Below are 56,565 nucleotides of genomic sequence, written 5' to 3'. Positions count from 1 at the left end.
CGTGGTGCCCTCGGTCTCCCGCGCCGTGCTGGCCGACCCCAAGCGGCTGCGCTCGCGCGTCCGCTATTTCCGGGACGAGTGCGCGGCCCACCTGGACGCGAGGATCGCCACTCAGAAGTGAGTCGCGATCCCGAACGCCTCCCGTAGCCGCGCCATGTCGTGCAGGTCGCGCGCCCTGGGCTCGTAGCCCTGGTGGAAGTGCACCTGCTGCGCCGCCGACAGGCAGGGCACCCGCACGCGCTCGATCACGCCGGCGGCGAAGGCGGAGGCCGTAGGAGAGGGCGCCGCCTCGAACATCCGGCCTACTCAAATCCGATGATCAGCCTGGCACATCTGCCAGGACGCGGTTGACGGCGGCGAGCACCGCGTGGACCGACGCGGTCAGGACCGAGGTGTCCTGGGCCGCGCCCCAGCGGGTGGCGCCGTCCACCCGGGCCTCCACGTAGGCGATGGCGCGGCTGCCCCGGCCGGGGTCCAGGGCGTGCTCGGCGTAGTGCAGGATGTCGACGTCGATCCCGTCGGCGGCGAGGGCGGCGGTCAGCGCGGACAGCGGGCCGTTGCCGGTGCCGTGCAGCGTGCGCCCCGACCGCAGCGTGCCGGAGAACTCGTGCGAGCCCGGCCCCGTCTCCCTCGTGCTCCATGCGGCCAGCGCGCCGGTCTCGCCCGGGGCCAGGTAGGTGGCGTGGAAGAGCTCCCACAGCTGCTCGGCCGTGATCTCCTCGCCGCTGCCGTCGGTGGCCCGCTGGACGACCGACGAGAAGTCGATCTGCATCCGGCGCGGCAGCTCCAGGCCGTAGCGGGTGCGCAGGAGGTAGGCGATGCCGCCCTTGCCCGACTGGCTGTTGACGCGGATGACCGCCTGGTAGCCGCGGCCCACGTCGGCGGGGTCGATGGGCAGGTACGGCACGTCCCACGGCGCCTGCTCCGGCGGCACGCCCAGCTCGGCGGCCCGCTTGGCGTGGTGGGCCAGGCCCTTGCCGATGGCGTCCTGGTGGGTGCCGGAGAAGGCGGTGTAGACGAGGTCGCCCGCGTACGGGTGGCGGTCGGGCACCGGCAGGCGGTTGCAGTGTTCGACGACCCGGCGCACCTCATCGATGTCGGAGAGGTCCACCATGGGGTCGACGCCCTGGGAGTGCAGGTTGAGCGCGAGGGTCACCAAGTCCACGTTGCCGGTGCGCTCGCCGTTGCCGAACAGGCAGCCCTCCACCCGCTGGGCGCCCGCCAGCAGGGCCAGCTCGGCGCAGGCCACGCCGGTGCCGCGGTCGTTGTGCGGGTGCACGGAGAGGATCACCGCGTCCCTGCGGTCCAGGTGGCGGTGCATGTACTCGATCTGGTCGGCGTACACGTTGGGGGTGGCCACCTCGACGGTCGCCGGCAGGTTGTGGATCACCGGCCGGTCCGGGGAGGCGTCCCACAGGGCGGTCAGCTCGTTGCAGACCTCCAGCACGTAGTCGGGCTCGGTGAGGTTGAACACCTCCGGCGAGAACTGGAAGCGCACGTCGCGGCCCTCCGCGAGCCTGGCGACGTGCCCGGCGGCGTCCATGATCAGGGCGCGCAGCTCGCGCCTGTCGTGGCCGAGCACCACGTCGCGCCAGGTGGGGGCGGTGGCGGTGTAGAGGTGCACGACCGCGCGGGGCAGGCCCTCGATCGAGGCGAACGTGCGCTCGATCAGGTCCCGCCTGGCCGGCGTGAACACGACCACGGTCACGTCCTCCGGCACCGCCCCGGGCGCGGCCAGCTCGCGGACGAAGTCGAAGTCCAGCTGGCTGGATGACGGGTAGCCGACCTCGATCTCCTTGAATCCCATGCCGGTGAGCAGGCCGAACATCCGGCGCTTGCGTGCCGGGTCCATCGGCTCGGCCAGCGCCTGGTTGCCGTCGCGCAGGTCCACGGGCACCCAGAGCGGGGCCCGCGTGATGCGCGCGGACGGCCAGGCGCGGTCGGTGTGCGGCACTTCGACGCGCTCGTGGGCGGGCTTGTAGCGGTGGTACGGCATGGCGCTGGGGCGCTGCCGGTTCCAGTCGTACACGGCTGAGCTTCCTTCTCCGTCGTCGGCGGGAAGGACCGGCGGGCACCCTGACCACCGCGGCGGGGTGCCGGTCCGGTCATACCCCGTCGCGGCGGCCGAGAAGGAGCCCGAAACGGACACCGTGCGACGTCATGGCGGCTACACTAACCACAACACAGGTCCTCAGACAACCTGGTAGGTGCTAACGATGCCGCTCGGCTCCCTCCGCCCCAGCCCGCTCGTCGAGCAGGCCACCGAGCACCTGCGCGAGCAGATCACGCAGGGGGAATGGCCGGTGGGGACGCGACTGCCCGGGGAGAACGCCCTGGCCAAGGCGCTCGGGGTGGGCCGCTCGACCGTCCGCGAGGCGCTGCGTGCCCTCGCGGGGGCAGGGCTGGTGCAGGCCCGCCAGGGGGCGGGGGTGTTCGTGATCGCCGCGGAACCCGCCGAGGACTGGCCGGCCAGGCTGCGGCGGGCCGCCATCTCGGACGTCTACGAGGTGCGCATGATGGTCGAGACGCAGGCCGCCCAGCTGGCCGCGCGGCGGCGTACGGACGAGGACGTCGCGGCGCTGGAGTCGGCGCTGGAGGCGCGGGCGCGGGCGGCCTCAGGGGACGACGCCGCGTTCGTGGACGCGGACATCGCCCTGCACATGGCGGTCGTGGCGGCGGCCGGCAATCCGGTGCTGACCGATCTGTTCGCGGAGTTCGCACCCGCGTTGCGCGAGGGGCTGATCGATCTGGTGGAGGTGCTCGGGCTGCGCGCGCACGGTCGTAATCCCGGGCACGACACGCACGCGGCGCTGGTGGCGGCCATCCGGCGGGGAGACGGGGACGCGGCCGGCGGCATCGTGCAGGCGGAGCTGGAGCAGACGCTCGCCTACCTGCACGGCGACCGCCGCTGACAGCGTTCCCCTGTCGATACGGCTAGCCCGTGGGGCCCGCGTCCGGGCGGATGACGTCCTCGTCCTCGTCCAGCTCTTCCTCCGGCTCGGGCTCCTCCCACTCCTCCGGTGGATTGGCGGGAACGGGACGACGGGACTTCGGAGTAGTGGCGCAGGACCGTTCAGCGACGAGGTCGCTCTCCCCGTCGATCCCCCGCACCGCCTCGGGCAGCTCGTCGGAATTCTCGGTCATAGTCACCACCTGCCCCAGAAACTGCCTTGTTACCGTTCAGGGATGATCAACCGCACCCCGCGCCCCACGGCCCGCGTCATCCTGGCCGCCCCCGACGACCGCGTCCTGCTGTTCCGCTTCGTCCCGCCGGACCCGTGGCCCAAGGAGCCCGCCTGGCACCTGCCCGGCGGCGGGCTCGAGGCGGGAGAGACCGTGGTGGAGGCGGCGGTTCGCGAGGCCCTGGAGGAGACCGGCCACGTGCTGGACCCCGCCGACCTCGGCGACCCCGTGGCGGTGAACGAGGGCGAGTGGTCCAACCTGGGCCGGCACTTCTACACCGTGCACACCTACTTCTTCGCCCGCGTGGCCTCCGCGACCGTCGCGCCCACCGCCCTGGAGGACTACGAGACGGAGGACTTCCGGGACGGCAGCCGCTGGTGGAGCGCCGCCGAGCTGGCCGCCGCCGAGGAGCTGGTGTTCCCGCCGGGGCTGGCCGGGCTGCTGCCGGGCCTCCTGGCCGGGGTGCGGCCCGCCGCCCCGGTCAGACTCGGATGGACGCACGAGAAAAAATCTTCAGCAGGGATGTAGAGAACACGCGACCGGCTCCGACTCCGTCACGAGAACGACGAAGAAGGAGCACCAAATGAGCAAGCTCATCTACTGGGTCCACACCTCGGTCGACGGCCACATCGAGGGGCCGAACGGCGAGTTCGACTGGCCGGTGATGGGGCCGGAGCTGTCGGCGTACGGGGACGAGATCAACGCCCGAGTGGGCACCTTCCTGTACGGGCGTGTCGTGTGGGAGATGATGTCCGGTTACTGGCCGCAGGCGGAGTCGATCTCGGACGACCCGCACGACCTCAAGTTCGCGCCCATCTGGCGGAGCACCCCGAAGGTCGTTTTCTCCACGACGCTGGAGGAGGCCGGCTGGAACACCAGGATCGTCTCCGGGGACCTCACCGAGGAGGTCGCCGAGCTGAAGCGGCAGTCCGGCGGCAAGGACCTCCTGCTGAACGGCGGCTCGCGGCTGGCCGGCGCGCTCACCGAGCTGGGGTTGATCGACGAGTACCACGTCATGGTGCACCCGGTCGTCCTCGGCGGCGGCCGGCCGCTGTTCCTGCCGCAGAAGGACCGGGTCGATCTGCGGCTGGTGGAGACCCGGACGTTCGACTCCCGGGTGGCGCTGCTGCGGTACGAGCGGGCCTGACGCCAGCCGCTGCGGCAGGAGCGGGCCTGACGCCAGCCGCTGCGGCAGGAGCGGGCCTGGCGTTACGGCAGGGCGTTCTCGATCTCGTGCCGGGTCGGCATCGAGGTGCTGGCGCCCTCGCGCTGCACCGACAGCGCCGCCGCCGTGGACGCGAAGGCCAGGGCGTCGGCCATGCCCTGCCCCTCCGACCTGGCCACGGCCAGCGCGCCCACGAACGTGTCGCCCGCCGCCGTCGTGTCCACCGCCTCGACCTTCACGGCCGGCACCCGCAGCCGCTCCCCCGACCTCGACCCGTACAGCGCGCCCTCGGAGCCGAGCGTGATCACCGCCTCATCGACCCGCTCCAGCAGCGCGTCGAGTGCGGCCTCCGGGTCGGTGGCGCCGGTGATGGCGGCGGCCTCGTGCTCGTTCGGGACGATCGTCGTGACGGCGTCGAGCAGCTCGTCCGGCAGCGGCCGCGCGGGGGCGGGGGTGAGGAAGACCGGCACGCCGGAGACCTGCGCGGCCTGGGCGGCCGCGACGACGGCCGCCATGGGCAGCTCGAGCTGGAGCAGCAGCGCCTCCGAGCGCGCGATGGCGGCCAGGTCGTCGCCCGAGGGGCCGGTGACGGTGCCGTTCGCGCCGGGAACGACGATGATCGAGTTGCCGCCCCCGTCGTCCACCACGATGTGGGCGATGCCGCTGGGACCGGGCACCTGGCGCAGGCCGCGTACGTCGACACCGGCCTCCACCAGGGTGGCGCGCATCTCCGCCCCGAACCCGTCGTCGCCCACCGCCCCGAGGAACACCACCTGAGCGCCCGCGCGGGCGGCGGCGATGGCCTGGTTGGCGCCCTTGCCGCCGGGCACGGTCCTGAACCGGTGCCCGGTCACCGTTTCGCCCCGCTTGGGGGCTTCGGAGACGTACGCGACGAGGTCCATGTTGGCGCTGCCGAAAACCGAGATCATGCTCTCATCATCCCCCGTGTGCGTGCGGCCAGCGCGTCCAGCCCCACCCCGTCGAACCCGGTCAGGCTGCTGGCCAGGCTGTTCCGCATGCGCCACCGGTCCGGCACGCCCGCGTTGAGCGCGCCCGCGACGGACCCGGCCGTGGCCCCGGCGGAGTCGGTGTCCCAGCCTCCGGCGACCGCTCCGGCGATGGTGGCGGTGAAGTCGCCCCGGCCGTGGATGAGCGTGGCGGCGATGAGGGCGGCGTTGTTGACGGTGTGCACCCAGTGCAGGGTGCCGTGGCGTTCGTGCAGGAGGTCGATGACCCGCTCGAAGTCGTCCTCGCGTGCGGCGTCGGCGGCGGCCAGGCGTACCGCCTCGTGCAGGCGCGAACGCTCCGGCACCACGGCCAGGCCCGCCCGTACGATCTCCGCCACGTCCGTGGCGACCATGGAGGCGGCGCACATCGCGGCCACGAACATCGCCCCGTAGATCCCGTTCGCGGTGTGCGTGAGCCTGGCGTCGCGCCAGGCCTGCTCCGCGGCCGTGGCGGGGTCGCCGGGGTTGACCCAGCCGTACACGTCCGCCCTGATCAGGGCGCCGATCCACTCCCTGAACGGGTTGCGGTGGGTGGCCGTGTGCGGGGGCTCGACGCCGTCCAGGAGGTTGCGGTACGCGACGCGCTCGGCGGTGAACGTGCGGCCCGCAGGGAGCTCGTCCAGCCAGAGCCTGGCCACGTCCGCGGTGGTGAAGTCGCGGCCGTGGCGCTCGAGGACGGACAGGGCCAGCAGCGGGTAGTTGAGGTCGTCGTCCTCGGGGACGCCGTCGATGTTCTCGGCGAGCGAGTTGACGGCGCTGCGGCGGTTCCACGGCCAGCGGCGGGCCACGTCGTCCGGCAGGCCCTTGGCGGTGAACCAGCCGCGGATGGGCCAGTTGCCGGTGGCCTCGGCGATCTCCCTGATGCCTGCGCGCGGGATCTTCTCCACGGGCTTGCCGAGCACGCACCCGGCCGCGCGCCCGAGCCACGCCCCGAGCACGCGCGCCGGATCAACGCCCCCTGCCCGGCTCCTCGTGTCCCTCGTGATCGGCGCGCCGTCACCGGACGCGCCACCGCTCGCGACCGCCCCATCGGCGCCACCGGCCGAAGCGCCTCGGCCGGGAGCGGTGCGCGTGCCGGGAGCACCTGTGTGCGGGCCCGGCCAGGCGGGGCAGGCGGCGATGATGGCGGCCAGGTCAGCGGGCTCGTCCAGCGGCGACGGGATCGCGGCCAGCTCGTCCAGCAGCTCCTCCGCCAGTCCCCGCAGCCGCGCGGCCCCCGGTTCTGAGGCGCCGGCGCGCGGGGGCGCGTCGTGGCCGCCGGCCGCGTGCCACCGTGCCGCGATCGCCTGTACCCGGTCGCCGTCGGGGCCGGAGGTCCGGCCGTCCTCGGCGGCCTGGCGGAGCTCGTGCCCGATCAGGTCCTCCGGCTGGACCCAGGTGAGGCGGATCATGGGCGGTCCAGGGCGGCGAAGGCCGCCTCGTGGCCGCGGCGCCGCGCCAGGTCGTCGGCGTGCACGCGGCGCGCCACCTCGGCGATGACGAGCCCCGGGGCCACCAGGTCCGTACGGCTGGCCGCCCCCACCTGCGCGACCCACTCCGGCGGGACGGCCGTCAGGCCCCCGAGCGCGCCCGCGATGGCCCCGCCCATGGAGGCGATCGAGTCGGCGTCGCGCCCGTAGTTGACGCCGCCCAGCACGGTGTCGCGGTAGTCGCCCTTCGCGATCACCAGGAAACCGAGCGCCAGCGGCAGCTCCTCGATGCTGTGCACCCGGCTCGGCCGCCGCGCCCCCAGCCCCTGGTCGCGGTAGGTGTCGGCGACCGTGTCGTAGGGCCGCATGGCGGCACGCAACGTCTCGAAGGACCCGTCCCAGTGCCCCAGCCCGGCGGCGGCCTCGCAGACCGACTCGATGGCGGCCTTGGTGCCGTCCTTGGCCAGGCGCAGGCAGGTCGCGACCACGGAGTCGGCGGTGGCTCCGGGGCGCATGGCCTCGGCCACCGCGGCGGCCATGACCCCGGCGGCCTCCCGGCCGTAGCTGGACTGGTGCGCCCCGGTGAGGTCGACGGCCTCGGCGTAGGCGGCGTCGGGGTCGGCGGCGTTCACGATGCCGACGGGGGCGACGTACATGGCCGCGCCGCAGTTCACGATATTTCCGACACCGGCCTCGCGCGGGTCCACGTGGCCGTAGTGCAGCCTGGCCACGATCCACTTCTCGGCCAGGAAGATCCGCTGCAGCGGCAGCGCCTCCGCCTCCAGCTCGGGGATCCACCGCCGCTCGCCCATGAGCTCCGGCACCAGGTGGTCGGCCATCGCGTACGCGTCCAGGTGCCCGCCGGTCTTCTCGTACACGCGGATCAGAGCGTGCGTCATCAACGTGTCGTCGGTGATGTGCCCGTCGCCCTTGTGGTAGGGCGCGATGGGGCGGGCGTTGCGCCAGTCCTCGTTGAACGGCGGCACGATGCCCTCGACGCGGCCCCCGTACCTGTCGACGATCTGTTCGGGGGTCCAGCCCTCGGTGGCGCCGCCCAGCGCGTCACCGACCGCCGCCCCCGCCACGCAGCCAGTGGCCCTGTCTTCAAGCGGCGTCATGCGATTCCCTCCGATAGTTCGATCAGATCCCGGCCCGCCAGGTCAGGCAGGCAACAACCGGCCAGCGTGCGGGCCGACGCGATCCACCCCTCCGGGATCGCCTCGTACCCGCCGCAGGCTCCCGCCAGCGCCCCGGTCAGCGCGGGCGCCGAGTCGGCCAGCGCAGCCAGGCAGGCCGCCGCGGGCACGGCGCGGGCGAGTTCGCCGCCCGCCGCCTCGGCCAGCGCCAGCGCCGCCGGCACGGTCTGCGCGGCGCCCACGCCGTAGCTGTAGACGTGGTCGAGGAGCGCGGCGTCGAGCGCGGGCACGGCCGCGAACGGGTCGCCCGCCGCGCGCGTGACGGCCAGCGCCAGGCGGGCGTTGCGGCCGATGGCGGTGTCTTCCGGCAGTACGGCCAGCGCCGCCTCGACCGCGGCCGCCGCCGATCCCGACGCCACGGCCTCGGCCACGGCGGCGGCCATGGCCTGTGCGCCGAGGACGCCGTCGTAGGCGTTCGTCACCTGGGCGTCCTGTGTCGGGTCCCTTCTCAGCACCCCGAACGCCACGGCCCTGACGGCGGCGGCGTCGTCGAAGTGGTGCGGATTGTCGTGCCCCGACGCCGGCGGCTCGATCCCCTTGGCGAGGTTGTCGAGCGCGGTGGCCACCGAGATGCGCGCCCTGACTCCCTCGCGGGGCCGAGGCGTCCCGTCTTCGAGGAGCTCCCTGAACGCCTCGGCCCTCGGGCGGTCGATCGTGAGCACCGTCCAGGCGAGCCACTCGGCGTCGTCGGACGGTCCGATGGCCAGCGGGGCCGTGGGCTGGTTGAGCGCGAACGGGACCGGCAGCGTGGTGACCCGGTGCTCCTCGGCGAACGCGTCCAGCTCCCTGTGCAGGCGCCTGCTCCAGGGGGCGTGCAGGGCCGCCCGGTGCCTGGCCGCGGGCCAGCCCACGGCGTCACCGACGGCGAGCCCGGCGAAGGCCCCCCTGATTCTGTCCCCCGACATTGGATCTACAGTCCTCCTGCCAGTTCGTCGGCGACGTCCAGCACGTGCTTTCCGGCCACGACGGGCAGGCACTTGCCTGTCACGGGTCCGATCCTGGCCGCCCACCGCTCGGGCACGCCGCGCTCTCCCCGCATGGCTCCTGTGATGGCCCCGGCGATGGCGCCGATCGTGTCGGCGTCCCTGCCGAGGCTCACCCCGAACGTCACGGAGTCCTCGACGTCGCCACCGCCTGCCAGCACCGCCGCCAACGCCAGTGCCACGGCCTCCGGAGCCAGGTCGGTCCAGGGGTAATGCGTGACGACCACGGCCTCGTGCAGCGCCTCGACCAGCCCGTCGTCTCCGGCCGCGCCCGGCTTGCGCACGGTCTTGCTCGCGGTGCGGGCTCGCACGATGTTGCGGGCCGTCCACGAGTCGGCGGGGATCACCGACAGCGCCGCCCGCACCACGTCCTCCGTAGAGGCCCCGCCCATCGCGGCGGCCACCGCCCCGGCGACTGCGCGGCCGCCCAGGATGCCCTCGCCGGACCCGCTGACCAGCCCGTCCTGCTCCACCAGCCGGGCCGCCTCCGCCGGGTCTCCCGGGCAGAAGATCCCGTACGGCGCCGCGCGCATGGCGAGGCCGTCCGACCACCCGTGCGAGTGCACCAGCCCGGTCAACGGCGGCTCCATGCCGCGGCGAAGCGCTTCGACGGTGCCCAGCTCGGAGAACCCGGCCCCCCGCATGGGCCCGGAGACCCGCGGGATGACCTCCCGCCGGTACGCGGCCGCCACGTCGGCGTACGTCAGCGCATGCCCATGCCGGGCCAGGAGGGACGCGGCGAAGATGGCGTACTCGGTGTCATCGGTGCCGCCGCCCTCGATCTCGGTGAGCCGGCCCCACCGCCGCCGGATCTCCGACGGCGGCAGGTTCTCGGCCGGGGCTCCGAGGGCGTCACCGGCGGCGAGGCCGAGCAGACACCCACGGGCCTTGTCGCGGAAACTCACCGCTGGTACCGCTCCAGCACCTTGTTGCCGTCCTCGACCAGCCTCGAGGCCGCCTGGTCAATGGTGATCTTGTTGCCGAAGTACTCCTGCAGGACCGGCGTGGCCACCTTGGTCTTCCACTCGTCGAACCCGCTCACCTTGAGGAACGGCGCCACGACGAGGTTCTTGGCGGAGGCGGTGGCCATGTCCCAGCCGTTCTCCTTGGTGGTCATGGCCGGGTCGGCGGCGGCCGTCTGGGAGGTCGGCAGGAGCCAGTCGCCCTTGGCGAGCTTGGCCTGGTTCGCGCCGTTCAGGAAGAACGCGATGAACTTCATGGCCTCGTCCGGGTGCTTGCTGTCCTGGGCGATCGACAGCGTCTGCGAGACCGCGCCCTGCTGGGCGCTCGTGCCCTTCGGCGCGGGGAGCGTGACCCACTCGAAGCCTTCCGGGGCCTGCTCGGCGACTTGCTGGCGCAGGTACACACCTGCGGGCAGCAGCGCGAACTTGCCCTTGTAGAAGGCCGGCAGCGGGTCCGCGGTGCCCTGGCCGAGCGCGGCCGGGTCGGCGGACTTGTCCTTGTAGAGCTGGTCGTGGATGCGCTGGAGCACCTCGCGCTCCTCGGGCCCCACCTTGACCGTGGTCTTGCCGTCGGCCGTCTGGAAGAACGTGCCGCCGAAGTTGAGCGCCAGGTTGAGCGTCTTGTTGACCGGCGACTTCATCGGCCAGGCCACGCCGAAATTGCCGCCCTTGGTCATCTTCTTCGCCGCGGCGGAGAACTCATCCCAGGTCCAGGGGTTGTCGGACGTCGGGACGCGAACGCCGGACGCGTCGAGCAGCTTCTTGTTGGCGATGATGACCTGCGACTCCTGCAGGAACGGCACGCCGTACACGCCCTGCTGGCCCTTGCCGTCGTCGAAGGTGACGGTGTCCCAGGCGGGCTGCGGGATGTCGTTCTTGAGCTCGGCGGGCAGCTTGTCCTTGAGGTCGAGCAGGTAGCCGTCGGTGGCGAAGCCGGACAGCGCGGGCGAGTCGTTGTGGATCACGTCGGGCGCCGTGCCGCCGGCGAACTGCGTGACGAGCTGGTCGTTGACGTTGTCCCAGCTGCCCTGGACGTAGGTGACCTGGATGTTGGGGTTGGCCTTGTTCCACTCGTCCACGAGCTGCTTGTTCGCGGCGACGGACTCCTTCTGCCATGCCAGGCTGAGGAAATTGATCTTGACTGGCTCGTTGGGGGCGGACGACGACTCGCCGCCGCCTCCCCCGCCGCACGCGGCGGCGAGCGTGAGGATCGCCGCAGCCGCCAGAGCGGACCTGATTCGCATGTGAGCCTCCTAGCCCTTCACGGCGCCGGCCATCAGGCCGGACTTCAGTCGCCGCTGAATGATTGCGAAGAAGATCAGGCTCGGGATCGTCGCCATGAGCGACGCCGCGGCCAGCGGGCCGAGCCTGGCCACCCCCTCGGGGCCGGTGAACCTCACCAGCGTGAGCGGGAGCGTCATGACATCGGGGTTCTGCAGGATCACGAGCGCGAACATGAACTCGTTCCACGACGAGATGAACGAGAACAGCAACGTGGCCACCACCCCCGGCGCCAGCAGCGGCGCGACCACGCTCGCGATCGAGCGCAGCCGGGTCGCGCCGTCCACGGCTGCGGCCTCCTCCAGCTCGCGCGGCACCGCGCGCACGTACCCCTGGAGCATCCACAGCGCGAACGGCAGCGTGAACGTCACGTGCACCAGCACGAGCCCGGGCAGCGTGTTCACCAGCGCCATGTCCCGCAGGATCATGAAGAGCGGGATGATGATCAGGATGAACGGGAACACCTGGCTGACCAGCACCCACCCGATGGCGATCTTGTTGAGCAGGCCGCGGTAGCGGGCCATGGCGTAGGCGGCCGGCAGGGAGATCAGCACCGTGATCGCGCTGCTGAACAGCGCCACGACCAGGCTGCGCGCCGCGGCCCCGACCAGGTCCTGCTCGCCGAACGCGTCGGCGAAGTTGGCCAGCGTCGGGTCACGCGGGATCCACGTGGGGTCGGCCAGGGCCATCTCCCTCGGCGTCTTCAGCGCCGTCGACAGCAGCCAGACCAGCGGGAACGCCAGGAAGACGATGTACGCGAGCAGCGCCACGTACTGCGAGCCGCGCCTCATCACTTGGCCTCCCTCATCTGGCGCCACAGGTACAGTCCGAGCACGGCCAGCACGACGATCGCCATGGCGAGGCCGAGCATCGAGGCGTAACCGGCCATCCGGTACCTGAACGCCTCCTCGTACGCGAACAGCATCGGCAGCCGCGTCTGCCCGCCAGGCCCGCCCTGCGTGAGCACGTAGACCAGGCCGAACTGGTTGATGTTCCACACGAAGTCGAGCGAGGTGATCGCCACGATCACCGGCCGCAGCTGCGGCAGCGTGATGCTCCAGAACCGCCGCCAGCGGCTCGCGCCGTCCACCTCGCCCGCCTCGTAGAGCTCCTTCGGGATGCCCTGCAGGCCCGCCAGCAGCACCACGGTGGTCTGCGGCATGCCGGTCCAGACGCCGACCACGATGATCGCGGGCAGCGCGAGCGAGAAGTCCGCCAGCCAGTTGATGTCCGTGCCCAGCAGGTCGTTCAGGATGCCCGCGTCGGGGTGGTAGACCAGCTTCCACATCAGTCCGATGACCACGGGCGGCATCGCCCACGGCACCACCGCCAGCACCCTGGCCACGCCCCTGAACCGCAGATTCTGGTTCAGCAGCAGCGCCAGGCCGAGCGCGGCCAGGAACTGCAGCACGGTCACGGAGACCGACCAGATCGCGCCGATCTTGAACGAGGACCAGAACTCGTCGTCGGTCAGCAGCCGGCTGAAGTTCTCCAGGCCGACGAATTCCGTCTCGTGGTTGCGTGTGTTGCGGGCGTCGGTGAACGCCAGGCCGATGCCGTACAGCAGCGGGCCCACGCTGAACAGCAGCACCGGCACCAGGGCGGGCAGCATGAGCAGCCACATCTCGCGCGTCTGGCGTGAGAGCCGGCGGCGCTTGGCGCGCCGCGTCCCGCGCGGCGGCGCCGCTCTCGTCACGGTCGCCGTCACGCCTCCTCCTTCGTGCTGTCTGTACGGGCACGGCTCGCGCCCTCGTACCCGGCGGCCGCCGCTCCGGCGGTCGAGGCGCGGACCACGAGGCGAGGCGGCACGGTGATCAGCCGCGGCTCGCGGTCGCCGCCCTGCAGCCGCTCGAGCAGCAGCTCGGCGGCGGCCTTGCCGCGCTCGGCCGACCCCAGCGAGACGCTGGTCAGCGAGGGCCAGGAGGCGGCGGCCAGGTCGGTGTCGTCCATGCCGACCACCGCCACGTCGTCCGGCACCCGGCGCCCGGCCGCCCGCAGCACGTCGAGCGCGCCCAGGGCGATCAGGTCGTTCGCGCACAGCAGCGCGTCCACGTCGGGGACCCTGGCGAGCAGCTCCGCCACCGCGCGGCCCCCCTCCGCGCGGTAGAAGTCGCCGATCTGCACGAGGTCCTCGTCGTAAGGCAGGCCCAGGTCCCGCAGCGCCTCCCGGTAGGCGTCCCCGCGAGAGGCGCCGGGAACGGTGTCCAGCGGGCCGTTGACCATGGCGATCCGGCGGCGGCCGAGCGAGTACAGGTGATCGACCGCCAGCCGGACGCCGGTCCGGGAGTCGGCCCGTACGTTGTCCACGCGGGTGCCGTCGGGCACGGAGCCGATGATCACGACGGGCGCCCTGGCGGCGGCCAGCATCTCGAGGTGGGCCTCGGTGACCCGGAGCGGGCTCATGATCAGCCCGTCCACGTACCGCTCGCCCAGGCTGTGCAGCACGTCGATCTCGTCGGCCACGACGGCGTCGGTGGAGTGCAGCACCAGCCGGTATCCGGCGGCCTTCAGCACGGGCTGGATCTGGCGGAGCATCGCCAGGTAGGCGGGGTTGCCGACGTCGGCCATGGCGAAGGCGACCTGGTGGGTGCGGCGCGACTTGAGCGACCTGGCCACGGCGTTGCGCACGTAGCCGAGCTCGTCGGCGGCGGCCATCACCTTGCGCACGGTCTCCTGCCGGGTCGGCAGGCCGTTCAGCACCCGCGAAACGGAGGCGATCGAGACACCGGCACGCTCGGCGATCGTGTTGATCGTGGGTCCGTCGGCCAAGGTTGTCCTTCCATGGTGTTGTAAACGTTTACGACCAAGGCTCTGTAAACGTTTACGGTGTTTGGCACATGAAACATGGGCGTAACTTCCCAGGTCAAGTCACGATCGCGTAACGCCAGGTCAAGCGGGGGCGTGACCGGCTCCTACCCCACCGGCGAGGCGGCACGGCGGGGTAGGCCGGGCGTGGCCGAGGCCGACGGTCAGCCAGTGTTCTGGAGAAGGAGCGTGCCGTCGCTGTTGAAGGCCGATTGCCGTTACCCGAGTCAGTCGCGGGCGGGAGCGGGCGCGGGGTGGTCGCCTGTTCCGACGAGGGGCGAGTCGTCGGCGGGAGCCGATGAGAGGCGGGTCAGGGAGCGGATGGCGGGGGCGCCGGCGAGGGTCACGACGGCGGCCAGGACCGCGGGGATGATCAAGGCGATCGGGAGGGAGGACGCCTCCGCCACGTAGCCCAGCACCGCGGGCCCCAGGAGGAGGCCGCTGTAGCCGAAGGCCGTCACCATGGCCAGCGCGCGCCCCACCCGGCCGCCGGCGGCGCCGACCGCGCTGAACAGGACCGGCACCACCGTGGCCAGGCCCACACCGGCCAGCGCCCAGCCGGTCCAGGCACAGACGACCCGCAGGGTGCCGGCCGCCAGCGGCGAGGCCAGGACCAGGACGTAGCCGGCCGTCGCGAAGAGGCCGGCCAACTGGATGGTGCGCATCGAGCCGAGGCGGGCCCTGATCGGGTCGCCGAGCAAGCGGATGGCGGTCATGGCCACCGAGAAGATCGTGTACGCGAGCGGCGCCATCGCCGGATCCGTCTCCAGCACCGTGCGGGCGTGCAGCGCGGCCCAGTCGATGGCCGCGCCCTCGCTCAGGTGGCCGGCGAACGCGGCCAGGCCGAGGAGCGCGATCAGCCCCCAGCCCAGCGACGAGCCCCGCGAGGCGCCCTGCTCCGGCGAGGAGGCGTGCGCGGGCGGGTCGGGCAGCAGCAGGCGCGCCGCAGCGACGTACAGGAAGGGCACCACCAGCGCCGCCACGATGAGCAGCAGCTGCGGGTCCACCCCGGCCTTGAGGGCGAGCGAGGTGAGCCCGCCGCCGGCGGCCCCGCCCAGGCTCCACGTGCCGTGGAAGGCCGAGATGATCGGGCGGCCGTAGCGGCGCTCGACCTCGACGGAGTGGGTGTTCATGCCGACCTCGGTCACCCCCAGCCCGATCCCGAACAGCACCGCCAGCACCACCAGAGACCAGTACGAGGGCGCGAGAGCGGGCCCCAGCAGGACCAGTCCCGAGAAGGGACCGCCCACCCAGCACACCCGGCGGCTCGACCACCTGTCCACCAGCGACCCGGCCACCAGCATCGACACCAGCGCGCCACCCGAGATCAGCAGCAGGATGCTGCCCAGCCGGGCGAAGCCGAGGTCGAGCCGGTCGTTCAGGGACGGGAGTCCGGCGGCCCACAAACCCATCACGAAACCGGCGAGGAAGAAGAACCCGAACACTCCGGCACGAGCGCGTCTGGCGTCAATGAGGTTTTTGTTCACGGCTAGAGCATAAACTGTTGACCGTGATTGGGGCTACGACGAGTGGTGAACTTCGCACGCACAACCGGGTACGGCTGCTGCGCGCCGTGCACGACTGCGGGGCCGCCCGCACCAGGTCACAGCTGACCCGCGACCTTCGGCTGGCGAGGGGGACGGCGTCGGTGCTGGTCGCGGGGCTGGCCGAGGACGAGCTGTTGCACGAGGAGCCGGCGCGGGAGCACGCGCGAGGGCGTCCGACGCAGGTGCCGGGGCCGCACCCGCGCGGCCCGCTCGCGCTGGCCGTGGACGTGCGTGAGGACGCCTGGGAGCTGGCGGCCTGCGAGCTGGGCGGCCGGACGACGGTGCTGGACCTCCAGCCCCACGACGGCACGCCTGAGGGCGTTCTGGGCCCTTTGGGCGAGGCCATCGCGGGGCACAGGCGCCGCCTCGGGCATCGGGTGGTCGGCGTCGGGGTGGCTCTGGCGGGCCCGGTCCGGCACGGCGGCCTGGTTGACATCGCCCACCTGGGCTGGCGCTCGGTCGACGTGCCACGGCTGCTCGGGGTGGAGGCTGAGCCGATCGTCGGGAACGACACCGCGTTCGCGGCGCTGGCCGAGGCCCGGCGGGGGCGGCTGCGGGGGGTGCGGGTGGGGCTGCACCTGCACGTGGACTTCGACCTCGGCGGCGTCCTCGTGGTGGAGGGCCGGCCGCTGGGCGGGGCGAGCGGCACGGGCGCCGAGTTCGGCCACATGCCGCTCACCGGCGGCGACCGTCTCTGCCCGTGCGGCGCGATCGGCTGCTGGGGCATGGACGTCGGCGCGAACGCCCTCCTGCGCCACGTCGGCCTCGCCTACGGCGGCGGCAGGGGCCGGGCCCAGGCTGAGCAGGTGCTGGCCACCAGCGAGGAGGCGGTCGCGGCCAACGCGAGAGCGCTCGGACGCGGCATCGCGGCCCTCGTGAACGCCCACGACCCCGAGGTGGTGACCCTCTCGGGCCACGGCGTGGAGCTGTCCGAACGGGCCGGGAAGGTCCTGATGGACAGCTGCGGGCCCGGCCTCATGGCGATCCGCCGGGATCAGCCGCCCAGGATCGAGGGCTCGGCTCTGGTCTGGCGGGGCGCGCTGCTGGGCGCGATGGAGTCGGTGTTCGACGCCTTCCTCACGCCGGAAGGTCTCGAAACATGGCGGGAAAACCACCCTGACCAGGCTCGCGACACGCCCGAGCGGCGGAATGTGACGCATTCCACCCTGAAGGGGGCGAGGCCGCTATAGCCCGCACCCGTAAGACCCATGTTAGCGATCTTGCCGCGCCCGGCCAAGGGCGGTACGCATGGAAGGAAAACCCATCACGACCTCAGGGACCCGAGGGAAGCACGCGTGAATCTGGAACTCGCGCTCCGCATGACCGAGGCGGCCGTCAGGCAGGCGATCCGCGAAGGCGTGGCGATCTCCGTGGCGGTCGTGGACGAGGGCGGTCATCTGGTGTCTTTCCAGCGTATGGAGGGTGCGGGGATCGCCGGGCCGGTGCTCGCGCAGGGCAAGGCGTACACCTCGGTGGCCCTGCGCGGGTCCACCGCGGAGCTGGCCGCGCGGACGGCTCCAGGAGGGGACCTGCAGGGCCTGCCACGGGAGGGTTTCGTGTGCGTCGCAGGCGGCGTCCCCCTCTGGGCTGACTACGGTGAGGGATGGCGCGTGGTCGGCGGCATAGGGGTCAGCGGGGGCACGGTCACGCAGGACGTGGTGTGCGCGGAAGCGGCCGGCGAGGTGTGGCGGACACGGTGAGAGGGCGCTTTCCGCAACACGAACCGCTGGTATCCGCCATGATTAGCCACTGCACCACGGGTAACAGAACCCGAACGTAAAACTCCCCGAGGAGAGAACTGAGATGGCACTTCCCACTCTCACCCCCGAGCAGCGTCAGGCGGCTCTGGCCAAGGCGGCCGAGGCCCGCGCCGCCCGCACCGCTCTGCTCGCCAAGGTCAAGGCCGGCGAGCTGACGTTCGCTCAGCTGCTGGAGCGCGACGACGACATCGCGAAGAAGATCAAGGTCTCCCAGGCGCTCCGCGCCGTCAAGGGCGTCGGTCCGGCCAAGGCCACCGCGCTGATGGAGGAGGCCGGCGTCGACGAGAAGCGCCGCCTCGGCGGCCTGGGCGCCCAGCAGCGCAAGAAGCTGGTCGACGCGCTCGGCTAAATCAGCCGAGCGGCCAGGTCCGCGCGCGGCGCCGCGCGGACCGGCCAGCCCCCCGACCGGGCCGGGAGGGGTCAGGAACGCAGATAGGTCAGTACGGCGAGCACCCGCCGATGCTGGTCGCTGTCCTCCGCGTAGAGGCCGAGCTTGTTGAAGATGCTCCGGATGTGCTTCTCCACGGCCCCGTCACTGATCACGAGCTGCCGCCCGATGGCCGGATTGGACTTCCCCTCGGCCATCAGCCCGAGCACCTCGCGCTCCCGCGGCGTCAGCTGCGCCAACGGGTCGTCCTTGCGTCTGCGCACCATCAACTGGGACACCACCTGCGGATCGAACACCGTGCCGCCCGCGGCCACCCGCCGCAGGCCCTCCAGGAACTCGTCCACGTCGACGACCCGGTCCTTCAGGAGGTAGCCCACCGCGCCCCGGGCGTCGGCGAGCAGGTCGTCGGCGTAGGAGACCTCGACGTACTGCGACAGGATCAGCACGGGCGCCCCCGGCACCCTGCGCCGCGCCTCCACGGCCGCCCTGAGCCCCTCGTCGGTGAACGACGGCGGCATGCGCACGTCGACCACCGACACGTCCGGCTTGTGCTCGGCGATCGCCGCCACGAGGCCGTCGCCGTCACCGACGGTCGCGACCACCTCGCAGCCGAACTCCTCCAGCAGCCTGACCAGGCCCTCCCTGATCAGGACCGCGTCATCGGCCACGACTACCCGCACGGCACCTCCGCCACGATCAACGTCGGCCCGCCGTCCGGCGACTGCACCTCGAGCTCCCCGTCAACGGCACGGAGCCGGTCGGCCAGCCCGGCGAGACCGTGTCCCTTGGCGACGTGTGCGCCGCCGACCCCATCATCCCCGATCGTGAGCACGAGAGCGTCACCTATGCGGGCAAGCTGGACGGTGCACGTGGTGGCGCGGCTGTGCTTGGCCACGTTGGTGAGGGTCTCGGCGCAGACGAAGTAGATCGCGTTCTCCACCGCGGCCTGGTAGCGCTCGACGGTCTGCACGTCCAGATCGACGGGGACCGTGCACCGCCCGGCCAGGGCGGCCAGCGCGGGCGCGAGGCCGCGGTCGGACAGGATGGGCGGCGCGATGCCGCGCGAGAGCGCGCGCAGCTCGTCGAGCGTCTCCCTGGTGGCGGTGATGGCCGACTTGATCGTGGCCTGCGCCGCCTCGGGATCCTTGGACAACTGCCGCTGCGCCCTGGACAGCTCCATGGCCAGCGAGACCAGCCGCTGCTGCGGCCCGTCGTGGATGTCGCGCTCCAGCTTGCGCAGCGCGTTGGCCTCGGCGGAGACGGCGGCGGCCCGGCCCTCGGCCAGGTCGTCGATGCGCTCCTGCAGCTCGGCCACGCCGGTCAGCAGCGCCCGGCCCAGCCCGGCCCGCAGCAGCGCGGCGCCGCGCACGACGAACGGCAGGAGCAGCGCGAAGATCAAGCCGATGGAGACGTTGAAAATCGAGTCGACGAGGTAGCTGTCCTCGAAGCCGAGCAGCACGGGTAGCCCGCTGTAACCGGGATCGCGCCGGATGACAATGCCGTAGATCGGCCACGTCAGCCCTGCCACAGTGGCCGCCCAGAACGCGATGGTGAGCACGAACGCCAGGATCGCGAGCGGCAGGTTCAGGATGCCGTGCAGCAGGTCGAGCCAGGACTGCCCGCTGGTCAGCGGGTTGACCATCCGGCGGAAGCGGCCCGCGCTGGGCGGAGCGGGCTTGTAGCGGGGCCGTACGGGCGGCCGCTTGAGCACGTCGGACAACCAGCCGCGCTCCGCGTCGGCGAAGCCCCGCGCGGCCAGCAGCGTGCCGGCCAGCAGCGGCACGCCCACCCAGACGACCGTGGTGCCCACGCCGGCCGCGAAGCCGGCGATCATGATCACGAAACCGATGACGGCCGTGGGGAAGCCGACCAGCGTGTAACGGGTGTCGAGAAGGACACGCCTCATCCGGGAGCGCATGGAATTCACGGTAGGACCTTTGATCGGGCGAGACGAGCGGGTGCACAGGTGTGTGGGGGTAGGGCCAGCCCTACCGGCCGGGGTGACGTGATCTCGACCTGAAGAGGGCGGCGAGCGGCAATGTGCCCGAGCGCCCGCGACGAGAGCCTTGAGCCATCCACTCCCTCCCAAAAATCGAGGCTCCCCCATGACCGTCCTGCTGGACCGCCCCATCGCCCCGGTCGAACAGCGACCGCGTCGCACGGCGGGCGCGCGCACAGCGGTGCGGGATCCGTTCATCGACCTGCTGCGTGTCTTCGGCATGGCGCTGATCGTGTTCCAGCACTGGACGATCCCCGTGCTGACCTACGACGGCGGCCGGCTGGCGACGGGCAACGCGCTGTCGACGCCGGGGGTGTGGGTGGTGACGTGGCTCAGCCAGGTCATGCCTCTGGTGTTCTTCGCGGGCGGCGCGGCGAACGCGATCAGCTTCGGCCGCTCGGGCGGGCGCCCGCAGCGGTGGCTGGCGGCCCGGCTGCGCCGGCTGGCCTGGCCGCTGCTGCCGCTGGCCGCGGTGTGGATCCCGCTCCCCCACGTGCTGCTCACGCTGGGCGTGCCCGAGCAGCCGCTGGAGGTGGGCGCGCGGCTGACCGGCCAGCTCCTGTGGTTCCTCGCCGTCTACCTGATCGCCGTCACGGCCACGCCGCTGGCGCTGCGCCTGCACGAGAGGTACGGCGTGCTGGTCCCCTTGTCGCTGGCGGCCGGGGCGGTGCTGACGGACGTGGTGCGCTTCTCCAGCGGGTTCGACGCGCTGGGCTACCTGAACGTCGTGTTCGTCTGGATGGCGGTGCACCAGCTCGGCTTCTTCTACGCCGAGGGCCGGCTGCGCCGACCGTGGGCACTGGCGGTGGGCGGGTTCGGCGTGGCGGCGCTGCTGGTGGCGTACGGCCCGTACCCCGGCAGCATGATCGGCCTGCCGGGCGCCGAGGTGTCGAACATGGCCCCGCCCACCCTCGCCATGCTGGCCGTCGGGGTCGGGCAGATCGGGCTGGCCGCGCTGCTGCGGCCGTGGCTGGTGCGGCTGAACACGGAGCGAGTGCTGGCCTGGGCGGGCCCGCGGATCATGACCGTGTACCTGTGGCACATGCCGGCCCTGTTCGCGGTGACCGGCGTGGTGGTGGTCCTGCTGGGCATCGACACGCCGCGCCCCGGCAGCGCGTTCTGGCTGGCGGGGTGGCCGCTCTGGTTCGGGCTGCTGTGCCTGGTCATGTGGCCGCTGCTGAAGGGGTTCGCCAGGTTCGAGGCGCCGCCCGCGCTGCCGTACGGGCAGGCCGGGTGGGGCGGCACGCTCGCGGCGGTCGTGCTGGTCGGCGGCGGGGTGCTGACGCTCACGATCGGCGGGTTCGCGCCCGGCGGCGGGCCGTTCCTCGCGGTGCTCGCCCTGCTCGGCGGGCTGCTGATGACGGCCCCTCGGACACGGGCGTGAGAATCCGGAAACACCCCCGTCACATGCCGTTGAGCAGAATGGTCGCCATGACGAACGTTCGGGGTCTTGTCGAGGCCGATCTCCCAGCCGTCGCCGACATCTACGCCCACTACGTGACCGGCAGCGTGGCCACGTTCGACGAGACGCCGCCCGGGCTGGACGAGTGGCGGGCGAAGGCGGACGGCATCACGGGCGCGGGACTGCCGTTCCTGGTGGCCGAGGTGGACGGAGCGGTCGCCGGGTACGCCTACGTCGCCCAGTACCGCCCCAAGCCCGCCTACCGGCACACGGTCGAGGACACGATCTACCTGGCGCCCGGCTTCCCGGGACGGGGGCTCGGGAGGCTGCTGCTCGGCGAGCTGATCAAGAAGGCCGGTGAGTCCTCCGCCCGCCAGATGATCGCGGTGATCGCGGACTCGGGAGACCCGGCGTCGGCGCGGCTGCACAAGGCGTTCGGATTCGAGGAGGTCGGGCGGCTGCGGGCGGTGGGATTCAAGCACGGACGCTGGATCGACACGGCACTGTTCCAGCTGTCTCTGGCATAGAGCGGTTCGACCACCCGGCAAACTTCGGCAGGATAGAGAGCGTGAGCCTACTCCTTGACCGCCTGCCCGAAGACATCGACGCCGAGCCGGACGCGATCTTCGACGCGTTCGTGCAGTGGAACTCCGAGCGGGGGCTCACGCTCTATCCCGCCCAGGAGGAGGCGCTCATCGAGGTCGTCTCCGGCAGCAACCTGATCCTGGCCACGCCGACGGGCTCGGGCAAGTCGCTGGTGGCGGCGGGCGCCCACTTCACCGCGCTGACGCGCGACCAGCGCACCTTCTACACCGCGCCGATCAAGGCGCTGGTGTCGGAGAAGTTCTTCGACCTGTGCGCCGTCTTCGGCACCGAGAACGTCGGCATGATGACCGGCGACGCCAGCGTCAACCCGGGCGCGCCGATCATCTGCTGCACCGCCGAGATCCTGGCCAACGTGGCCCTGCGCGACGGCGCGGCGGCCGACATCGGCCAGGTCGTCATGGACGAGTTCCACTTCTACGCCGAGCCCGACCGCGGGTGGGCCTGGCAGGTGCCGCTGCTTGAGCTGCCCAACGTGCAGTTCATCCTGATGTCGGCCACGCTCGGCGACGTGTCGATGTTCGAGCGCGACCTGACCAGGCGCACCGGCCGGCCGACGGCCGTGGTCAAGCACGCCGAGCGGCCGGTGCCGCTGGTCTACTCGTACCGGATGACTCCTCTGCACGAGACGCTGGAGGAGATGCTCAAGACCGGGCAGGCGCCGGTCTACGTCGTGCACTTCACGCAGGCGGCGGCGATGGAGCGGGCCCAGGCCCTGATGTCCATCAATATGGCGACGAAGGCAGAGAAAGAGGCCATCGCCGCGATGATCGGGGGGTTCCGCTTCACGACCCGGTTCGGACGGGCGCTCTCGCGGCTCGTGCGCCACGGCATCGGCGTGCACCACGCCGGGATGTTGCCGAAATACCGCCGCCTGGTGGAGCGGCTGGCCCAGGCGGGCCTGCTGAAGGTCATCTGCGGCACCGACACCCTCGGCGTCGGCGTCAACGTGCCGATCAGGACGGTGCTGTTCACGGCGCTGTCCAAGTACGACGGCAACAAGGTGCGGCGGCTGCGCGCCCGCGAGTTCCACCAGATCGCGGGCCGGGCCGGCCGGGCCGGGTTCGACACCATCGGCTACGTCGCCTGCCAGGCCCCCGAGCACGACATCGAGAACGCCAAGGCCCTCGCCAAGATCGGCGACGACCCCAAGCGGCGGCGCGGCTACGCGCGCAAGAAGCCGCCGGAGGGGTTCGTGGGCTGGAGCGAGGACACGTTCCAGAAGCTCCAGGAGGCCGAGCCGGAGCCGCTCAACTCGCGCTTCAAGGTCAGCAACGCCATGCTGCTGGCGGTGATCAACCGGCCGGGCGACTGCTTCCAGGCGATGAAGCACCTGCTGACCGACAACCACGAGGACCGCAAGTGGCAGCGGCGGCACATCAGCCAGGCCATCGCGATCTACCGGTCGCTGCTGGCGGGCGGCATCGTCGAGCAGTTCGCCGAGCCCGACGAGCAGGGCAGGCGGGCCAGGCTGACGATCGACCTGCAGGAGGACTTCGCGCTCAACCAGGCGCTGTCCACGTTCGCGCTGGCCGCGTTCGACCTGCTCGACCGCGAGTCGCCGTCGTACGCGCTGGACATCGTCTCGATCGTGGAGTCGATCCTCGACGACCCGCGCCAGATCCTGTCGGCGCAGCTGAAGAAGGCGCGCGGCGAGGCGGTCGCGCAGATGAAGGCCGACGGCATCGAGTACGAAGAGCGCATGGAGCAGCTGGCCGAGGTCATGTACCCCATGCCGCTGGAGGCCCTGCTGCTCGGGGCCTACGAGACCTACCGGCGCGGGCACCCCTGGGTGGGCGACTACACGGTCAGCCCGAAGTCCGTGATCCGTGACATGTACGAGCGGGCCATGACCTTCAGCGAGTACATCCAGTTCTACGAGCTGGCCAGGTCCGAGGGCACGGTGCTGCGTTACCTGGCCGACGCCTACCGCACGCTGTCGCGTACGGTGCCCGAGCACCTCAAGACCGACGACCTGGTCGATCTGATCGAGTGGCTCGGCGAGCTGGTCCGCCAGGTCGACTCCTCGCTCATCGACGAGTGGGAGAAGCTCACCAACCCGGCCGAGGCGCTGGAGCGGCAGGAGCAGCTGGAGACCAAGGTGCGCCCGGTCACGGCCAACCCGCGGGCCTTCCGCGTGCTGGTGCGCAACGCGATGTTCCGGCTGGTCGAGCTCTGTGCCCTGGAGAAGGAGGAGGAGTTGGAGGAGCTCGCCCCCGACGTCGACTGGGGCGCGGCGCTGGACGCGTACTACGCCGACCACGAGGAGATCTTCACCGACGCCGACGCGCGCGGGCCCGCGCTGCTGCGGATCGAGGAGGAGAGCGGGCTCTGGAAGCTCCGGCAGACGATCAAGGATCCGGCCGGCGACGGCGACTGGGGCATCGACGCCCAGGTCGACCTGGCCGCCTCCGACGAGGAGGGCCGCGCCGTGCTCCACGTGATCGGGCTCAACCGGCTCTGAGGCGCCGTCCTGGGGACGCTGGGGCTGCCCCCGAAGCCCAATGCAGCCCCAGAAAACGACAAGCCGTGTGCCGGAACGGACTGGCAAGGGCGTCCCGGCACAGGCCTGTCGATTCAGTGTCGTCCGGAATACGTCGGGGTCGTGTCATGATCGTGTCCCGAGATCGAGACATTTCCCGCAATCAGCATTCGGCGATGGTGCAGATCTTGGCGAGCATGCGGTTGGTGTCCTTCGTCTGCTGCTTGAAGTCGCTCGCGGCGGGCTTGCCCCACTCGCCGGCCACCGTTTGACGTGCTCTCCGCCGTGAACGGCAGAGATTCCCGTGCTGCTCACGCAGCAGATCATGCCGCCTACACGGCACGATCTATGGAACGGGACGCTTGACGCTTCACCGACCCGCCCAACGGCGAGTCTCCACGTCCTATCACCGCCCGTCCGGCGGCATCGTTATACCAATGAATCAAGGAAGTGATCTCTCAGCCAGCTTGGTTATCGCTTGCCTGTTCGACCGCAAGAACCATACCGTACGTGGCCGCGAAGTCACAAGGAGTTTCGGTCACTGCACGCTCGCGCCCCAGAGGGCACTCAAGCACGGGCCTTCACCATCCCGCCTGAAGGCGGGAGCACTGGCCCGCATTTCCGGTAGACGATCAGGGCGTGGCGGCCTTCTCGTACAACAGGAAGTTGTTGGGGATGGCGACGGCGACGGCGAGTAACAGCGCTGAGATCATGGGACAAAATGGTATGGTTCGCCGCGTTCAGCGACGTGCCACAGGTTGCGGAAGGTGCACCCAGGCGTGAACGACGAAGACATCAGACGCGTCCTCGGGCTGCTCTACCAGGAAGACACGTTACGGACCTTCGCCTCCCTGGTGCTCGGCGACACCGACGGCCTGCCGCCCAAGGCGCTGGAGAAGCTGGCCGCCGGCGGTCTGGCGGCGTGCGACGAGAGCGGCAAGTGGCGGGCCACGCCCGAGCGCTTCCGTGAGCTGCTGCGGGCCCGGGCCGAGCCGGCCGAGCAGCTGAGCGAAGAGGAGCGGGTGCTGCGCACGTTCCTGGTGAACGGGCGGCTGACGACCATGGGGATGCGGCGCGACAAGCGGCTGGTGGTGCTGCGCTACATCGCCATGGTGTTCGAGCCCGGCGTGCGCTACCCGGAGAAGGACGTGAACGTGGCCCTGCGGGCCTTCCACGACGACTACGCGGCGCTGCGCCGCTATCTGGTGGACGAGGGGCTGCTCTCCAGGGAGGCCAACGTCTACTGGCGCAGCGGCGGTCACGTGGAGGTCTAGCGGGACCTCAGGTTGCTGGTCCAGGCGTCGAGCTTGGCCTGCCAGCCTTCCGGGTCCTCCGGCCGCCCCGGCACGCCCGGCCGGGTCTGCCAGGGCAGCGGCCCCTCCGCCCGCCGGTACTCCACGCCGATCGCGTCCAGCCGGGGCAGGTGCGCCGCCAGCCGCGCCCGGAAATCGTCCAGGTCCCGTTCTGGAGAGCTCCACACCGTCTCGGCGAAGGCCGCCAGCCGGGGGAAGGCCATGAAGTCCGCGTGCCGGCTGGAGTCGATCAGCTCCGTCCACAGGCCGCACTGCGCGCCCAGCACGTGGGCGGCGGCCGGTTCGCCGCGCAGCTCGGCGGGCACGGGCTCGAAGGCGTAGACGTCCTCCAGCGTGAGCACCGGCCCGAACGGCACCGGCTCCGCCTCCCCCGGCCCCTGCCGATAGTCCAGGTAGAGGCTCGTGTTGGAGCAGTTGATCACGTCGTGGCCGCTCCTGGCGGCGGCCACCGCGCCCAGCTCGCCGCGCCACGACGCGACCACCGCGCCGGGCGCCAGGCCGCCCTCCAGGATCTCGTCCCAGCCGACGAGCCGGCGCCCGCGCGCCGTCAGGTAGGCGTCGAACTGGTGGATGAACCAGCTCTGCAGCTCCTCCTCGTCCCGCAGCCCCAGCTCGGCGATGCGCCGCTGCGCCGCGGAGCTGGCCTGCCACTGATCCTTGCGGCACTCGTCCCCGCCGAGCACGATGTACGGGCTGGGGAACAGCTCGAGCACCTCGTCCAGCACGTTCTGGAAGAACTTGACCGTGCCGTCCTCGACGTTGAGCACGTTCTGGCCGACGCCCCAGCCGGTGCGCACCTCCAGGGGCGTGCCCAGGTTGCCGAGCTCCGGATACGCGGCGATGGCGGCCTGCGTGTGCCCCGGCAGGTCGATCTCGGGGAGGACCGTGACGTGCCGGGCGGCGGCGTACGCGACGATCTCCCTGATGTCGTCCTGCGTGTAGTAGCCGCCGTGCGGGCGGCCGTCCATGGCGCCGTTCCAGCCGGTCTGGCTCTCCTTGCGCCACGCGCCGACCTCGGTCAGCCTCGGGTAGCGGCGGATCTCGATCCGCCAGCCCTGGTCGTCGGTGAGGTGCAGGTGCAGGACGTTCAGCTTGTGCAGGGCGAGCAGGTCGATGAAGCGGAGCACGTCCCGCTTGGGCATGAAGTGCCGGGCGACGTCGAGGAGGCAGCCGCGCCACCCGAATCTCGGTGCGTCCTCGATGTACGCGCCGGGCACCTCGAAAGGCCCGCCCCGGGCCTTCCTGAAGGCGGCGGGCGGCATGAGCTGCCTGAAGGTCTGCGCCCCGTAGAACGCCCCGGCGGGACCGCCCGCGACGATCTCCACCGTGGCACCGACGGTCAGCCGGTACGCCTCCGGCGGCAGATCGCCGAGCGACAAGGTGATCGTTCCCGAGCCCCCTGGCAGGAGCTGGCCTCCGGTGACGGGGGCGAGCTCACCGCGCAGCCAGGCGGCCGCCTCGCCGAGCGCCGGGTCGGCGGCCAGCGAGGTCTCGCGGCCGAGGACGAACGCCCCTGGCCTGGACTCGTGCTTGACGGGCTTGGGAACGATCAACAACGGCGAACTCCTTACTTGCAGGTGATGGCGGCGTCGGCGAAGTCGGCGTGGTCGGAGGTCGCGTTGTCGCCTCCGTTGGTCGCGACCAGCCGGACATATCTGGCGCCCTCGACGGACGCGGTGACCTTGCGGGCGGGCATGGCGCCGGTGAGCACGCCCGAGTGGGCGACCCGGCCCCCGTCGGCCCAGACCTCGAAGCCGGCCGAGCCCGCCGGGCCGACCTCGTCGTCGATCCCGGCCTGGAACTCCACGGCCGTGCAGCGCCCGGCGGTGTAGAACTCGATCTCGGCGGGCGCGTGGGCGCCGAGGCCCTTGGCGTACGTGGCGCCCTCGATGGTGATCGGCTTGCCGTCGCCGGCCGCCTTGTCGCCGTTGCTGGTGTCCTTCTCGACCGGCCCGAAGTAGTTCTTGGCGCTGGTCCAGGCCACGTCGCTGAGGTACGTCCGGCCCGAACCCGGCGCCGCGGCGACGGTCACGACGGCCATGGCGGTCTGCGTGCCCTGCGTGAAGGTGAGCTCGTAGTTCCCCGGCGTGGCGCCGGCGGGCGGGGTGACGGCCCATTTCACGGTGAGCGTCTCGCCGCCGTCCAGCTTGCCGGCCCTGACAGGCGTGCGCGCGGCGGCCTGCCACCCGTCCGGTACGCGCGCCGCGACCTCGACGTCGCGCAGGCGCGCGGTGGCCCCCGTGTTGGTGACCCTGGTCAGGATCTCGCCGGTCTTGCCCGGCTCCAGCACCGAGGGCCGGTCGTCGCCGAGGAACTTCGGCGGGTCGGCCTCGAACGTCACCAGCGGCGGCGCCTGCTCCCGGCTCTCGGCGACCCGGTAGAGCAGGGCCGCGTGCGCGGGAACCTGGGCAGAGAGCCCGCCCCTGGAAGAGCTGACCGTGCCGCTCCACAGCTCCTCGACCCGGTGGCGGGACCCACCGAGCGTCGTCGAGATGGTGGCCGCGCGGTCGCTCTCGTTGAACAGCGCGATGGCCCGGTCGCCGTTGGCCAGCGGCTTGGACAGCACGTGGTACCAGCCGTCGGTCTTCACGAACGTGCCGTGCGCGCCCAGCGGGTCCTGGTCGACCGCGACGACCTTGGGGTTGGCGACGATCGCGGGCGGCGCCGCGGCCGGGTCGGCCTGCAGGAACAGCGGGGACGCGCCGATCGCCCAGAGCGTGAACTGGGTGCGGTACTCGGTCTCGGTCATCCCGCCGCGCCCGGCCTGGATCAGGTCGGGGTCGGCCCAGCTGCCCGGGCCCGCGTGCTCGGCCCTGAGCTGGTTGGTCTCCCAGATGTCCACCATGTTGGGGTAGGCGTCGGGGATGGGGCGGTTGTAGACGTTCGTGCGCCAGGTGGTGGCGCCCGCGCTCTTGCCCCAGAGCCACGGCACGGTGCCGCCGTCCTCGTTGTTCATGGCGAACGCGACGTCCGCCCCGAGGGCCTGACGCATGCGCGGGTAGAGGGTCTGGGCGATCTGCTGCACGTTCTGGCCGGGGAAGTCGGCCGTGGGGATGTTGCACCAGTCGTACTTGACGTAGTCGACGCCCCAGCCCTTGACCTGCTCGGCGTCGGCGGCCTCGCTCTTGTACGAGCCGGGGCCGCCGCCCGAGCAGGCCTTGGCGCCGGCCGACAGGCTGAGGCCCAGCTTCATGCCCTTGCCGTGCACGTAGTCGGCGAGGGCTTTCATGCCGCCGGGGAAACGGGCGGCGTCGGGGGCCAGCGCGCCGTTCGTGCGCTGCGCGGCCAGCCAGCAGTCGTCGATGACGACGTACCGGTAGCCGAGCGGGACGAGGGGCACGAGGGCGTCGGCGGCCTTGCGTACGGACGACTCCGAGACCGAGCAGCCGAGCGAGCGGCTGTTCCAGCCCATCGGCGGGCCGGCGGCGGCGTCCGCGGTGCCGGCTAACGGCACGAACGGCATGGCGAGCAGGGCCGCCGCGGCGGCGGCCGTGAGGATGCGCATGGGAGGTCCTGTCAGGCGGGGTTGAGTCTGGCGGCGCCCGGCTCGATGACGAAGGAGCCGGAGGTGTAGGCAGGGGCGTAGGGCTCGGTGACGCGCGACAGCGACCGGAAGTCGACCTTCATCTCCTGCTGTGTGATCTTGGTGCGCACGTAGCCGCGGCGGCCGTTGAAGAACTTCACGTGCGGGTTCTCGTTGAGCAGGACCTGCGTGTTGGGGTACTCGTCCAGGCCGTTGCCCGCGCTCGTCACCGAGGTGGTGACCAGCTCCACGGCGACGGACTTCGACTCGGGGTCCTGGTAGTCGCGCTTGACCTCGCCGGCCCAGTGGGAGTGCACGTCTCCGGTGAGCACGACGGCGTTGCGCTGGTAGGTGTCGATGGCGGCCGTCAGGCGGTTGCGGGAGGCGACGTAGCCGTCCCAGCCCTCGTTCGAGTAGCCCTTGCCCTCACCGTTGGCCCAGTCCATCTCCATGAGGAAGACCTGCTGTCCGAGCAGGTCCCAGGTGGCGCGCGAGCCCTTCAGCGCGCCGTCGAGCCACGCCTCCTGGTCGCGGCCCAGGATCGTCCTGTTGGGCTCGAGCCGGTCGAGGCAGTCGGGGCCGACGGTGCCGCTCTTGCCGGTGCACGCGTACAGGTCGCGGTACTGGCGGGTGTCGAGCAGGTGCAGGTTGGCGACCGCGCCCCAGCGGATGCTGCGGTAGAGCCTGAGCGCCGAGCCGTCCGGCTTCTGGGCGCGGCGCAGCGGCATGTTCTCGTAGTACGCCTGGAAGGCCGCAGCCCGGCGCGCGAGGAACGGCGGGTCGGGCTGCTCGGGCACGTCGCCGGCCCAGCCGTTCTCGATGTCGTGGTCGTCCCACACCACGACCCAGGGGGCGATGGCGTGGGCCAGCTGCGACTCGGGGTCGGCCTTGTGCTGGGCGTGGCGCAGCCGGTATCCGGCCAGGTCGAGGCACTCGCCGCCGGCCTGGTCGCGGACCGGGTACTTGTAGTCGCCGTACTCGTAGATGTAGTCGCCGAGGAAGGCGATCAGGTCGGGCTGGTCCTCGGCCATCCTGCGGTAGGGCGTGAACCAGCCCACCTGGTAGTCGGCGCAGGAGGTGAACGACAGGTTCAGCGCCCGGCTGCGGGCGCCCGGGGCCGGGGCGGTGAGGGTGCGGCCGACGGGGCTGATCTCGCCCTCGGCCCGGAAGCGGTAGAAGTACTCGGCGCCGGGGGCGAGCCCTTCGAGCTCGACGTGGACGCTGTGGGCCGCGCCGGGGCGGGCGACCTCGGCGCCGGCGCGTACGACATGCCGGAAATTTTCATCTTTGGCGAGCTGCCACTGGACCGGCACCGTGCGGTCCGGCATGCCGCCGAGGCCGTCGAGCGCGATCGGGTTCATGGCGAGCCGGGTCCACAGGACCACGCCATCAGGCGTGGGCTCACCGGAGGCGACGCCGAGCTGGAAGGGGTCGGAGAGCGGGGCGCGACGGGCCGCCGCGCGCACGGGAGCAGCACCCAGTGCGGCGGAAATGCCCAGGCTCGCGCCCCCGGCGAAGAGGGAACGCCGGGTGATCATGGGGGTCCTTTGCTATATTGAACACGGGCGATAACCAAGCCTGTACGGAACGACATCACAAGGCGGCCGGGCCGGTCGTCTCAGGGCGTGGAGACCTCCAGACGGTGGTCGGGTCTGTGAAGCGCCAAGCACCCCGTTCCATAACTCGCGGCGTTCGCGCCGAGGGTTCCCGCCGCAGGCGGGACGGGAATCCTCGTCGTTTACGGCGAGGTGCAGGTCAATTGACGGTGGCGTTGCCTTCGGTGACAGCCTGGTTGGCGGCGGCTTCTGGAGTGAGTTTTCCGAGGTACATCTCGTTGAAGATCTGGTTGAGCTTCGTCTCGAAGCCGGTGAAGCCGGTGGTGACCGGCAGCGAGAAGGTCGAGCCCTCGGCCTCCGTCGCGAACGGCGAGACGTCGACCTTCTTCGACTTCCAGAAGTCGACGTAGCCCTGGCTGAGGCCGTTGAGTGCGGGGAAGACGTAGCCGCCGTCGGCCATCGTCTTCTGCGGCTCCTGGGTGCCGAGGTATTCGGCCAGCTTCATGGCCTCCTTGGGGTGCTTGCTCTTGGCGTAGACGGCCTCGGCCAGGCCGTTCAGGTTGACCGAGCGGCCCTTCGGCCCCTCAGGCATGGGCGCGACGCCGATCTCGAAGGTGGCCTCGGGCGCCACGAACGGCAGCAGCGCGTTGTTGGCGGGGAACATCGCGACCTTGCCCGCCTTGAACATGTCGGTGACCTTGCCGGTGGGCGGGTTGGTCTGGGTGGCGGGCGGGGAGACGTGGTGCTTGTTCACCAGGTCCACGCCGAACTGCAGCGCCTGCACCGACGCCGGGTCGTTGAAGGCGTACTTGCCGAAGGGCTTGTCGACGAGCTTGCCGCCGTTCGAGCTGACCCAGTTCATCCACTGCGTCTGGTAGTGGTTCCAGGAGGCGAAGCCGTACGACTTGACCTTGTCGGGGTCGAAGCCGGCGTCGCCCGGGTGCTTGCCGGCCTCGTCCACGGTGAGCTTGCGTGCCGTGTCGAGCAGGGTGCCGGTGCCGTCCGCCGCCCAGGTGAGCTTGTCGGGCATCTCCACGCCGGCCTTCTTGAACAGGTCCTTGTTGTAGAGCAGGCCGACGATTCCCCAGTCCTTGGGGACGCCGTACAGCTTGTCCTGGTAGGTGAAGGAGCCGACGACGGTCTGGTGGTACTTCGACCGGTCGACCTGGACCGGGCTGAGCACGCCCTTGGTCACGTATTCGGGGAACTGGGTGGGGCTCATCCAGAACACGTCCGGCGCCGTGCCCGCGACGACGTCCGCGGTGAGCTTCGTCCAGTACTGGTCGTACGGCAGCAGCTCGATGTTGACGTCGATGCCGGGGTTGGCCTTCTCGAAGGCGGCCATGACCTTCTCGTAGCCGGCCTTCTGCTGGTCGTCCCAGAGCCGGTAGGTCAACGTGACCTTGCCGGACTCGCCGCCGCCCGAGCCTGAGCCGCACGAGGTGAGGGCGAGCAGGACGGCGCCGAGCAGCGCCAAGCGAATCGGGGGGTTGTGCAACATTCGCTGACCTCTTCTTACTTGAGACCGGTGAGGACGACCGATCTGACGATGTGCTTCTGGAAGAAGATGAAGACCGCCACCATCGGCACCAGCGCGATCAGGCTGCCGGCCATCATGAGGTTGTAGTCGACGCCGATGCCCTGCTTGAGCGTGGCGATGGCCACCGTGATGACCTTGGTGTCGTCGCTGCTGGTGATGATCAGCGGCCAGAGGAAGCTGTTCCACGAGGAGATCACCGTGATGATCGCCAGCGTGCCGAGTGCCGGGCGGCAGAGCGGGAGCATGACGCGGAGCAGGATCGTCAGCGGCCCCGCCCCGTCGATCCGCGCCGCCTCCTCCAGGCCGGAGGGCAGGGTCTTGAAGAACTGCCGCATCAGGAAGATCCCGTACGGGGTGCCGAGCACGTACGGGGCGAGCAGGCCGTACCAGGTGTTGACGAGGTCCAGCTCCCGCATGATCAGGAACAGCGGGATCATCGTGACGGCGCTCGGCACCATCATCGTCGCCACGAACAGCCAGAACAGCACGTCCCTGCCCTTGAACCGCAGGCGCGCGAACGCGTACGCGGCGAACGTGGTGAACACCAGCTGGCCCGCCGTCAGCAGCGCCGTCATCACGGCCGTGTTGAGCAGGTAGCGCGGGAAGTCCCCGGCCAGCATCTTCGCCAGGTTGTCCGCGGTCGGCGGCAGCCCGGGCAGCCAGGGGGCCGTCTCGCTCAGCTGCGCCTGGGTCTTGACCGCGGTCAGCACGACGAGCAGGTACGGGAAGACGGAGACGAACGCACCGGCCGCGAGCACGGCGTACAGGAGGATTCGCTTGGCCATGGTCTCCGCTCAGCTCAGGTCGTAGGTGGTGCGCTTGCCGAAGAACCTGACCTGCGCCATCGTCGCCAGGAAGATGATCAGGAAGAGCAGGGTCGACAGCGTGGCCGCGTAGCCGAAGTCGAACTCCTTGAACGCGGTCTGGAAGATCCTGAAGTTGATCACTTCGGTGGTGTGGCTGGGGCCGCCGTCCGTCATCGCGTACACCGTGTCGAACACCTGGAAGGAGCCGATCAGGTTGGTCACGCTGACGAAGAACATCGTGGGGTTGAGCAGCGGCAGCGTCACCCGCCAGAACCGCTGCGCCGGGGTGGCGCCGTCGGTCTCGGCCGCGTCGTGCAGCTCCTTCGGGATGCCCTGAAGCCCGGCCAGGAAGAACAGCATGTTGTAGCCGGTGTACTGCCAGACGCTGACCAGCGCGACGGCGGGCAGCGCCCACGTGGGGTCGGACAACCAGTCCGGGCCGGTGATCCCGACCAGCGCGAGGGCGCTGTTGATGGCGCCGTCGCGCGGGTCGAAGATCCAGCCCCAGATCAGGGCCAGGACGATGGGGGTGGCCATCCACGGCACGACGAAGAGCGACCGGTAGAACCTGACGCCCTTGATGCGCTGGTTGAGCAGCATGGCCACGCTCAGGGCGAGGACGGTCTGCAGCGGGATGCAGAGCAGGACGTACGCGATCGTCACGCCGAGCGAGTGCCACGTCTGCCCGTCGCCCGCCAGACGGCGGTAGTTGTCGAGGCCGACGAACTTCGGGTCCGAGAGCAGTTCCCAGTCGAAGAGGCTGAGGACGAGCACGATGACCATGGGGAGCAGCAGGAAGGCCAGCACGCCGAAGAGGCTGGGCGCCACGAACAGGTACGCGTGCCAGCCGCTCCCCCGCCTGCGCCGCCCCTTCGCCGCCTGGACGTCCCGCACCAGGCCGCTCTCCGCGGTGTGGCTGGTCACGACGGGTCCGTCGCCGTCGGGACCATGAGGCGCCTGGTCGTCTCCAGGCCCCAGTCGTCCAGGGCCGCGATCGGGTCGCTCGATCCGCGCAGGCCGCCGGTGCCGGCGAGGTGCTCCGCCCACTCCTCCCGCGCCTCCACCTCGGGGCGCAGGATGATGCAGTCCGGGTCGTTGACCCACCACCGGGCGTGCAGGAACTCCCGGGCCGCCCCCGTGAGGCGGGCCCCGAGCTGGGACGGCTGGCTGATGTCGCCGGACTTGGGCTGCACGGTCGGCGCGATGTCCGGGCTGACCCGCATGATGTCCACCAGGCCGATGCTGGGCAACATCGGCGCCCCGCACCCGTGCAGGGTCGCCTCCGCGCCGGCGCCCCGGCGGATCAGCTCCAGGCCGCGCCGGTACGCGGCGATCGGGTCGAGGTCCTCGTGCCGCCCGCCCGCGAGCGCTCCCGCGTAGACGAAGTCGAGCTTGAAGTGGCTGATCCCCATCGCGCTGAACGTCCGGAAGACGTTCACCAGGTGCTCGGCAACCTCGGGGTGGGTGACGTCGAGCACCGCCAGTTCCTGGTCCCACATGCGTCCCGCGTACGCGCCCCGGACCAGCCAGTCGGGGTGCTCGCGGAAGATCCGGCTGCGGTGGCCGACGAGGAACGGCGCGGTCCAGATCCCGGCCCGCCGGCCGGCGTCCGTGACGGCGTCCACGGCCCTGGCGAGCGAGCCGAACTCGGGCCGTCCCTCCAGCCAGTCGCCGATCTCGGCCTCGTAGCCGTCGTCGATGAGGAACATGTCGGCGCCCAGGCCGAGCCGCTCGGAGAGCTGGAGGTTCTCGATGACGTCGGCGTCGGTGACTTTGTCCCAGTAGCCGTACCAGGTGCACCATATGGGCGGGACGGCGGGGAACGTCCTCCGGGGCCCCGCCGCTGTGTCCGCCATGGTGTCTGCCCAGTCGCGCAGGGCCTGGTCCAGGCCGCCTTCCGAGCGGTGGTGGCGTACCGGGCCGTCGGCGGAGACCACCAGGCGGCCGCCCTCCTCGCGCGCCCTGATCGACGGCACCTGCAGGGGGCTCGGCGCCGACCAGAGCTCGACGGACCCGTCGCCCGGCTCGACGGCCAGGAGCCCTTCGCCCTGGAACACCCCGTCGGGGATGGGGGTCTCGGGGCGGTAGGCGAGGATCTGGATGGTCTCGTCGGCGGGCCTGGGCGGGGCCTCCGTCAGGCGGTACGCGCCCGTGGGGCTCCACGACTGCCAGCCCTGCTCGAACACCCGCGCCTCGCCAGGGCCACACCTGATCTCGCCGATGTCAGCGAAGGACATCCTGATTCCTCTCGACTTTCAAAGGAGCCCTTCATTAGTAGCACCGGCGCTCGCACGGGTCAATGACCCTCTTTTCCCGCTATAACGGGAGGTGTGCAGGAGGCGTACACCGGCCGATCGCTGGCATAATCTGTGGTTACATAGGAGACCTACTTAAGGACGGCGATGGCGGACGTTCGCGGCGGCGACCTGTCCCGGCTGCGGCAGCTCAACTCGCTGACGGCCATCCGGGAGCTGCGCAGGGCGGGTCCGCTCACCCTGTCGGCGCTCGCCGAGCGGACCGGCCTGTCCAGGCCGTCCATGAAGGAGGTCACCGACGAGCTCATGGAGCTCGGCTGGGTGGAGGAGGTGCCGCCGAGCCCCGGCACCATGGGCCGGCCGGCCCGCCGCTACCGCTTCCGCGCCGACAGCGGCTACCTGGTCGGGGTGGACATAGGGGGTCACAACATCCGCGCCGCCCTGTCCGACCTGGACGGCGAGATCCTCGCGGAGACCCGGCAGCCGGTGCTCCCCGACGCCCCGATCGAGGAGCGGCTGGCGGCGATCGAGCGGGCCGTCTCCGGATGCCTGGCGCTCAGCCGTACGTCGGTCTCCGACGTGTGGACGATCTCGGTGGGCACCGTCGGCGTGATCGACGTCGAGGGACGCGTCATCTACTCGGCCGCCGTGCCCGCCTGGCGCGACCTCGACCTCGCGGGCAAGATGCGGGAGATGTTCCCCTGCCAGGTGCTCATCGAGAACGACAGCCGCCTGGCCGCCATGGCCGAGACCAGGCGCGGGGTGGCCAAGGGCGCCCGGGACGTGGTGTTCCTGCACGTGGGCCGGCGCATGGGAGCCGGCCTGATCATCGGCGGGAAGGTGCACCGAGGGTTCGGCGCGGCGGCCGGGGAGATCTCCATGCTGCCCGAGGCCCGCTGGTTCGACGCTCCTGAGCACCTCAACACCTGCCCGTCCGTCCCCGCGGGCACCGCGCCCGAGGACGCGGCCGGGTTCACGCTCGCCGCCGCGCGGAACGGGGATCCGGCGGCCATCGCCGCCGTCCAGCGGTACGTGGACGACCTCGCGGTGGGCACGGCCGCGATGGTGCTCATCCTGGATCCGCAGATGGTGGTGCTGGGCGGCGGGTTCTCGCGCTCGGCGGACGTGCTGCTCGGACCGCTGCGGGAACGGCTGGAGCGCACGTGCATGCGCATGCCGGACGTACGCGCGTCCACGCTCGGCGACGAGTGCGTGGTGGTGGGGGCCATCGACTACGCGGTCGACCACCTGGACGACCAGCTCTTCACTCCCGACAAGGGCCCCCTCCCCGTCACCCGCTGACCCGCCCCATGAGCGCGCCGCCGAGGCACGTCGTCCGGCGACCGGCACGCAGGATGGCAGGGCGCGGGCAGCCATCGGCGCGCGTTTCCCGGGTCAGGATTGCGGGCGGAGGCGGGCGCGGTAGTCGCGGGGCGGCAGGCCGTACTCGCGCTTGAACGCCCGGCTGAAGTGGAACGGGCTGACGAAGCCGCAGGCCGCCGCCACCTGCCCCACGTCCAGGTCCGTCACCTCGAGCAGGCTGGCCGCGTGCCGTACCCGCGCCGCACGCACGGCCTGCATCGGGGTGCGCCCGGTCTCGGCGGCGAACAGGTGGGCGAAGCGGGACGGCGAGAGCGCGACCGCGCGGGCGAGCGAGGCGACCGAGTGCGGCGCTCCGGGCTCGGCGGCGATGAGCGCGAGCGCCCGGCCCACCCGCTCGTCACCCTCGTCGGACCGGCGCGCCGCTTCGGGCCGCGCGGAGGCGGTGGCGAGCACGAGCACCTCTTCCACGGCGCCCAGCACCAGCTCCCTGGCCGCCCCCGCAACGACGACCGCCGGCACCCGCACGTCAGTGGGAACGGGCGCGCCGGTGGGCAAGGGCGCGTCGGGCACCCACCGCGCGTCCTGGAGCGCCCGCTCGAACGCCAGGCCGATCCGCCCGTGCACGCCCGCCGGCACGCCCCCGACCAGATGGCCCCCATCTCCACGCGCATAGGGCGCCAGCCAGGCCGCCCACGGTGGCCGGGGCTGGAAGTGCACCCACCAGAAGCGCCACCGTTCCTCCCCCGCCAGCACCCTGTAGTACTGGGACACCCCAGACCCCAGCACCACCAGATCCCCGCCCCGGGCCGCGAACGACGCCCCGCCCTGCTCCACGAGCCCCGCTCCCGCCTCGGTCCACAGCAGCAGCCAGCTCGGCGACCCGGTGGGGCGGCGCGTGGCGTAGCCGGGGGCCTTGTCGTAGTGGCCCACGATCGTCAGCTCGGCAGCAGGAACAGACAGGTCCTCAGCGGTCACAGGCATACCGTTCCACGATCCCGCTCCTTAGCGTGAGACACATGAGGCTCAACGACTTCCACGATCAGGGGTACATGCTGGTGCCCGGTCTGCTCGCTCCTGAAGAGGTTGCCGAGCTGCGCGACGAGTTCATGGCGCTGCACGCCCAGGGGCCGATCCCTGGCCATTTCTCCCCTAAGCCGCAGGAACCCGGGCAGCCGTACGACATCCTCCGCGACTACCCGCGGATCATGCACCCGCATCAGGTGAACGACCTGGCCCTGCGCTACCTGCTCGACACGCGCATCGCCGCGATACTCCGCGACATCCTGGGCGAGGAGCCGATAGCAGCCCAGAGCATGTTCTACTTCAAGCCGCCGGGCGCCAGGGGCCAGGCGCTGCACCAGGACAACTTCTACCTCCGGGTCGAACCGGGCACGTGCGTGGCCGCGTGGGTGGCGCTCGACCGGGTGGACCGGGCGAACGGCGGTCTCGAGGTCGTGCCGGGCACGCACCTGATGGACCTGTTCTGCCCGGAGGAGGCCGACCAGGACATCTCGTTCACCCGCGAGTACGTCCCGCCGCCGCCCGGCCTGGAGCGGGTGCCCGTCGACATGAACCCCGGCGACGTGCTCTTCTTCAACGGCAGCCTGGTGCACGGCTCGGAGCCGAACAGCACGGCCGACCGCTTCCGGCGCAGCTTCATCTGCCACTACGTCGGGCGCTCGGCCGAGCGGATCGCCGAGTACTACCCGACGCTCACGATGTCGGGCGAGCCCGTCCGGCTGGAGCCGGCCGTGGGCGGCGGCCCCTGCGGCACCGAAGCCACCGGCCCCCACTGACAGCCGCTCACCCCTCGGAACGCTCAGCTACCCTCGGGGGCGCTCAGCCACCCGAGATGTCGGACTCGGCATCACTGTCTGGGATCGGGCAGTCCCAGGGATCGTCCAGCCACCCGTCCGGCAGAAGCACCTTGGACCGCTCCCCCGACTTCCCTCGTGGCGTGTCGGTGTTCGGCGGCCACGGCTGATCGTGCTCCAGCTTCGCCAGCCCTTCGCGCAGCCCGTCGAGCGACTCGGCCGTGGCCAGCTCCCGCCGCAGTTCGCTCCCGACCGTGAACCCCTTCAGATACCACCCGACATGCTTGCGGAAGTCGGCGACGGCGTACCGCTCGATGTCGAAGCACTCGGTCAGCCCTTCGGCGTGCCTGGCCATCACCTCGGCGACCTCGCCGAGCGTCGGCCGGGCCCGCTCGGGGCTGCCGTTGAACGCGTTCTCCAGGTCCTTGAACAACCACGGCCGCCCCAGGCACCCCCGCCCGACGACCACGCCGTCGCACCCCGTACGCGCCACCATCCGCAGGGCGTCGTCGGCGCACCAGATGTCGCCGTTCCCCAGCACGGGGATGTCCGGCACGGCCTCCTTCAGCCGGGCGACGGCCGCCCAGTCGGCCACACCCCCGTAATGCTGCTTGGCGGTGCGCGCGTGCAGCGCGACCGCCGCGACCCCCTCCTCGGCCGCGATCCGCCCGGCGTCGAGATACGTCAGATGATCGTCGTCGATCCCCTTGCGCATCTTCATCGTCACGGGCAACGACCCCGCGTTGGCGACCGCCTCCCGCAGGATCCGCCGCAGCAGATTCCTCTTGTACGGCAGCGCGGACCCGCCGCCGCGCCTGGTCACCTTGGGCACGGGGCAGCCGAAGTTGAGATCGATGTGATCGGCCAGGTCCTCCTCGGCGATCATCCTGACCGCCCGCCCCACGATGCCTGGGTCCACCCCGTACAGCTGGATGCTCCTGGGCCGCTCCGACTCCGCGAACCTGATCATCCGCAGCGTCTTGGGATTGCGCTCGACCAGCCCGCGCGTCGTGATCATCTCGCACACGAACAGCCCCGCGCCCTGCTCCCTGCACAACACGCGGAACGGCGCGTTCGTGATGCCCGCCATCGGCGCGAGCACCACCGGCGGCCATACCTCAATCGGCCCAATCTTCACTCGCTCAGTTGTAGCGCAGGTCAGTCCGTAACGGGTATTCGCGGACAGGCCCATTGAAGCACTTAGTCGGATTCGGGCCAGGTCGGCGAACGGCCCAGGATGGCGACGATCTCATCCAGACGCGCCCCGCCTGGCCACGAGAGCGCCGGCGCGAAAGCCGCCCCGGGTGCGAAACGCGCCTTACCGTCGGGTACGGCCTTCGCCACAGCGAGGGCCACGTCCAGCAGGTCCGGCGGGAACTTGACCTCGGCACCCAGTGCCTTGGCGAGATCCCAGGAGTGCACCACGTAGTCGATGAAGTGAAAGCTGATCGCCTGCGCCCCGGGGAAGGCACTGCCGCTTGTGAACTCGGGCAGCGGGAACATGCGCTCCAGCACGCCGTCGGCGGCGAAGGCCGCCATGACGTGTTCGGCCGAGGCCCGGTAGCCCGCCACGGGGTCGTCGCCGAGAGAACGCAGCTTCCACCGGGCGAGATCGCCGTCTCCCCTGGACGCCGCAGCGAAACCGTAGTGCTGCGTGGCCATGTGCGCGAGCAGCCCGTACACGGTCCATCCGACACACGGCGTCGGACGGGACAGGTCCGCCGGCCGCACTCGATCCGCCAACTCGACGCTGACGCGGACGGCCAGCGCGTCGAGTGCGACGAGGTCGGCCTCTGCCATCACCCGCGAACCGGACCCTCACGACCGCCGCGCGCGGATCCTCACGATCACCGCCAAGGGCCGCGAGGTGCGCAGATCGGTGCGGGCCGAGATCCAGGCCAACGAGGAGCACCTGCTCACACGCCTCCCCGAGGCCGACCGCCACGGCTTCCTCCGCGCCCTGCAGGCGCTCTACCAGCTACCTCGCGAACGGATCACCGAGAAGTCTCCGCTTGACCGGCGACCCGCTCAGCGATCGACCACGGCTCACGAGCGCTGATCTTCCGCCACTACCCCAAACGGACATCCACGAGCGGGGCCACGAACCACCGCTCGCGCACCTCTCGGCCTGAGGGATCAGCCGTGCCGGCCCGACAGGCACGGCCGCCCGGTGTCGGCTCGTGTCGATAGGGTGCCGCCGTGGCCGACATTCACGAACTCATGGTCGCGATGGACCTGCGTGGCGACCTGTCCGAGACCGAACTTGCCGAGTTGCGCTGGCACCTGGGCCTCGGTCCGCGGCCCGAGCACATCACCGAGGAGACGATCGTCGTCAATGAGGTGCTCGACCTGCTGCGCGACGAGCAGGAGCCGGTGCAGGATGAGCACGGCGACTGGGTGATCAAGGAGTTCCCGGAACCGGCGTGGGGCGACGGGTCGCCGTACGCGGCTTCGAAGATCACCGGCGCCGGCTTCTCCATCCTGGTTCGCGGGGCTGACCACGGCGACGAACGCTGGGCGCTGACCTGCCGATGGGAGATCCACCCCGACGGGCACGCCGAGGTGGCCGAGCTGATCGACTGGCTGGCCGCCAGGCTCCACAAGAACCAGTCCTTTTTCGGCTACCAGCGGTGGTACGAGGATGATGAGCCGGAGCTGCTCAGCCTCCGAGACGGGAGGGTCGTGACGTGTCGCGACGGCACATTCGCCCCGCCATTCTGGGATGAATCCGACCCGGACTGGCACGCTGAGGGCTGAACCTGTTGGGGCATTCGAAGCTGCAGCTGCTTGGGACCGCTGACGGGCACCTCCGTACAGCCGGCACTGGAGCGGCGTCGCCCTGCCGACATGCCCACGCACCCCATCCCACCCCCGGTGGGGAACAATCCCAGCCACCGCGCCTGGCAGAGGATCGTTAAGCTGATCAGAGACGCTGTTGTCCGGATCGTCGTTGGGGGGACGGATGCTTCTTCGCGTGCGCTTGGCGCTGCCCGACAGACCGGGTTCCCTGGCACAGGTGACCAAGGTTCTGGGCGCGGCGGGAGCCGATATCACGCAGGTGACCGTGCTCGACCGGGGCGCGGGCACGGCCGTCGACGACATCACGATCTTCTTCCCGGAGAGCATGCCCAGGCAGTCGCTGATCAAGAGTTTGGAGACCGTCGACGGCGTGGCGGTCGAGGGGGTCTGGACCACCAGGGAAGCGCCGGGCACGTACCCTGAGCTGGAGATCCTCAAATACATCACCACGGCGGGCGACCGGGCTCTCACCACGCTCGTCGACTCGCTCCCCGTCCTCTTCAGCGCCGACTGGGCCGCCACGACGTCCGGCGAACGCGTGGTCTACGCGAGCTGGCGCGCCCCCAAAGACCTGGTGGTCCCGCAGGAGACACCGTCCCGCCCGACGGCCGTCACCCTCGAGGAGGGTCTCCACCTCATCCACGCCCCCCTGCCGCCCCTGGCCCTCTCCCTCATCCTGGCCCGCTCGGAGGGCCCGGCCTTCCACCGCATCGAGGTCCACCGCCTCACCCGCATCCTGGAGATCTTCCTCAGCCTGCCCGCCACGGAGCGCAGCGTGGCCCGCCAGCTCCGCAAGTAGGGCACTCCGCAACCTGCCGTGGACCGCTGAACGCGGCCCACGGTGAGCATCTGGTCGGCAAACGCGCTAGAGTTATCGAGGCAACGCGGAAGTGGCTCAGTGGTAGAGCATCACCTTGCCAAGGTGAGGGTCGCGGGTTCGAATCCCGTCTTCCGCTCGGAGAGGTTCGACTCGGTGGAGTGGCCGAGAGGCGAGGCAGCGGCCTGCAAAGCCGTCCACACGGGTTCAAATCCCGTCTCCACCTCCAAGGACGATTAGCTCAGCGGGAGAGCGCTTCCCTGACACGGAAGAGGTCACTGGTTCAATCCCAGTATCGTCCACCAGGCTCCATAGCAAATCAGGTCTGACCTGGTCAAACAGGAGTTAAAGCCCCAGCTCGCGGCACATGCCGGGAGTCTGGGGCTTCTTGTTGTTCCCGATCGATCATGGTTGCTGTCAGCACCTGTGCTGACCGTGATGCCCCACGATTCGGCGGCCTCTCTTGACGGCCCCCGACCACCCTTCAGGCCGGCAGGTGTGCAAGTCCGCGCAGCACCCGCTACGTGATGCTCGTCCACCTGCCCCTCGACCGCAGCGCCGAGCGCATGCGCGACGCCTTGGTGGCGGCCATGGCCACGCTGCCCGCCCATCTCAAGCGATCCTTGACCTGGGACCAGGGCAGCAAGATGGGCCGCCACCACGAGTTCACCATCGCCACCGACGTGCCCGTCTACTTCTGCGACCCGGCCAGCTCCTGGCAGCGCGGCTCGAACGAGAACGCCAACGGGCTGCTGCGCCAGTACTTCCCCAAGAGCACGGACCTGTCCGTCCGTACCCGCCAGGACCTCGACGCCGTCGCCGACGGACTGAACTCCCGACCTCGCAAGACGCTCGACTGGGACACCCCGGCTGAACGCCTCGCAGAGCTCTTGGCAACCTGCGCCTGACCGAGAGTCTCCGGAACCCAACGTGTGGAGGGTGCTTTAGCCCAGATGGACACGGTCGGCCACGAGCGGCTCCGCCCGGACGTAGGCATCGCCCGATGCGCGGAGCGCCGGCGCTCGGCTTGAACCGATCACCACATGCGATCATCGAACCGTTATGGGCAAACTGACATGGTTTCCACTGCCGTGCGGGCTCGTCGTGATCGTCGTCAACTTCTTCGCCGTCCGCGATGTGAACGGGCGCCTTCCCACCGCCCCCGTCGAGGCCAACGAGCACGTGGCGCCCCAGGCGATCGACGCCTTCATCCCCTTCGCCCAAGGACGCATCGCCCTGCTCGGGGCCTTCTTCATCGTCGCCACCCTCCTGTTCGGCCTCGTCGAGTTCGGATTGAGCCGCCGACCCGCGGGCCTCGCGTTCGGGACGGGCTTGCTGAACGTCGCCTACGCAGCCGCGATGCCGGTCATCTACGTCCTGAACCCGGTCACCGGCTACGACGAGCAGTTTCCCGACCCGGCGGGCGGATACGCCACGATGCCCTTCGACATGGGCCCGCTGTCGCCGCCGTGGTACCTGCCGCTGCTCGGCTGGATCCTCGCCACCGCCGCGATCGCCCAGCTTCTAGCGGTGTACGGCGTCGTGCTCCGCGACGCTGTCCTTCTTCCCCCCTGGAGCGCGTGGCTCCTCCTGCTCCCGTTGGCGTTCCTTTTGGCCTTCGCCGCGGCCAACCTCGTGTCCGACCGGATCGCCCGCGCCACAGCCCCTGCCGGGTCCTTCTGGGAGGCCGACTACGCGCTGGAACTCATGTTCGAGGTATGCGCCTTCGCCGTCGTGCCCGCCGCCGCTCTGGCTCTGCACGGGATCCTCCTGCGCAGGCGCGGCCTTCGCCCGCGTTCACTGCTGATCGTCGGCGTCTTCACGGGTGTCTACCTGTTGACGTTGTTGCTCGTGGCTTGGGGCAACCTGCTGATGTACATGGACGAGCAGTCTGGCTTCTCCGAGCACCTCCCCGGCTGGCGGGAGGAGGTCACCACCGGTATCCTCGGCGTCGCCGCCCTTGTCCAACTCACCACCCTCCCGCTGCTGGCCCGGCTCGGCACAACCCAGATGACCGGCGCCGAGCCTGGCGGGTAGAGCCTGCAGGGCCGGACAGTGTGATCGAGTTGGACCTGCCCGGTTGTGAGCTGAAGTGCTGATCAGGCCGCTTCGGCTGAGTCGGGCTGATGCTTGGTCCAGGCCCGGGCGCCCTCTGGGTGAGCTTCAATGATCACATCGCGGCGGGCGTTCATCAGCCAGGAAATGGAGTCCGGGTGGCCCGGGTTCGAAGACCACCCCCTAACGCCGTGGACTTGCCGGTGCCCGACATCGCGTGACCAAGCTCTTCGCTACCAGCCGAGACTACCGGACCGGCCTGATCTCGGTCGGCTTCATACCACCCACGTTGGAGATCCGCCGGCTTCCGGCTATGGGTTTCCGTATCCCCGCAACTCGGGCAATACGGAAACCCAGTCGGCTCGCTATGCTGGCCGACGCCAGCAAGTGACGTTGGATGAGTTGCTCCGGCGCTGTACGCGCTCAGCGGTGCACCTGGAGATGCGGGACGGCCACGGCTACTCAAGCCCTGGCTATCGTGCGTGGCGGGAGGGCTTGCCCTTCGATCGCACCGACTTCGACGCTCCCTGGGCCAGCCTGACCAAGGAGACGATCGGCCGAGGCGTCGTGGTACGCCGTACCCGCATCGTCTCGGAGCCCGGGACCCCTGGGCCACGATCTACCGAAGGTCGGCCGCCTTGATGTTGAGAGCCCGGTAGATCTCAGTGGCCGTACCGCCCTCAGATCCGGCCTCACGAACGAAGCTCTCGGCCTTGCCTGCAAGGCGGGCCTCCTCCGAAGCCTCGGCCTCGGGAAGGACGCAAGGTGCTGCAGGGTCCTCTTCAGGGAAGGTTGCGGAAGACGCCTGAAGCTCTGCCGATCACTCCGGTGGCCAGGAGCGGGCCGCCGGGGACGGCCGACAGCGAGGTCAGTTCGCCGCCGGACGGGACCCTGGTCCAGTGGCCGGAGGAGTCGCGGTGGGCGAGGGCGGAGTCGTAACCGTTGATGTCGGTGGAGCCGAGAAACCAGTGGCCGCCCCTGGCGTCGGGGACGGGTGGGAGGTTGCGGACCATGCGTCCGGCCTTCGCGGAGGTGTCCTCGCTGCGCCAGCCGGAACCGGTCTGGGAGAGCAGGAACGACGACGCCCCGATCTCCCCCGTGATCCAGATGCCGGACGGGTCGGCGGTGATGGCGGTCAGCCGAGGGCCGGCCGGGTCGGGTGGGGAATCGTCGGACGGGGGCGGTGCCGTCGGTAGTGCCGGGGTCAGGTCGACTCGGGTCCAGGCCTTGCCGTCGAAATGGTGCACCCAGGGGGCGTCGCCGTCGAGGGCCCAGATGTCGGAGGCAGAGCGGGCGCTGACGCGGAAGGCGCGGAAGGAGACGCTCTGTTCCGACCAGGTGGCGCCGTTGTAGTGCCAGGTCATGTGGTCGCCGAAGACCCACACGTCGTTGTCAGCGGTGACGGCGAGACTCTCGGCCGTAACGGGCAGCTTCCGGACGATCGTCCAGGCGTGTCCGTCCCAGCGCAGGACGGCGGTGCCGCCCTCGTCGCCGGCCAGGGCCCACACGTTGGAGGGGGCGGACGCGGCGACCGCGCCGATGCTGCCGCGTTTTACCGGGAAGTCGCTTTTCGTCCAGCGGTCGCCGTCCCAGTGGAAGACCGTGGGGCGATGCGGGCCGTCGGCCATCGGCAGCCAGGCGCCGATGCCGAGGATGTCCCAGCCGAAGGCCCAGGCCTCGTGCTCTCCGGTGGCGATGACCTGTCCGTAGGTGACCGACGGCTGGGCGGCCACCAGTTTCCACCTGTCGTTGCCGTCGTCCCAAGGGGCCGTCCACCAGAACCAGAGGCCGGCGACGGCTGCGGCGGCGGCTGCCCACCCGAGCCACAGGCCGGTGGCGGCCAGCTTGAGAAACATGATTGAAGCGTATGAAGGCCGCCAGAACGGCGCATGAGCATTCGTACTCAGCTGGACGGACGTAGGGCCCAGAGGCGTTCGTGGCGATGGGGTGGGGTCGTTCCTGGGGAGCCGGCGCGGCGGCGCCTGATCGGTAATCGGATGTACTCAGGGTGCTCGGGTCTGCTATCAAGATCATCGAGATGGATGGGTACAGGGAAGACGCCGATCTGGCGCTGAGCGACTGTGCGTACCTGGTCATGGCCGACCCGGCGGAGGTGATTCCGCTGCTGGGCCGGGCGCAGAGCCCGCGGGCGCGGCTGGCGGCGGCCGTCTACCGGCTGTCGTTGACGTGGCATCGCGACGAAGCCCCGGAGGTGCGGCGGCAGATATTGAGCCTGGATGCGGCTCGGCTCGGCGACGGGGAGCTGGCGAGGTGTTTTGCCGAGGTGTCCGTCGCGGGGGCGGCGTGGCCAGAGTGGACGCCGAGGTGGGCGACCGGCAACGGGGCCGGCCAGCGCCGGCTCCTGGCGATCCCGGCGCATGAGGATGGCGCCGGAGCGGTGGCCTGCACGCTGCTGGACGGGCGGCCGGTAGCGGTGACCGGTGGCGACGACGCGCTGGTGCGCGTGTGGGATCTGACGACGGGCTCGGCCGTCGGTGACTCGTTCGCCGGGCACGAGGCCGTCGTGAAGGCCGTGGCGTGCGCCGAACTGGACGGCCGCCCCGTGATCGCCAGTTTGGACGCTCACGGCGATGTGTGGGTCTGGGACCTGGTCACTCGCGAACCCGTCCAGGCGATGTCGACGCGTGGCTTCCACTCGTGCTTGCTACTGGTGCCGGCTTGTCTCGACGGTCGCCTGGTCGTGGTCACCGGCAGCCGGAGGGGCGCGCAGGTGTGGGACGTGGCCACCGGGGAGCGGATCGGGCGGCCGATGGCCGGGCACACCGGAGGCGATATGGAGGCGATGGCGTGCACCACGCTGGACGGACGGATCGTGCTGGTGACGGCGGGGGAACAGGGCCTGGTTTGGGACCTGGCCACCAGTGAACGCATCGGTGAGCTGATCCTGCCCGGTTACCCCCGCGAGCGCACCATGACCACGGTGGCGTGCACGGACCTGGACGGCCAGCCGGTGGCGGTCGCCGCTTGCGCGGGTGGGGAGGTGCTGCTCTGGGACCTGGCCGGACATGCCTTGATCGGGGCGCCGCTGGGCGGGCACACCGGTGGGGCCCGGGACATCGCGTGCGCCGATCTGGACGGGCGCCGCGTGGCCCTGGTCGGCGACTGGAACGGCACCGTCCGGGTGTGGGACCTGGCGGCAGGGGAACTGCTCGCACAGCCGGTAGGCCGGCCGTCGTCGGGCTTCGATTATGTGCGCGCGCTTGCCTGCGCTGTCGTCGACGGGCGTCCGGTGGTGGTGACATGCGGCTACGAGGGATGGGTACGGGCCTGGGTCGTGGGCGCCCACGAGCCGGCCGGACAGCCGGTCGTCGGACACACCATGGACGTGCACGCCGTGGCCCCGGCCGAGATCGGCGGTCGCGCCGTCGTGATGTCCGGCGGCTCCGACCATGCCGAGGAGGACGGCGACCTTTGGGAGGAGTACGCCCGGCTGTGGGACCTGGCCACCGGGAAACCGATCGGCGGGCCGATGATCTGGCTCCCCACCGGTGACAGCCGTGAAGAGGACGTGGCCGCCCTCACCTACCTGCATCTGGACGGCCGCGACCTTGCGGTCGCGGGCATAGACCGGTCGGTGTGCCTTTGGGATCTGGGCGCGGGCGAGTTGGTCGGCAGCCCGATGGTGCACACCACCCAGCCTGGGCGGTTCTCCATGGACCAAGTGGAGTGCACCTGGGTGGACGGCCGCCCGATCGCGATCTCGCTCTGCAACGGCGACCTTCGGGTTTGGGACCTGCGCAGCTGCGAGCCGTTCGACGCGCCCGCCCCCGGCAGCGGTTGGGTACACGGAGTGGCATGCACCGTGCTGAACGGGCGCGCCGTCGTGGTGACCAGCGCCTGGACCCGCGACAACGACCTCGGCGAGCGCGAGGACGCCGTACAGGTCTGGGATCTGGCCACCGGAGAGCCCATCGGTACGCCGATGACCGGCCACACCGATACCGTCCACGCGGTGGCATGCGCCGAGGTGGACGGCCGTCCCATCGCGGTGACCGGCAGCGATGACGGCACGGTACGCAGATGGGATCTGGCCGCCCAGCGCCGGCTGGGCACCCCGATGGTCGGGCATGGCGGAGAAGCGGTCCGATTGGTGGCCTGCACGGAACTCGACGGCCGGCCGGTTGCCGTATCCGGCGGACCGGACACCGTGCAGGCGTGGGACTTGCGCACCGGAGAGCGGTTCGGACCCGTCCTGCGCTTCCCCTGCTACGTCGACAACCTCACGACGACGCCGCGGGGCCAGATGCTGGTCACGTTCGGCTCCGATATCGCCATGTTGACCCGCTCACCACGAGCAGCCGCACGCTGAGCACGTCGCCAGGTTGATTGCGGTAACACAGCGCGTGAGCGCTATGTAACCATTACGTTACTGATCACTTGCGCGTGTTGTTTTGGAGATCACAACAGATATTTGATTGGGGCGCTCGTCGCTTAGCGGTCCTCCTCCACACTAAGGGCATCAAATGACAGCAACCCTTCCTTCCTTCCCCGCTGTGGACGAATACCCCCTCGACACCTGCATCCGGCTTCGGGAGATCGCGCCCGTGGTCCAGGTCGAGTTTCCCGGTGGTGTGCCCGCGTACCTGGCCCTGACCCACAACGCCGTACGGGAGATCCTCGCCGGGGACAACACGACCTTCCTCAGGGATCCCAAGCACTGGCCCGCCCTGTACGACGGGTCGATCCCCGAAGACTGGCCGCTGCGTGCCATCGTTCAGGGCGGTCACCTGGCCACCAAGGACGGCGGCGACCACAGGCGGCTGCGCGGCCTGGTCGGCAAGGCGTTCACGCCGGCCCGCGTACGCGCTCTGGAGCCGCGGATCCAGCAGATGATCGATGGCTTGCTGGATGAGGTGGTGGCCGCAGGTGACGGCGTCGACCTGGTTCCCGCCTTCACCGAGGCGGTGCCGATGTGGGTGATCTGCGAGCTGTTCGGCGTGCCCGCCGAGGACCGGCTCCGGCTGCGCAACTGGACCTCCACGCTGCTGGCGCACACCACTCCGCCGGAGGTTGCGTTCGAGACGCAGAACAATCTTCAGGCCTACCTGTACGCACTGGCGGAACGCAAGCAGCGGGAGCCGGGCGACGACCTCACCTCCGGCCTCGTTCAGGCTCGTGACGAGGGCGACAAGCTCACCACCGACGAACTGGTCGGCGTGCTGTGGTTGATGCTGGTCGCCGGCCACGAGACCACCGTCCATCTCCTCGGGCACGCCATCGTGGCGCTGGCTCAGAACCCGGACCAGCTCGAGCTGGCCAAGGCCGAGGACCGGTGGGACGACGTGGTCGAGGAGACCCTGCGTTACCGCCACTCGGTGATGATGACCAGCTTCCGGTTCACCGCGGAGGACGTGACCATCGCGGGGGTGCACATCCCCAAGGGCAACGCGGTCGGCGTGGTCTACCAGTCGACCGGCATCGACCCGGAGGAGTACGGCGACACCGCGGACCAGTTCGACATCACCAGGAAGCAGACCGGGCACCTCGGGTTCGGCCACGGCCCGCGGTACTGCATCGGCGCGCCGCTGGCCCGGCTGGAGAGCCGGCTGGCGCTCGAGTCGCTGTATCGGCGGCTGCCTGAGCTCAGATTGGCGATCGACCCGGGGGACATCCCCTACTCCCCGTCGTTCTTCACGATCGGCCCGCTGTCCTTGCCGGTCAGCCTGGGTTCCGTGCGGCCCTGACCTGCCGCCGTCGATCCCGGCAGCCCGCAGCTGCCGGGATCGGTCTGCGCGCGGGGAGCGCGAGGGGGCGGGCTCCAGCAGGCCCACCGGGCAATCGCGCAACGGGCGGGTGATGGCGAGCGGAGCGAGCGAGGGTTTCCGGGGGGTCGAGGGGGGCGTGAGCCCCCTGGGGAGCGCTGTCTGGAATCTCGTGCGCGAAGCGCCTATTCATGGAAGGCCTTGCTTTTCTTCCTGGAGCTTTCCGGGAACGCCTCGGGGAGTGATATTGGTTCGCGCGTTCCGGGACTTTGGCTGTTAGCGTTATCGGGGAGGGGGTGAGCCTCGGTGAGATCCAGGGACGGCAGGCCCGCGGTGCTCATGGACGTCGCCGTACTCGCCGGCGTTTCCGCCATGACCGTCTCGCGTGTGCTCAACGCGCCCGACCGGGTGAGGGCCGAGACCAGGGCCCGGGTGCTGGCCGCCGTGCGCGAGCTCGACTACCGGCCCAACCAGGCCGCGCGGCAGCTCGTCACCGGGCGGTCCGGGGTGCTGGGCGTCGTCAGCATCGACACCACCCTGTACGGCCCCGCCTCCACGCTCTACTGCATCGAGCAGGCCGCCAGGAACGCCGGGTTCAATGTGAGCATCGCCAGCCTGCCCTCGCTCAACCGCAGGTCGATGGAGGAGGGCGTGGAACGGCTGCGCGCCCAGGCCGTCGACGGCGTGATCATCGTGGCGCCGCATGAGTCGGCCGCCGACGGGCTGCGGCATCTGCCGCCGGAGATGCCCGTGGTCGCGGTCGATGCCGGTGACGACATCCCCGTGCCCGTGGCCAAGGTCGACCAGCGGGCCGGGGCCGTACGGGCGACCAGACACCTGCTCAACCTCGGCCACCGGACCGTGTGGCACGTGGCGGGGCCGGCCGACTGGCTCGACGCCAACGGCCGCATCGAGGGGTGGCGCGACGTGCTGGAGTCCGCGGACCGGCCGGTGCCCGAGGTGCTGCGTGGCGACTGGAGCTCGCGCTCCGGCTACCAGCTCGGGCAGCGGCTGGCCCAGGAATCCCAGGTCACCGCCGTGTTCGTGGCCAACGACCAGATGGCGCTCGGCGTGCTGCGCGCCCTGCGCGAGGCCGGGCGGCGCGTGCCCGAGGACGTGAGCGTGGCCGGGTTCGACGACATCCCCGAGTCGGCCTACTTCTGGCCGCCGCTGACGACCGTACGGCAGGACTTCGGCGAGGTCGGCAGGCACGCCTTCCACCTGCTGCTCGACCGGATGGCGGGCACCGAGCCCGACCGGCGGCGGCTGGTCGAGCCCGAGCTTGTGGTGCGGGAGAGCACCGCCCCCGCCTCGAGCTAGCCCGCCGCGGTCAGGCCAGTCGGATCACGTTCCAGGAGACCGGGGGCAGGAGCACGCGGGCCGGATCGTGCTCCACGTCCGTGTTCGGCCTGGGCGCGACCCGGTCCGGGTCGTCAGCCGTGTTCCGGGCGTACACGTCCGGGTGCGTCAGGGTGGTGGCCTCCACGATGCGCGCGCCCCCGAGCGCCCGGGCGTCGATCTCCAGGGAGAGCGGCCCGTCGGTCGAGCGGTTGACCGCGAACAGCGTCGTGCCCTCCGCCGAGTGCGTGGCCACCGCGTGCACCAGCGGCACGTCTCCATAGTCCGCCGTCTCGTACGTCGGGCTCACCGGCTCCACCCGCAGCACGTCGCCGGCGGCGAGCCGGGACGCCTGCGCGAACGGGTGGAAGGTGGTCTGCCTCCAGGCCCGCCCGCCGGGCTCCGTCATGATGGGCGCGATCACGTTCACCAGCTGCGCCAGCGACGCGGCGGTCACCCGGTCGCTGTTGCGCAGCAGGGTGATCAGCAGCCCGCCGAAGGCGACGGCGTCTGCCAGGTGGTAGTGGTCCTCCAGCAGGCGCGGCGCGACCGGCCAGTCGGCGGGCGGCTCGGCGTTCTGGAAGCGCGACAGGTACCAGACGTTCCACTCGTCGAAGGAGATGTTGATGCGCTTGCGCGACTTCAGCCGGGCCCCGACGTGGTCGGCGGTGGCCACGACCGAGCGGATGAAGTACTCCATGTTGGTCGAGCAGGCCAGGAAGCTGCCGAGGTCGCCGTTCTTCTCCTCGTAGTACGCGTGGCAGGAGATGAAGTCCACCAGGTCGTACGTCTCCTCCAGCACCTCGGCCTCCCACGTGCCGAAGGTCGGCATCGACGAGCTCGAGCTGCCGCAGGCGACCAGCTCCAGCGACGAGTCCACCATGCGCATGGCGCGGGCGGTCTCGGCGGCGAGCCGGCCGTACTCGCGGGCGGTCTTGTGCCCGGTCTGCCAGGGGCCGTCCATCTCGTTGCCCAGGCACCACATCCTGATCCCATGCGGCTCCTTGGAGCCGTTGGCGACGCGCAGCTCGGACAGCGCGGTGCCGGACGGGTGGTTGCAGTATTCCAGCACGTCGAGCGCCGCCTCGATGCCGCGGGTGCCGAGGTTGATGGCCATCATGGGCTCGACGCCGGCCTTGCGGCACCAGCGTACGAACTCGTCCACGCCGACCTCGTTCGGCTCGGTGCTGTGCCAGGCCAGGTCCAGGCGGCGGGGGCGGTTCTCCCTGGGACCGATGCCGTCCTCCCACCGGTAGCCGGAGACGAAGTTGCCGCCCGGGTAGCGGACCGTGGACACCCCCAGCTCCCTCGTCAGGTCGAGCACGTCGCCGCGGAAGCCGTCGCCGTCGGCCGAGGGGTGGCCCGGCTCGTAGATGCCGGTGTAGACGCAGCGCCCGAGGTGTTCGACGAACGTGCCGAAGGTGCGCCGGCTGACCGGGGCGACCTTGAAAGCGGGATCGAGCGTGAGCTTGGCGTGGTGCACGGAGGGGTCTCCTGGGTTTCGCGGGCGTTACGTGATCCAGATTGTTAGCGATAACAAGCTGGCCGGTCAAGGGCGAACCACCAGGTCGGCCGAGCGGCGAAAGGTCTTGACAGGCGGTTTGTTACCGCTAACACTCCGGGTAACCCCGACGCAACACATGCCCGGACTCAAGCGAGAGCTCCGCACAAGCTCCCGGCCCTCGACAACCTGCCCCAGCGATGGCTCGTAGGAAGAGGCCACCGTGCAAGATCCCCCGGAAATCTCCCGCCGGCTCCTCCTCGGCGGCGCCCTCGCACTCGCCGGCGCCGCCGCCACCGGATGCGCCATTCCGATGGGACTGGGCTCGTCCCAGACCCGTGTCAAGTACTGGCACTTTCTCGGCGCGAGCGACGGGATCATCATGAACAAGATGGTCCAGGCGTTCGCCACGGACAATCCCGACATCTTCGTCGAGGAGAACGTGCTCGCCTGGGGCGAGCCGTACTACACGAAGATCGCGATGGCCGGCTCCGGCGGCCGCTCACCCGACCTGGCCACCTTCCACCTGGCCCGGCTGGCCGGGATCGGCGCCGGGGAGATCCTCGACCCGATCAACGTGAAGCTGCTGGAGGAGAGCGGCCTGAGCGCCGCCGACTTCAGCCCGCCGATCTGGGAGCGCGCCCACCTCGACGGGGTGCTGTACGCGATCCCGTTCGACGCCCACCCGATGGTGCAGTACTACAACACCGACATCTGCGGCAAGGCGGGACTGCTCGGCCCCGACGGCAAGCTGAAGCCCACCAAGGGCACCGACGAACTGCTGGACCAGCTGCGCAAGGCCAAGGACGCCATGGGCGGCAAGCCGCCGCTCAACTTCGACGACCTCGGCCTCGGGACGGTCGGCCCGTGGCGGGCGTGGTGGACGCTCTACTCGCAGAGCGGCGGCGCCCTGCTGTCCCCCGACAACACGCAGATCGCCATCGACGACGCCAAGGCCCACGAAACGCTGCGGTTCATGCAGCAACTCGGCAAGGACGGGCTGCTGGACACCCGCACCGACTACGGCGCCTCCGTGGCCAACTTCACCAACGGCCAGGCCGCCTTCCTGTGGAACGGCGACTGGGAGACCACAGGACTGAAGGAACGCAAGACGCCGTTCAGCATGACGCGCTTCCCCGACGTCTTCGGCAGCGGCGCGGCGCAGGCCGACTGCCACTCGTTCGTGCTGCCGCACCAGCGCAACCGCGATCCCGAGGTCGAGCGGGCCACGTACCGGTTCATCGCCTACCTCGTCAAGAACAGCGCCGACTGGGCGGTCGCCGGGCACGTGCCCGCGTACCTGCCCGCCCTTCAAGAACCCGAGTACCTCGCGCTGGAGCCCCAGTCCGAGTACCGCTCGGTCATCACCGAGGTCGCGCTCGACCCGCAGGTGTGGTTCGCCGGCTCGGCCTCGCGGCTGTGGATCGAGTTCGGCCAGGCGTTCTCCCCGGTCATCAGCGGCGAGCAGACGCCGGAGGAGGGCCTGGCCACCGCCAAGGCCGCGCTGAGCCGGCTGCTGTCCGCCCCGAACCCCTTCCCCGACCAGGAGCGATGATGAGCACCACCATCGCCGCCCCCGCGGCCGCCGCCCCCGTCACCGAGGTCAAGGTCAAGCGCCGCTGGACGCAGCACGGGCTGTTGTTCGTCGCGCCCTTCCTGCTGATCTACGTGGTCTTCCTGGTCTGGCCGGTCCTGCTGGGCCTGCGGATGAGCCTGTCGAGCGTCAACATCGCGGGCGCCAACGACCGCCTCGTCGGGTTCGACAACTACGCCGAGGCGTTCGCCGACCCGCGCATGTGGCACTCGCTGTGGAACACGGTGGTCTTCACCGTGCTGAGCACGATCCCGCTGGTCATCCTGGGCCTGGCGTTCGCGCTGCTGGTGCACAACCTGCGGTTCGTGCAGTGGCTGTGGCGGCTGTCGTTCTTCGGGCCGTTCCTGCTGCCGTCGGCCGTGGTGTCGATCCTCTGGCTGCAGATGATCTACCCGCCCGAGTACGGCCTGATCAACGGCACGCTGGGCACCGACTTCACCTGGCTCACCGACCCGTCGACCGCCATGTGGTCGGTGGTGCTGACCACGGTCTGGTGGACGGTCGGCTTCAACTTCCTGCTCTACCTGGCCGCCCTCCAGTCGATCCCGGAGCACTTGTACGAGGCCGCCGCCATCGACGGGGCCTCGGCCTGGCACAAGCTGCGCTCCATCACCCTGCCGTTGCTCGGCCGCACGACCGCGCTGATCGTGGTGCTGCAGCTGCTGGCCTCGCTGAAGGTCTTCGACCAGATCTACCTCATGACCAGCGGCGGCCCCCAGGACTCCACCAGATCGATCATCGAGTACGCCTACGACATGGGCTTCACCGGCTACCGCATCGGTTACGCGTCGGCCGTCTCGTACATCCTGTTCGTCCTGATCGTCATCGTCTCCCTGGGCCAGCTCCGGCTGTTCCGCAAGCGGGCGGAGGTCTCGTCATGACCAAGCGGTTCAGCCCCGGCCAGCTCGTCCTGCTGGTGATCGCCCTGGCGCTGGCGGTCGTCTGGCTCGCCCCGATCCTGTGGGCCGTGGCCACCTCGCTCAAGCCGGAGTCCGAGACCACGAAGATCCCGCTGCAGTGGTTCGGCAGCGAGCTCACCCTGGACGCGTACCGGCTGGTCCTGGGCACGGGCGGCATCGTCAAGTGGGCGATCAACTCGACCGTGACCGCGGTGGTCGTCACGTTCATGACCGTGCTGTTCTCGGCGATGGCGGCGTACGGGTTCGCGCGCACGCAGTTCAGGGGGCAGCGCGCGCTGCTGGCGGTGATCCTGGCCGGGATCATGGTGCCGCCGCAGGTGCTGATGGCCCCGCTGTTCGCGGAGATGGTGGCGTTCGGCCTGGTCGACACCTGGTGGTCGATCATCCTGCCGCAGGTGGCCGCGCCACTGGTCGTGTACATCCTGTTCAAGTTCTTCCAGGACGTGCCGCCCGAGCTGGAGCAGGCGGCCTTCGTGGACGGGGCCGGGCGCTGGCGGGTGTTCTTCACGATCGTGCTGCCGCTGTCGCGTCCCGTGCTGGCCGCGGTGTCGATCTACACGTTCATCACGACCTGGAACAACTTCCTCTGGCCGTTCCTCGTCTCCACCGACCCGAACACGATGACGCTGCCCGTGGGGCTGGCCAACGTGGTGCAGGGGACGTTCGGGCTGCGGTACGCGCAGATCATGGCCTCGGTGATACTGGCGGGGCTGCCGCTGCTGGTGATTTTCGTGCTCTTCCAGCGGCAGATCATTCGCGGCGTGGCGCACACGGGCCTCGCCGGGCAGTAGTGGATGTTTATGTGAAATAGGCGCTCTTTACCTTCAGGTCGAAGGCAGGGGACCGCTCCCTTCAGGGGGCGGGGGAATGGCGGGCGGGAAGGCGTTCTAGCGCCTGAGCGTGCCTTGTACCGCAGGCCCGTGCGGGTTCCGGCGAACACGGGTGCTATAAGAACGTCATCGTTATACTGATCGTGTGTCTCGTCAGGTGCGCACTTCCCCCGGCGCTGCCTACGACTTGGGCTACCACGTGGTGTGGTGCCCCAAGTATCGGCGGCCGGTCCTGGGCGGCCGGGTCAAGACCCGGCTGGAGGAACTGCTGCGCGCCAAGGCCGCTGAGCACGATTGGGAGATCATCGCCTTGGAGGTGATGCCCGACTACGTGCATCTGCTGGTCAAGCCGCATCCGAAGGACTCCCCGTCGTACGTGGCCAACCAGTTCAAGGGCTATACCTCCCGCCACTTGCGGGCCGAGTTCGGTCACCTGCGCTCCCGGCTGCCGACGTTGTGGTCGCGCTCGTACTTTGTGGCGAGTGTGGGCGCGGTCAGCGCGGTCACGGTCCAGCGGTACATCGAGACCCAGTACGAGCGTGTCCCCAAGGCCAAGAGCGGGGGCGAGGGTGCGTAGGTCGTTCAAGTTCCTGCTGGTGCGCCACGAGGCGCTGGATTGTCGAGTGAGGTGAAAGACCTGCACCGTTGGGTCGTCGCAGCGGCCCGATAGAAGCTGGGGGCAGTCT

General features: G+C 70.5%; 52 protein-coding genes, 3 tRNA genes and 1 pseudogene (1 of these 56 only partly in view). 29 read left to right on the top strand and 27 right to left on the bottom strand.

Annotated features, from left to right (window positions below; all coding sequences use genetic code 11):
* On the top strand, positions 1-121 hold the final stretch of the coding sequence (gene pyrF / locus ABN273_RS22840) for an orotidine-5'-phosphate decarboxylase (protein WP_349450986.1). It extends 704 nt beyond the left edge of the window; the window shows 121 of its 825 coding nt (coding positions 705-825); its start codon lies off the left edge, out of view; the stop codon is at positions 119-121.
* On the opposite strand, the gene ABN273_RS22835 is transcribed toward pyrF, so the two are convergent.
* Positions 112-297, bottom strand: a complete 186-nt coding sequence (locus ABN273_RS22835) for a nucleotidyltransferase domain-containing protein (RefSeq protein WP_349450985.1) — start codon at positions 295-297, stop codon at positions 112-114. The two genes, pyrF and ABN273_RS22835, sit on opposite strands and share 10 nt — an antisense overlap.
* Positions 298-319: 22 nt before the next feature.
* Positions 320-1,996, bottom strand: coding sequence for a 2-isopropylmalate synthase (gene leuA, locus ABN273_RS22830; protein ID WP_349451191.1), 1,677 nt, complete (start codon positions 1,994-1,996; stop codon positions 320-322).
* Positions 1,997-2,216: 220 nt separating this feature from the next.
* Between leuA and ABN273_RS22825 the strand changes: the two genes are divergently transcribed.
* A complete protein-coding gene (locus ABN273_RS22825; protein WP_349450984.1) occupies positions 2,217-2,912 on the top strand; it encodes a FadR/GntR family transcriptional regulator in 696 nt (231 codons plus the stop codon).
* Between the two features lie 22 nt (positions 2,913-2,934).
* Here the strand turns inward: ABN273_RS22825 and ABN273_RS22820 are convergent, their stop codons facing one another.
* A complete protein-coding gene (locus ABN273_RS22820) occupies positions 2,935-3,144 on the bottom strand; it encodes a hypothetical protein (RefSeq protein WP_349450983.1) in 210 nt (69 codons plus the stop codon).
* A gap of 42 nt (positions 3,145-3,186) precedes the next feature.
* Between ABN273_RS22820 and ABN273_RS22815 the strand changes: the two genes are divergently transcribed.
* Both ABN273_RS22815 and ABN273_RS22810 read left to right on the top strand, forming a co-directional pair.
* Positions 3,187-3,711, top strand: coding sequence for an NUDIX domain-containing protein (locus ABN273_RS22815; protein WP_349450982.1), 525 nt, complete (start codon positions 3,187-3,189; stop codon positions 3,709-3,711).
* Between the two features lie 55 nt (positions 3,712-3,766).
* On the top strand, positions 3,767-4,330 hold the full coding sequence (locus tag ABN273_RS22810) for a dihydrofolate reductase family protein (protein WP_349450981.1): 564 nt from the start codon (positions 3,767-3,769) through the stop codon (positions 4,328-4,330).
* A 62-nt stretch (positions 4,331-4,392) separates the two neighbouring features.
* On the opposite strand, the gene rbsK is transcribed toward ABN273_RS22810, so the two are convergent.
* The 10 genes from rbsK to ABN273_RS22760 form a co-directional block, all read right to left on the bottom strand.
* Positions 4,393-5,277, bottom strand: coding sequence for a ribokinase (rbsK, locus tag ABN273_RS22805; RefSeq protein WP_349450980.1), 885 nt, complete (start codon positions 5,275-5,277; stop codon positions 4,393-4,395).
* The gene (locus tag ABN273_RS22800; RefSeq protein ID WP_349450979.1) at positions 5,274-6,746 is read right to left on the bottom strand and encodes an ADP-ribosylglycohydrolase family protein; all 1,473 of its coding nucleotides are present in this window, start codon (positions 6,744-6,746) and stop codon (positions 5,274-5,276) included. Before ABN273_RS22800 ends, rbsK begins: the two co-directional genes overlap by 4 nt.
* Positions 6,743-7,882: an ADP-ribosylglycohydrolase family protein gene (locus ABN273_RS22795; RefSeq protein ID WP_349450978.1), complete on the bottom strand. Its 1,140-nt coding sequence runs from the start codon at positions 7,880-7,882 to the stop codon at positions 6,743-6,745. The genes ABN273_RS22800 and ABN273_RS22795 overlap by 4 nt, the downstream gene beginning before the upstream one ends.
* Positions 7,879-8,865 (bottom strand): ADP-ribosylglycohydrolase family protein, encoded by a 987-nt coding sequence (locus ABN273_RS22790; protein WP_349450977.1) that lies wholly within the window; start codon positions 8,863-8,865, stop codon positions 7,879-7,881. Before ABN273_RS22790 ends, ABN273_RS22795 begins: the two co-directional genes overlap by 4 nt.
* Before the next feature lie 5 nt (positions 8,866-8,870).
* Complete coding sequence (locus tag ABN273_RS22785) at positions 8,871-9,848, bottom strand: ADP-ribosylglycohydrolase family protein (protein ID WP_349450976.1); 978 nt, start codon at positions 9,846-9,848, stop codon at positions 8,871-8,873.
* Positions 9,845-11,149: an ABC transporter substrate-binding protein gene (locus tag ABN273_RS22780; protein ID WP_349450975.1), complete on the bottom strand. Its 1,305-nt coding sequence runs from the start codon at positions 11,147-11,149 to the stop codon at positions 9,845-9,847. The genes ABN273_RS22785 and ABN273_RS22780 overlap by 4 nt, the downstream gene beginning before the upstream one ends.
* A gap of 9 nt (positions 11,150-11,158) precedes the next feature.
* Positions 11,159-11,977 carry a carbohydrate ABC transporter permease gene (locus ABN273_RS22775; RefSeq protein ID WP_349450974.1) on the bottom strand — a complete coding sequence of 273 codons (819 nt, stop codon included), beginning with the start codon at positions 11,975-11,977 and terminating at the stop codon, positions 11,159-11,161.
* The gene (locus tag ABN273_RS22770) at positions 11,977-12,894 is read right to left on the bottom strand and encodes a carbohydrate ABC transporter permease (RefSeq protein ID WP_349450973.1); all 918 of its coding nucleotides are present in this window, start codon (positions 12,892-12,894) and stop codon (positions 11,977-11,979) included. Before ABN273_RS22770 ends, ABN273_RS22775 begins: the two co-directional genes overlap by 1 nt.
* Positions 12,891-13,955 (bottom strand): LacI family DNA-binding transcriptional regulator, encoded by a 1,065-nt coding sequence (locus tag ABN273_RS22765; protein WP_349450972.1) that lies wholly within the window; start codon positions 13,953-13,955, stop codon positions 12,891-12,893. The genes ABN273_RS22770 and ABN273_RS22765 overlap by 4 nt, the downstream gene beginning before the upstream one ends.
* Before the next feature lie 263 nt (positions 13,956-14,218).
* Entirely contained in the window at positions 14,219-15,478 is a 1,260-nt protein-coding gene (locus ABN273_RS22760) for an MFS transporter (protein WP_349450971.1), read from the bottom strand.
* Between the two features lie 23 nt (positions 15,479-15,501).
* Here ABN273_RS22760 and ABN273_RS22755 point away from each other — a divergent pair, with 23 nt between their 5' ends.
* From ABN273_RS22755 to mihF, 3 genes are all read left to right on the top strand, one after another.
* Positions 15,502-16,728, top strand: a complete 1,227-nt coding sequence (locus ABN273_RS22755; RefSeq protein ID WP_349450970.1) for an ROK family protein — start codon at positions 15,502-15,504, stop codon at positions 16,726-16,728.
* Positions 16,729-16,833: 105 nt separating this feature from the next.
* Complete coding sequence (locus ABN273_RS22750) at positions 16,834-17,238, top strand: GlcG/HbpS family heme-binding protein (protein WP_349450969.1); 405 nt, start codon at positions 16,834-16,836, stop codon at positions 17,236-17,238.
* Between the two features lie 103 nt (positions 17,239-17,341).
* Entirely contained in the window at positions 17,342-17,647 is a 306-nt protein-coding gene (mihF, locus tag ABN273_RS22745) for an integration host factor, actinobacterial type (protein ID WP_043641121.1), read from the top strand.
* Positions 17,648-17,718: 71 nt separating this feature from the next.
* Here the strand turns inward: mihF and ABN273_RS22740 are convergent, their stop codons facing one another.
* Entirely contained in the window at positions 17,719-18,366 is a 648-nt protein-coding gene (locus ABN273_RS22740) for a response regulator transcription factor (protein WP_349450968.1), read from the bottom strand.
* Positions 18,357-19,592 carry a sensor histidine kinase gene (locus ABN273_RS22735; RefSeq protein WP_349450967.1) on the bottom strand — a complete coding sequence of 412 codons (1,236 nt, stop codon included), beginning with the start codon at positions 19,590-19,592 and terminating at the stop codon, positions 18,357-18,359. The genes ABN273_RS22740 and ABN273_RS22735 overlap by 10 nt, the downstream gene beginning before the upstream one ends.
* 199 nt (positions 19,593-19,791) lie before the next feature.
* Between ABN273_RS22735 and ABN273_RS22730 the strand changes: the two genes are divergently transcribed.
* From ABN273_RS22730 to ABN273_RS22715, 4 genes are all read left to right on the top strand, one after another.
* Complete coding sequence (locus ABN273_RS22730) at positions 19,792-21,069, top strand: acyltransferase family protein (RefSeq protein ID WP_349450966.1); 1,278 nt, start codon at positions 19,792-19,794, stop codon at positions 21,067-21,069.
* A gap of 47 nt (positions 21,070-21,116) precedes the next feature.
* The gene (locus tag ABN273_RS22725) at positions 21,117-21,614 is read left to right on the top strand and encodes a GNAT family N-acetyltransferase (protein ID WP_349450965.1); all 498 of its coding nucleotides are present in this window, start codon (positions 21,117-21,119) and stop codon (positions 21,612-21,614) included.
* A gap of 32 nt (positions 21,615-21,646) precedes the next feature.
* Positions 21,647-24,154 (top strand): DEAD/DEAH box helicase, encoded by a 2,508-nt coding sequence (locus ABN273_RS22720; protein ID WP_349451190.1) that lies wholly within the window; start codon positions 21,647-21,649, stop codon positions 24,152-24,154.
* Between the two features lie 797 nt (positions 24,155-24,951).
* Positions 24,952-25,446 (top strand): DUF2087 domain-containing protein, encoded by a 495-nt coding sequence (locus ABN273_RS22715; RefSeq protein ID WP_349450963.1) that lies wholly within the window; start codon positions 24,952-24,954, stop codon positions 25,444-25,446.
* Here ABN273_RS22715 and ABN273_RS22710 read toward each other — a convergent pair.
* From ABN273_RS22710 to ABN273_RS22680, 7 genes are all read right to left on the bottom strand, one after another.
* On the bottom strand, positions 25,443-27,041 hold the full coding sequence (locus ABN273_RS22710; RefSeq protein ID WP_349450962.1) for a beta-N-acetylhexosaminidase: 1,599 nt from the start codon (positions 27,039-27,041) through the stop codon (positions 25,443-25,445). The two genes, ABN273_RS22715 and ABN273_RS22710, sit on opposite strands and share 4 nt — an antisense overlap.
* Positions 27,042-27,052: 11 nt before the next feature.
* Positions 27,053-28,990 (bottom strand): NPCBM/NEW2 domain-containing protein, encoded by a 1,938-nt coding sequence (locus ABN273_RS22705; protein WP_349450961.1) that lies wholly within the window; start codon positions 28,988-28,990, stop codon positions 27,053-27,055.
* A gap of 11 nt (positions 28,991-29,001) precedes the next feature.
* Positions 29,002-30,546, bottom strand: coding sequence for an alkaline phosphatase D family protein (locus ABN273_RS22700; protein ID WP_349450959.1), 1,545 nt, complete (start codon positions 30,544-30,546; stop codon positions 29,002-29,004).
* Between the two features lie 217 nt (positions 30,547-30,763).
* Complete coding sequence (locus tag ABN273_RS22695; protein ID WP_349450958.1) at positions 30,764-32,065, bottom strand: ABC transporter substrate-binding protein; 1,302 nt, start codon at positions 32,063-32,065, stop codon at positions 30,764-30,766.
* A 14-nt stretch (positions 32,066-32,079) separates the two neighbouring features.
* Complete coding sequence (locus ABN273_RS22690; RefSeq protein ID WP_349450957.1) at positions 32,080-32,889, bottom strand: carbohydrate ABC transporter permease; 810 nt, start codon at positions 32,887-32,889, stop codon at positions 32,080-32,082.
* Positions 32,890-32,898: 9 nt separating this feature from the next.
* Positions 32,899-33,834 (bottom strand): carbohydrate ABC transporter permease, encoded by a 936-nt coding sequence (locus tag ABN273_RS22685; protein WP_349450956.1) that lies wholly within the window; start codon positions 33,832-33,834, stop codon positions 32,899-32,901.
* Entirely contained in the window at positions 33,831-35,147 is a 1,317-nt protein-coding gene (locus tag ABN273_RS22680) for a glycoside hydrolase family 36 protein (protein ID WP_349450955.1), read from the bottom strand. Before ABN273_RS22680 ends, ABN273_RS22685 begins: the two co-directional genes overlap by 4 nt.
* Positions 35,148-35,312: 165 nt before the next feature.
* Between ABN273_RS22680 and ABN273_RS22675 the strand changes: the two genes are divergently transcribed.
* Positions 35,313-36,467, top strand: coding sequence for an ROK family transcriptional regulator (locus ABN273_RS22675; RefSeq protein WP_349450954.1), 1,155 nt, complete (start codon positions 35,313-35,315; stop codon positions 36,465-36,467).
* Positions 36,468-36,560: 93 nt separating this feature from the next.
* Here ABN273_RS22675 and ABN273_RS22670 read toward each other — a convergent pair whose 3' ends face one another.
* Positions 36,561-37,463 carry a helix-turn-helix domain-containing protein gene (locus ABN273_RS22670; RefSeq protein ID WP_349450953.1) on the bottom strand — a complete coding sequence of 301 codons (903 nt, stop codon included), beginning with the start codon at positions 37,461-37,463 and terminating at the stop codon, positions 36,561-36,563.
* Positions 37,464-37,504: 41 nt separating this feature from the next.
* Between ABN273_RS22670 and ABN273_RS22665 the strand changes: the two genes are divergently transcribed.
* Positions 37,505-38,284, top strand: coding sequence for a phytanoyl-CoA dioxygenase family protein (locus ABN273_RS22665; protein WP_349450952.1), 780 nt, complete (start codon positions 37,505-37,507; stop codon positions 38,282-38,284).
* Positions 38,285-38,327: 43 nt separating this feature from the next.
* Here the strand turns inward: ABN273_RS22665 and dusB are convergent, their stop codons facing one another.
* The gene (gene dusB, locus ABN273_RS22660; RefSeq protein ID WP_349450951.1) at positions 38,328-39,440 is read right to left on the bottom strand and encodes a tRNA dihydrouridine synthase DusB; all 1,113 of its coding nucleotides are present in this window, start codon (positions 39,438-39,440) and stop codon (positions 38,328-38,330) included.
* 62 nt (positions 39,441-39,502) lie between these two features.
* Positions 39,503-40,102, bottom strand: a complete 600-nt coding sequence (locus ABN273_RS22655; RefSeq protein ID WP_349451189.1) for a TIGR03086 family metal-binding protein — start codon at positions 40,100-40,102, stop codon at positions 39,503-39,505.
* 67 nt (positions 40,103-40,169) lie between these two features.
* Between ABN273_RS22655 and ABN273_RS22650 the strand changes: the two genes are divergently transcribed.
* From ABN273_RS22650 to ABN273_RS59545, 9 genes and pseudogenes are all read left to right on the top strand, one after another.
* Positions 40,170-40,361 carry a hypothetical protein gene (locus tag ABN273_RS22650; protein ID WP_349450950.1) on the top strand — a complete coding sequence of 64 codons (192 nt, stop codon included), beginning with the start codon at positions 40,170-40,172 and terminating at the stop codon, positions 40,359-40,361.
* A gap of 140 nt (positions 40,362-40,501) precedes the next feature.
* Positions 40,502-41,059, top strand: a complete 558-nt coding sequence (locus ABN273_RS22645; protein WP_349450949.1) for a hypothetical protein — start codon at positions 40,502-40,504, stop codon at positions 41,057-41,059.
* Between the two features lie 205 nt (positions 41,060-41,264).
* Positions 41,265-41,900, top strand: coding sequence for an ACT domain-containing protein (locus ABN273_RS22640; RefSeq protein WP_349450948.1), 636 nt, complete (start codon positions 41,265-41,267; stop codon positions 41,898-41,900).
* A gap of 85 nt (positions 41,901-41,985) precedes the next feature.
* Positions 41,986-42,057, top strand: a tRNA-Gly gene (locus ABN273_RS22635).
* A gap of 16 nt (positions 42,058-42,073) precedes the next feature.
* A tRNA-Cys gene (locus tag ABN273_RS22630) sits at positions 42,074-42,147 on the top strand.
* Position 42,148: 1 nt separating this feature from the next.
* Positions 42,149-42,223: transfer RNA gene (locus tag ABN273_RS22625), tRNA-Val, on the top strand.
* A gap of 204 nt (positions 42,224-42,427) precedes the next feature.
* A pseudogene (locus ABN273_RS22620) lies at positions 42,428-42,826 on the top strand (IS30 family transposase); the annotation flags it as partial.
* Positions 42,827-42,980: 154 nt separating this feature from the next.
* Complete coding sequence (locus ABN273_RS22615; protein ID WP_349450947.1) at positions 42,981-43,955, top strand: hypothetical protein; 975 nt, start codon at positions 42,981-42,983, stop codon at positions 43,953-43,955.
* Positions 43,956-44,084: 129 nt separating this feature from the next.
* On the top strand, positions 44,085-44,615 hold the full coding sequence (locus ABN273_RS59545) for a DUF6879 family protein (RefSeq protein WP_502911113.1): 531 nt from the start codon (positions 44,085-44,087) through the stop codon (positions 44,613-44,615).
* Positions 44,616-44,755: 140 nt separating this feature from the next.
* Here the strand turns inward: ABN273_RS59545 and ABN273_RS22610 are convergent, their stop codons facing one another.
* Positions 44,756-45,829 (bottom strand): hypothetical protein, encoded by a 1,074-nt coding sequence (locus ABN273_RS22610; protein WP_349450946.1) that lies wholly within the window; start codon positions 45,827-45,829, stop codon positions 44,756-44,758.
* Positions 45,830-46,011: 182 nt separating this feature from the next.
* On the opposite strand from ABN273_RS22610, the gene ABN273_RS22605 reads away from it, so the two are divergent.
* From ABN273_RS22605 to ABN273_RS22595, 3 genes are all read left to right on the top strand, one after another.
* The gene (locus ABN273_RS22605; protein WP_349450945.1) at positions 46,012-48,303 is read left to right on the top strand and encodes a WD40 repeat domain-containing protein; all 2,292 of its coding nucleotides are present in this window, start codon (positions 46,012-46,014) and stop codon (positions 48,301-48,303) included.
* Positions 48,304-48,487: 184 nt separating this feature from the next.
* Positions 48,488-49,678, top strand: coding sequence for a cytochrome P450 family protein (locus ABN273_RS22600; RefSeq protein ID WP_349450944.1), 1,191 nt, complete (start codon positions 48,488-48,490; stop codon positions 49,676-49,678).
* A 324-nt stretch (positions 49,679-50,002) separates the two neighbouring features.
* Complete coding sequence (locus ABN273_RS22595; RefSeq protein WP_502911112.1) at positions 50,003-51,016, top strand: LacI family DNA-binding transcriptional regulator; 1,014 nt, start codon at positions 50,003-50,005, stop codon at positions 51,014-51,016.
* Between the two features lie 10 nt (positions 51,017-51,026).
* Here the strand turns inward: ABN273_RS22595 and arfA are convergent, their stop codons facing one another.
* Positions 51,027-52,517, bottom strand: a complete 1,491-nt coding sequence (gene arfA / locus ABN273_RS22590; RefSeq protein ID WP_349450943.1) for an arabinosylfuranosidase ArfA — start codon at positions 52,515-52,517, stop codon at positions 51,027-51,029.
* 241 nt (positions 52,518-52,758) lie between these two features.
* Here arfA and ABN273_RS22585 point away from each other — a divergent pair, with 241 nt between their 5' ends.
* The 4 genes from ABN273_RS22585 to tnpA all read left to right on the top strand — a co-directional run bounded on the left by ABN273_RS22585 (position 52,759) and on the right by tnpA (position 56,456).
* A complete protein-coding gene (locus ABN273_RS22585) occupies positions 52,759-54,090 on the top strand; it encodes an extracellular solute-binding protein (protein ID WP_349450941.1) in 1,332 nt (443 codons plus the stop codon).
* Positions 54,090-55,010 carry a carbohydrate ABC transporter permease gene (locus tag ABN273_RS22580; RefSeq protein WP_502911117.1) on the top strand — a complete coding sequence of 307 codons (921 nt, stop codon included), beginning with the start codon at positions 54,090-54,092 and terminating at the stop codon, positions 55,008-55,010. The genes ABN273_RS22585 and ABN273_RS22580 overlap by 1 nt, the downstream gene beginning before the upstream one ends.
* Positions 55,007-55,840, top strand: a complete 834-nt coding sequence (locus tag ABN273_RS22575) for a carbohydrate ABC transporter permease (protein WP_349450939.1) — start codon at positions 55,007-55,009, stop codon at positions 55,838-55,840. Before ABN273_RS22580 ends, ABN273_RS22575 begins: the two co-directional genes overlap by 4 nt.
* A gap of 184 nt (positions 55,841-56,024) precedes the next feature.
* Positions 56,025-56,456, top strand: coding sequence for an IS200/IS605 family transposase (tnpA, locus tag ABN273_RS22570; RefSeq protein ID WP_349450938.1), 432 nt, complete (start codon positions 56,025-56,027; stop codon positions 56,454-56,456).
* Positions 56,457-56,565: the final 109 nt, after the last annotated feature.

It is taken from the genome of Nonomuraea sp. B19D2 (genome assembly GCF_040137845.1).
Lineage (GTDB): Bacteria > Actinomycetota > Actinomycetes > Streptosporangiales > Streptosporangiaceae > Nonomuraea.
Note: the sequence above shows the minus strand (reverse complement) of the source record. Positions and strands in the feature narration are given on the sequence as shown.

What these genes read in the sequence shown, in the direction of transcription:
- ABN273_RS22835 (WP_349450985.1), bottom strand. Translation starts at nt 297, where the DNA reads ATGTTCGAGGCGGCGCCCTCTCCTACGGCCTCCGCCTTCGCCGCCGGC.
- leuA (WP_349451191.1), bottom strand. Translation starts at nt 1,996, where the DNA reads ATGCCGTACCACCGCTACAAGCCCGCCCACGAGCGCGTCGAAGTGCCG.
- ABN273_RS22825 (WP_349450984.1), top strand. Translation starts at nt 2,217, where the DNA reads ATGCCGCTCGGCTCCCTCCGCCCCAGCCCGCTCGTCGAGCAGGCCACC.
- ABN273_RS22820 (WP_349450983.1), bottom strand. Translation starts at nt 3,144, where the DNA reads ATGACCGAGAATTCCGACGAGCTGCCCGAGGCGGTGCGGGGGATCGAC.
- ABN273_RS22815 (WP_349450982.1), top strand. Translation starts at nt 3,187, where the DNA reads ATGATCAACCGCACCCCGCGCCCCACGGCCCGCGTCATCCTGGCCGCC.
- ABN273_RS22810 (WP_349450981.1), top strand. Translation starts at nt 3,767, where the DNA reads ATGAGCAAGCTCATCTACTGGGTCCACACCTCGGTCGACGGCCACATC.
- rbsK (WP_349450980.1), bottom strand. Translation starts at nt 5,277, where the DNA reads ATGATCTCGGTTTTCGGCAGCGCCAACATGGACCTCGTCGCGTACGTC.
- ABN273_RS22800 (WP_349450979.1), bottom strand. Translation starts at nt 6,746, where the DNA reads ATGATCCGCCTCACCTGGGTCCAGCCGGAGGACCTGATCGGGCACGAG.
- ABN273_RS22795 (WP_349450978.1), bottom strand. Translation starts at nt 7,882, where the DNA reads ATGACGCCGCTTGAAGACAGGGCCACTGGCTGCGTGGCGGGGGCGGCG.
- ABN273_RS22790 (WP_349450977.1), bottom strand. Translation starts at nt 8,865, where the DNA reads ATGTCGGGGGACAGAATCAGGGGGGCCTTCGCCGGGCTCGCCGTCGGT.
- ABN273_RS22780 (WP_349450975.1), bottom strand. Translation starts at nt 11,149, where the DNA reads ATGCGAATCAGGTCCGCTCTGGCGGCTGCGGCGATCCTCACGCTCGCC.
- ABN273_RS22775 (WP_349450974.1), bottom strand. Translation starts at nt 11,977, where the DNA reads ATGAGGCGCGGCTCGCAGTACGTGGCGCTGCTCGCGTACATCGTCTTC.
- mihF (WP_043641121.1), top strand. Translation starts at nt 17,342, where the DNA reads ATGGCACTTCCCACTCTCACCCCCGAGCAGCGTCAGGCGGCTCTGGCC.
- ABN273_RS22735 (WP_349450967.1), bottom strand. Translation starts at nt 19,592, where the DNA reads ATGAGGCGTGTCCTTCTCGACACCCGTTACACGCTGGTCGGCTTCCCC.
- ABN273_RS22730 (WP_349450966.1), top strand. Translation starts at nt 19,792, where the DNA reads ATGACCGTCCTGCTGGACCGCCCCATCGCCCCGGTCGAACAGCGACCG.
- ABN273_RS22725 (WP_349450965.1), top strand. Translation starts at nt 21,117, where the DNA reads ATGACGAACGTTCGGGGTCTTGTCGAGGCCGATCTCCCAGCCGTCGCC.
- ABN273_RS22705 (WP_349450961.1), bottom strand. Translation starts at nt 28,990, where the DNA reads ATGCGCATCCTCACGGCCGCCGCCGCGGCGGCCCTGCTCGCCATGCCG.
- ABN273_RS22700 (WP_349450959.1), bottom strand. Translation starts at nt 30,546, where the DNA reads ATGATCACCCGGCGTTCCCTCTTCGCCGGGGGCGCGAGCCTGGGCATT.
- ABN273_RS22695 (WP_349450958.1), bottom strand. Translation starts at nt 32,065, where the DNA reads ATGTTGCACAACCCCCCGATTCGCTTGGCGCTGCTCGGCGCCGTCCTG.
- ABN273_RS22690 (WP_349450957.1), bottom strand. Translation starts at nt 32,889, where the DNA reads ATGGCCAAGCGAATCCTCCTGTACGCCGTGCTCGCGGCCGGTGCGTTC.
- ABN273_RS22680 (WP_349450955.1), bottom strand. Translation starts at nt 35,147, where the DNA reads ATGTCCTTCGCTGACATCGGCGAGATCAGGTGTGGCCCTGGCGAGGCG.
- ABN273_RS22675 (WP_349450954.1), top strand. Translation starts at nt 35,313, where the DNA reads ATGGCGGACGTTCGCGGCGGCGACCTGTCCCGGCTGCGGCAGCTCAAC.
- ABN273_RS22665 (WP_349450952.1), top strand. Translation starts at nt 37,505, where the DNA reads ATGAGGCTCAACGACTTCCACGATCAGGGGTACATGCTGGTGCCCGGT.
- ABN273_RS22655 (WP_349451189.1), bottom strand. Translation starts at nt 40,102, where the DNA reads ATGGCAGAGGCCGACCTCGTCGCACTCGACGCGCTGGCCGTCCGCGTC.
- ABN273_RS22640 (WP_349450948.1), top strand. Translation starts at nt 41,265, where the DNA reads ATGCTTCTTCGCGTGCGCTTGGCGCTGCCCGACAGACCGGGTTCCCTG.
- ABN273_RS22615 (WP_349450947.1), top strand. Translation starts at nt 42,981, where the DNA reads ATGGGCAAACTGACATGGTTTCCACTGCCGTGCGGGCTCGTCGTGATC.
- ABN273_RS59545 (WP_502911113.1), top strand. Translation starts at nt 44,085, where the DNA reads ATGATCACATCGCGGCGGGCGTTCATCAGCCAGGAAATGGAGTCCGGG.
- ABN273_RS22610 (WP_349450946.1), bottom strand. Translation starts at nt 45,829, where the DNA reads ATGTTTCTCAAGCTGGCCGCCACCGGCCTGTGGCTCGGGTGGGCAGCC.
- ABN273_RS22605 (WP_349450945.1), top strand. Translation starts at nt 46,012, where the DNA reads ATGGATGGGTACAGGGAAGACGCCGATCTGGCGCTGAGCGACTGTGCG.
- ABN273_RS22580 (WP_502911117.1), top strand. Translation starts at nt 54,090, where the DNA reads ATGAGCACCACCATCGCCGCCCCCGCGGCCGCCGCCCCCGTCACCGAG.
- ABN273_RS22575 (WP_349450939.1), top strand. Translation starts at nt 55,007, where the DNA reads ATGACCAAGCGGTTCAGCCCCGGCCAGCTCGTCCTGCTGGTGATCGCC.